This window comes from Microbacterium meiriae, from assembly GCF_040702565.1.
GTDB lineage: Bacteria > Actinomycetota > Actinomycetes > Actinomycetales > Microbacteriaceae > Microbacterium > Microbacterium meiriae.
The window spans coordinates 734,925-790,277 of sequence record NZ_JBFBLJ010000002.1 but is presented as its reverse complement, the minus strand read 5'-3'; the positions used below and the strand labels follow the sequence as shown (position 1 = coordinate 790,277).

Annotated in this window: 57 protein-coding genes, 2 pseudogenes and 1 other annotated feature (2 of these 60 running past the window's edge); of the genes and pseudogenes, 26 read left to right on the top strand and 33 right to left on the bottom strand. The window is 67.8% G+C overall.

The genetic code is table 11. The features are described from left to right. From AB0310_RS11225 to AB0310_RS11200, 6 genes and pseudogenes are all read left to right on the top strand, one after another. Positions 1-1,349, top strand: partial view of a DEAD/DEAH box helicase gene (locus AB0310_RS11225; protein WP_336643197.1) — the 3' portion only. It extends 1,231 nt beyond the left edge of the window; 1,349 of the gene's 2,580 nt are visible here — the last part of the coding sequence; its start codon lies off the left edge, out of view; the stop codon is at positions 1,347-1,349. 8 nt (positions 1,350-1,357) lie between these two features. Continuing rightward, a complete protein-coding gene (locus AB0310_RS11220; RefSeq protein WP_336643198.1) occupies positions 1,358-4,222 on the top strand; it encodes an SNF2-related protein in 2,865 nt (954 codons plus the stop codon). 60 nt (positions 4,223-4,282) lie between these two features. After that, on the top strand, positions 4,283-5,689 hold the full coding sequence (locus AB0310_RS11215) for a hypothetical protein (RefSeq protein WP_336643199.1): 1,407 nt from the start codon (positions 4,283-4,285) through the stop codon (positions 5,687-5,689). A 246-nt stretch (positions 5,690-5,935) separates the two neighbouring features. Further along, a complete protein-coding gene (locus AB0310_RS11210; RefSeq protein ID WP_336643200.1) occupies positions 5,936-7,129 on the top strand; it encodes an ImmA/IrrE family metallo-endopeptidase in 1,194 nt (397 codons plus the stop codon). A gap of 13 nt (positions 7,130-7,142) precedes the next feature. Beyond that, a complete protein-coding gene (locus AB0310_RS11205) occupies positions 7,143-7,721 on the top strand; it encodes a PIN domain-containing protein (RefSeq protein ID WP_336643201.1) in 579 nt (192 codons plus the stop codon). A 313-nt stretch (positions 7,722-8,034) separates the two neighbouring features. Next, positions 8,035-8,984 (top strand): annotated as a pseudogene (locus tag AB0310_RS11200) (IS3 family transposase); the annotation flags it as partial. Beyond that, positions 8,334-8,468 (top strand) — a sequence feature (AL1L pseudoknot). Its footprint overlaps the pseudogene before it by 135 nt. Positions 8,985-8,991: 7 nt before the next feature. Here AB0310_RS11200 and AB0310_RS11195 read toward each other — a convergent pair. Next, positions 8,992-10,368, bottom strand: coding sequence for an IS30 family transposase (locus AB0310_RS11195; RefSeq protein ID WP_442927844.1), 1,377 nt, complete (start codon positions 10,366-10,368; stop codon positions 8,992-8,994). A gap of 61 nt (positions 10,369-10,429) precedes the next feature. Between AB0310_RS11195 and AB0310_RS11190 the strand changes: the two are divergent. Further along, positions 10,430-10,750: pseudogene (locus AB0310_RS11190) on the top strand (integrase core domain-containing protein); the annotation flags it as partial. A 413-nt stretch (positions 10,751-11,163) separates the two neighbouring features. Here the strand turns inward: AB0310_RS11190 and AB0310_RS11185 are convergent. The 13 genes from AB0310_RS11185 to AB0310_RS11125 all read right to left on the bottom strand — a co-directional run bounded on the left by AB0310_RS11185 (position 11,164) and on the right by AB0310_RS11125 (position 22,511). After that, entirely contained in the window at positions 11,164-11,847 is a 684-nt protein-coding gene (locus tag AB0310_RS11185) for a copper resistance CopC family protein (RefSeq protein ID WP_168429240.1), read from the bottom strand. After that, a complete protein-coding gene (locus tag AB0310_RS11180) occupies positions 11,844-13,742 on the bottom strand; it encodes a bifunctional copper resistance protein CopD/cytochrome c oxidase assembly protein (RefSeq protein ID WP_058631459.1) in 1,899 nt (632 codons plus the stop codon). The genes AB0310_RS11185 and AB0310_RS11180 overlap by 4 nt, the downstream gene beginning before the upstream one ends. Continuing rightward, on the bottom strand, positions 13,739-14,254 hold the full coding sequence (locus AB0310_RS11175; protein ID WP_058631458.1) for a DUF3515 family protein: 516 nt from the start codon (positions 14,252-14,254) through the stop codon (positions 13,739-13,741). The genes AB0310_RS11180 and AB0310_RS11175 overlap by 4 nt, the downstream gene beginning before the upstream one ends. Continuing rightward, complete coding sequence (gene lnt, locus AB0310_RS11170) at positions 14,239-15,702, bottom strand: apolipoprotein N-acyltransferase (protein WP_232762584.1); 1,464 nt, start codon at positions 15,700-15,702, stop codon at positions 14,239-14,241. Before lnt ends, AB0310_RS11175 begins: the two co-directional genes overlap by 16 nt. 124 nt (positions 15,703-15,826) lie before the next feature. Beyond that, on the bottom strand, positions 15,827-16,777 hold the full coding sequence (locus AB0310_RS11165; protein WP_058631457.1) for a cytochrome c oxidase assembly protein: 951 nt from the start codon (positions 16,775-16,777) through the stop codon (positions 15,827-15,829). A 25-nt stretch (positions 16,778-16,802) separates the two neighbouring features. Further along, positions 16,803-17,138, bottom strand: a complete 336-nt coding sequence (locus AB0310_RS11160) for a DUF6804 family protein (RefSeq protein ID WP_045278974.1) — start codon at positions 17,136-17,138, stop codon at positions 16,803-16,805. After that, positions 17,135-17,638, bottom strand: coding sequence for a signal peptidase II (gene lspA, locus AB0310_RS11155; RefSeq protein ID WP_240747075.1), 504 nt, complete (start codon positions 17,636-17,638; stop codon positions 17,135-17,137). Before lspA ends, AB0310_RS11160 begins: the two co-directional genes overlap by 4 nt. 22 nt (positions 17,639-17,660) lie before the next feature. Continuing rightward, positions 17,661-18,329, bottom strand: coding sequence for a copper resistance CopC family protein (locus tag AB0310_RS11150; protein ID WP_058631455.1), 669 nt, complete (start codon positions 18,327-18,329; stop codon positions 17,661-17,663). Further along, positions 18,322-19,236, bottom strand: coding sequence for a cation diffusion facilitator family transporter (locus AB0310_RS11145; protein ID WP_058631454.1), 915 nt, complete (start codon positions 19,234-19,236; stop codon positions 18,322-18,324). The genes AB0310_RS11150 and AB0310_RS11145 overlap by 8 nt, the downstream gene beginning before the upstream one ends. 8 nt (positions 19,237-19,244) lie before the next feature. Then, a complete protein-coding gene (locus AB0310_RS11140; protein ID WP_268777283.1) occupies positions 19,245-20,231 on the bottom strand; it encodes an NAD(P)-binding domain-containing protein in 987 nt (328 codons plus the stop codon). Next, positions 20,231-20,896 carry a DsbA family protein gene (locus AB0310_RS11135; protein WP_058631453.1) on the bottom strand — a complete coding sequence of 222 codons (666 nt, stop codon included), beginning with the start codon at positions 20,894-20,896 and terminating at the stop codon, positions 20,231-20,233. The genes AB0310_RS11140 and AB0310_RS11135 overlap by 1 nt, the downstream gene beginning before the upstream one ends. Positions 20,897-20,966: 70 nt before the next feature. Further along, positions 20,967-21,497 carry a hypothetical protein gene (locus AB0310_RS11130; RefSeq protein WP_136054586.1) on the bottom strand — a complete coding sequence of 177 codons (531 nt, stop codon included), beginning with the start codon at positions 21,495-21,497 and terminating at the stop codon, positions 20,967-20,969. 9 nt (positions 21,498-21,506) lie between these two features. Further along, a complete protein-coding gene (locus tag AB0310_RS11125; protein WP_058631452.1) occupies positions 21,507-22,511 on the bottom strand; it encodes an acyltransferase family protein in 1,005 nt (334 codons plus the stop codon). 129 nt (positions 22,512-22,640) lie between these two features. Here AB0310_RS11125 and cmtR point away from each other — a divergent pair, with 129 nt between their 5' ends. The 5 genes from cmtR to AB0310_RS11100 all read left to right on the top strand — a co-directional run bounded on the left by cmtR (position 22,641) and on the right by AB0310_RS11100 (position 26,525). Then, positions 22,641-23,000, top strand: coding sequence for a Cd(II)/Pb(II)-sensing metalloregulatory transcriptional regulator CmtR (gene cmtR / locus AB0310_RS11120; RefSeq protein ID WP_058631451.1), 360 nt, complete (start codon positions 22,641-22,643; stop codon positions 22,998-23,000). Next, on the top strand, positions 22,997-24,913 hold the full coding sequence (locus AB0310_RS11115) for a heavy metal translocating P-type ATPase (protein ID WP_058631450.1): 1,917 nt from the start codon (positions 22,997-22,999) through the stop codon (positions 24,911-24,913). Before cmtR ends, AB0310_RS11115 begins: the two co-directional genes overlap by 4 nt. Continuing rightward, on the top strand, positions 24,913-25,521 hold the full coding sequence (locus tag AB0310_RS11110; RefSeq protein WP_058631449.1) for a cadmium resistance transporter: 609 nt from the start codon (positions 24,913-24,915) through the stop codon (positions 25,519-25,521). The genes AB0310_RS11115 and AB0310_RS11110 overlap by 1 nt, the downstream gene beginning before the upstream one ends. Further along, the gene (locus AB0310_RS11105; protein ID WP_227751395.1) at positions 25,518-26,051 is read left to right on the top strand and encodes a signal peptidase II; all 534 of its coding nucleotides are present in this window, start codon (positions 25,518-25,520) and stop codon (positions 26,049-26,051) included. Before AB0310_RS11110 ends, AB0310_RS11105 begins: the two co-directional genes overlap by 4 nt. Before the next feature lie 78 nt (positions 26,052-26,129). Beyond that, entirely contained in the window at positions 26,130-26,525 is a 396-nt protein-coding gene (locus AB0310_RS11100; protein ID WP_268777274.1) for a DUF305 domain-containing protein, read from the top strand. 354 nt (positions 26,526-26,879) lie between these two features. Here AB0310_RS11100 and AB0310_RS11095 read toward each other — a convergent pair whose 3' ends face one another. Next, complete coding sequence (locus AB0310_RS11095) at positions 26,880-27,740, bottom strand: NmrA family NAD(P)-binding protein (protein ID WP_366237255.1); 861 nt, start codon at positions 27,738-27,740, stop codon at positions 26,880-26,882. A gap of 82 nt (positions 27,741-27,822) precedes the next feature. Here AB0310_RS11095 and AB0310_RS11090 point away from each other — a divergent pair, with 82 nt between their 5' ends. Together AB0310_RS11090 and AB0310_RS11085 are read left to right on the top strand one after the other, a co-directional pair. Continuing rightward, a complete protein-coding gene (locus AB0310_RS11090) occupies positions 27,823-28,527 on the top strand; it encodes a helix-turn-helix transcriptional regulator (RefSeq protein WP_366237254.1) in 705 nt (234 codons plus the stop codon). Between the two features lie 58 nt (positions 28,528-28,585). Continuing rightward, a complete protein-coding gene (locus AB0310_RS11085; RefSeq protein WP_259951796.1) occupies positions 28,586-28,963 on the top strand; it encodes a VOC family protein in 378 nt (125 codons plus the stop codon). 323 nt (positions 28,964-29,286) lie between these two features. Here the strand turns inward: AB0310_RS11085 and AB0310_RS11080 are convergent, their stop codons facing one another. The 4 genes from AB0310_RS11080 to AB0310_RS11065 all read right to left on the bottom strand — a co-directional run bounded on the left by AB0310_RS11080 (position 29,287) and on the right by AB0310_RS11065 (position 31,273). After that, positions 29,287-29,451 carry a hypothetical protein gene (locus AB0310_RS11080; protein ID WP_366237253.1) on the bottom strand — a complete coding sequence of 55 codons (165 nt, stop codon included), beginning with the start codon at positions 29,449-29,451 and terminating at the stop codon, positions 29,287-29,289. A gap of 147 nt (positions 29,452-29,598) precedes the next feature. Continuing rightward, complete coding sequence (locus tag AB0310_RS11075) at positions 29,599-30,321, bottom strand: 3-keto-5-aminohexanoate cleavage protein (RefSeq protein ID WP_366237252.1); 723 nt, start codon at positions 30,319-30,321, stop codon at positions 29,599-29,601. 7 nt (positions 30,322-30,328) lie between these two features. Next, positions 30,329-30,556 carry a hypothetical protein gene (locus AB0310_RS11070; RefSeq protein WP_187662965.1) on the bottom strand — a complete coding sequence of 76 codons (228 nt, stop codon included), beginning with the start codon at positions 30,554-30,556 and terminating at the stop codon, positions 30,329-30,331. 276 nt (positions 30,557-30,832) lie between these two features. Further along, positions 30,833-31,273, bottom strand: a complete 441-nt coding sequence (locus AB0310_RS11065) for a VOC family protein (protein ID WP_292795972.1) — start codon at positions 31,271-31,273, stop codon at positions 30,833-30,835. Between the two features lie 99 nt (positions 31,274-31,372). Here AB0310_RS11065 and AB0310_RS11060 point away from each other — a divergent pair, with 99 nt between their 5' ends. The 5 genes from AB0310_RS11060 (at position 31,373) to AB0310_RS11040 (ending at position 35,682) form a co-directional block, all read left to right on the top strand. Next, positions 31,373-32,323: a helix-turn-helix transcriptional regulator gene (locus AB0310_RS11060; protein ID WP_366237251.1), complete on the top strand. Its 951-nt coding sequence runs from the start codon at positions 31,373-31,375 to the stop codon at positions 32,321-32,323. A 138-nt stretch (positions 32,324-32,461) separates the two neighbouring features. Further along, positions 32,462-32,725 carry a type II toxin-antitoxin system Phd/YefM family antitoxin gene (locus AB0310_RS11055; RefSeq protein WP_366237250.1) on the top strand — a complete coding sequence of 88 codons (264 nt, stop codon included), beginning with the start codon at positions 32,462-32,464 and terminating at the stop codon, positions 32,723-32,725. Further along, positions 32,722-33,102: a PIN domain-containing protein gene (locus AB0310_RS11050; RefSeq protein WP_187662962.1), complete on the top strand. Its 381-nt coding sequence runs from the start codon at positions 32,722-32,724 to the stop codon at positions 33,100-33,102. The genes AB0310_RS11055 and AB0310_RS11050 overlap by 4 nt, the downstream gene beginning before the upstream one ends. Positions 33,103-33,211: 109 nt before the next feature. Further along, complete coding sequence (gene purL, locus AB0310_RS11045; RefSeq protein ID WP_187662961.1) at positions 33,212-35,539, top strand: phosphoribosylformylglycinamidine synthase subunit PurL; 2,328 nt, start codon at positions 33,212-33,214, stop codon at positions 35,537-35,539. Then, a complete protein-coding gene (locus AB0310_RS11040) occupies positions 35,539-35,682 on the top strand; it encodes a hypothetical protein (RefSeq protein WP_187662960.1) in 144 nt (47 codons plus the stop codon). The genes purL and AB0310_RS11040 overlap by 1 nt, the downstream gene beginning before the upstream one ends. Before the next feature lie 78 nt (positions 35,683-35,760). On the opposite strand, the gene AB0310_RS11035 is transcribed toward AB0310_RS11040, so the two are convergent. Then, the gene (locus AB0310_RS11035) at positions 35,761-36,333 is read right to left on the bottom strand and encodes a TetR/AcrR family transcriptional regulator (protein WP_025104106.1); all 573 of its coding nucleotides are present in this window, start codon (positions 36,331-36,333) and stop codon (positions 35,761-35,763) included. Between the two features lie 68 nt (positions 36,334-36,401). On the opposite strand from AB0310_RS11035, the gene AB0310_RS11030 reads away from it, so the two are divergent. From AB0310_RS11030 to AB0310_RS11020, 3 genes are all read left to right on the top strand, one after another. Continuing rightward, positions 36,402-38,936 carry an MMPL family transporter gene (locus tag AB0310_RS11030; RefSeq protein WP_366237249.1) on the top strand — a complete coding sequence of 845 codons (2,535 nt, stop codon included), beginning with the start codon at positions 36,402-36,404 and terminating at the stop codon, positions 38,934-38,936. Between the two features lie 246 nt (positions 38,937-39,182). Continuing rightward, the gene (locus AB0310_RS11025) at positions 39,183-39,527 is read left to right on the top strand and encodes a TraR/DksA family transcriptional regulator (protein WP_268777477.1); all 345 of its coding nucleotides are present in this window, start codon (positions 39,183-39,185) and stop codon (positions 39,525-39,527) included. A gap of 21 nt (positions 39,528-39,548) precedes the next feature. Beyond that, complete coding sequence (locus AB0310_RS11020) at positions 39,549-39,986, top strand: VOC family protein (protein ID WP_366237248.1); 438 nt, start codon at positions 39,549-39,551, stop codon at positions 39,984-39,986. Between the two features lie 123 nt (positions 39,987-40,109). Here the strand turns inward: AB0310_RS11020 and AB0310_RS11015 are convergent, their stop codons facing one another. From AB0310_RS11015 to AB0310_RS10990, 6 genes are all read right to left on the bottom strand, one after another. Then, a complete protein-coding gene (locus AB0310_RS11015) occupies positions 40,110-40,730 on the bottom strand; it encodes a TetR/AcrR family transcriptional regulator (protein WP_187662956.1) in 621 nt (206 codons plus the stop codon). Further along, positions 40,727-41,494: a tyrosine-protein phosphatase gene (locus AB0310_RS11010; RefSeq protein WP_187662955.1), complete on the bottom strand. Its 768-nt coding sequence runs from the start codon at positions 41,492-41,494 to the stop codon at positions 40,727-40,729. Before AB0310_RS11010 ends, AB0310_RS11015 begins: the two co-directional genes overlap by 4 nt. Further along, entirely contained in the window at positions 41,491-42,330 is an 840-nt protein-coding gene (gene phnE, locus AB0310_RS11005) for a phosphonate ABC transporter, permease protein PhnE (RefSeq protein WP_187662954.1), read from the bottom strand. The genes AB0310_RS11010 and phnE overlap by 4 nt, the downstream gene beginning before the upstream one ends. Beyond that, positions 42,314-43,144 carry a phosphonate ABC transporter ATP-binding protein gene (locus AB0310_RS11000; protein WP_366237247.1) on the bottom strand — a complete coding sequence of 277 codons (831 nt, stop codon included), beginning with the start codon at positions 43,142-43,144 and terminating at the stop codon, positions 42,314-42,316. Before AB0310_RS11000 ends, phnE begins: the two co-directional genes overlap by 17 nt. Before the next feature lie 5 nt (positions 43,145-43,149). Then, positions 43,150-44,094, bottom strand: a complete 945-nt coding sequence (locus AB0310_RS10995; protein WP_366237246.1) for a phosphate/phosphite/phosphonate ABC transporter substrate-binding protein — start codon at positions 44,092-44,094, stop codon at positions 43,150-43,152. Between the two features lie 91 nt (positions 44,095-44,185). Beyond that, the gene (locus tag AB0310_RS10990) at positions 44,186-45,034 is read right to left on the bottom strand and encodes a Gfo/Idh/MocA family oxidoreductase (RefSeq protein ID WP_366237245.1); all 849 of its coding nucleotides are present in this window, start codon (positions 45,032-45,034) and stop codon (positions 44,186-44,188) included. 65 nt (positions 45,035-45,099) lie between these two features. On the opposite strand from AB0310_RS10990, the gene AB0310_RS10985 reads away from it, so the two are divergent. Further along, positions 45,100-45,921 (top strand): hypothetical protein, encoded by an 822-nt coding sequence (locus tag AB0310_RS10985; protein WP_366237244.1) that lies wholly within the window; start codon positions 45,100-45,102, stop codon positions 45,919-45,921. After that, the gene (locus AB0310_RS10980) at positions 45,918-46,766 is read left to right on the top strand and encodes an SMP-30/gluconolactonase/LRE family protein (protein ID WP_292795990.1); all 849 of its coding nucleotides are present in this window, start codon (positions 45,918-45,920) and stop codon (positions 46,764-46,766) included. Before AB0310_RS10985 ends, AB0310_RS10980 begins: the two co-directional genes overlap by 4 nt. Positions 46,767-46,922: 156 nt before the next feature. Here the strand turns inward: AB0310_RS10980 and AB0310_RS10975 are convergent, their stop codons facing one another. Then, positions 46,923-47,780 carry a fumarylacetoacetate hydrolase family protein gene (locus AB0310_RS10975; RefSeq protein WP_366237243.1) on the bottom strand — a complete coding sequence of 286 codons (858 nt, stop codon included), beginning with the start codon at positions 47,778-47,780 and terminating at the stop codon, positions 46,923-46,925. Between the two features lie 10 nt (positions 47,781-47,790). Next, the gene (locus AB0310_RS10970) at positions 47,791-48,765 is read right to left on the bottom strand and encodes a C-terminal binding protein (RefSeq protein ID WP_366237242.1); all 975 of its coding nucleotides are present in this window, start codon (positions 48,763-48,765) and stop codon (positions 47,791-47,793) included. Positions 48,766-48,842: 77 nt separating this feature from the next. On the opposite strand from AB0310_RS10970, the gene AB0310_RS10965 reads away from it, so the two are divergent. Further along, positions 48,843-49,592 (top strand): SDR family NAD(P)-dependent oxidoreductase, encoded by a 750-nt coding sequence (locus tag AB0310_RS10965; protein ID WP_366237241.1) that lies wholly within the window; start codon positions 48,843-48,845, stop codon positions 49,590-49,592. Further along, a complete protein-coding gene (locus tag AB0310_RS10960) occupies positions 49,585-49,935 on the top strand; it encodes a nuclear transport factor 2 family protein (protein ID WP_187662946.1) in 351 nt (116 codons plus the stop codon). Before AB0310_RS10965 ends, AB0310_RS10960 begins: the two co-directional genes overlap by 8 nt. Positions 49,936-50,005: 70 nt before the next feature. Here AB0310_RS10960 and dinB read toward each other — a convergent pair whose 3' ends face one another. The 5 genes from dinB to AB0310_RS10935 all read right to left on the bottom strand — a co-directional run. Continuing rightward, positions 50,006-51,202, bottom strand: coding sequence for a DNA polymerase IV (gene dinB / locus AB0310_RS10955; protein ID WP_366237240.1), 1,197 nt, complete (start codon positions 51,200-51,202; stop codon positions 50,006-50,008). A gap of 61 nt (positions 51,203-51,263) precedes the next feature. Further along, positions 51,264-52,067 (bottom strand): SDR family NAD(P)-dependent oxidoreductase, encoded by an 804-nt coding sequence (locus tag AB0310_RS10950; RefSeq protein ID WP_366237239.1) that lies wholly within the window; start codon positions 52,065-52,067, stop codon positions 51,264-51,266. Position 52,068: 1 nt separating this feature from the next. Next, on the bottom strand, positions 52,069-53,145 hold the full coding sequence (locus AB0310_RS10945; RefSeq protein WP_363445145.1) for an enolase C-terminal domain-like protein: 1,077 nt from the start codon (positions 53,143-53,145) through the stop codon (positions 52,069-52,071). After that, positions 53,142-53,900, bottom strand: a complete 759-nt coding sequence (locus tag AB0310_RS10940; protein ID WP_085604421.1) for an SDR family NAD(P)-dependent oxidoreductase — start codon at positions 53,898-53,900, stop codon at positions 53,142-53,144. The genes AB0310_RS10945 and AB0310_RS10940 overlap by 4 nt, the downstream gene beginning before the upstream one ends. Before the next feature lie 109 nt (positions 53,901-54,009). Next, positions 54,010-55,353, bottom strand: the 3' portion of a protein-coding gene (locus tag AB0310_RS10935; RefSeq protein WP_366237238.1) for a hypothetical protein. It continues 45 nt past the right edge of the window; only the last 1,344 of its 1,389 coding nucleotides appear in the window; the start codon falls outside the window, past its right edge; the stop codon is at positions 54,010-54,012.

Sequence of the window (55,353 nt, the reverse complement as noted above, 5' to 3'; positions counted from 1 at the left end):
TTGCGCGGCGCATCCCCGGCAACGAACTGCTGAACTCGGTCGACTGCATGCTGCCGTACTTCGACCGCGAGACAGCAAAGCGTGTCGCCGAAATGCTGATGCAAGGCGCCACATCCAAGGATGACGAGGGCGAGAGCGGAGGTGGCGAAGGCCGGCGCGTGCTCTTCGATCCGGTTCCACTGCTTCCAAACGCAGCACTCCCGTCGGAGGTGTGGGAGAAGTTCGAGTCGCTGCCTACTGTGACGATCCCCAAGCAGCGCTCGAAGCCGATCAAGCGGTTCACGGCGCTGGCGGCAGCGCTGACGAAGGACAAGATCGTCGACCAGGCTGTGAAGCGTGCGAACGATGATATCTGCCGCGTCGTAGAGTCGCGTGCGACACAGTACAAGGAGCAGGTCGACGCGGCCCGTCAGGACGTGCTGACGCTGTCAGGAGAGGAGCTTCGCACGCGCCTCGGCGGCGGCCAGTTCGTCAGCTCGTCATTCGAACTCACAGCCGACACCCGCGCAATCATCGAAGCGTACAAGCTGGCCAGCCGGCACTTGAGCCCTGCGCTGTGCTCTGCCTACGTGGACTACATCGTTCCGGATGACGCCATCGAAGACGACCTTCTCGAGGCGTACATCGAGGTGGCTGCGATCGGTCTGGTTCCTGAAGTCGTCCAGAGCGTCGAGGCTGAGGCGGATCGGCTCGCGCAGAAGTGGCTGACCGACACCCGCGTTGATCGGAAGAACCTCTCGGACGAGCAACAGGCGGAGTACGACCGCCTCGAGGGGATGTCAACCGAGCCGGAGCGTGTGAGCCTGGTCAGTCCGAAGACCAGTCAGGCCGAGACAAAGCTGCGCGAGGCTGACGGGACTGAGACGCTGCTTCCGGTGGATACCGCTCACCTGATGGTTGCCGAAGATGGCACCTTCCCTCTCGACCTCAACAAGTGGGAGACCGATGTCCTGAACGCCGAGTCCAAACGTAACGGCTTCGTTGCGTGGTGGCGTAACCCCGACCGGGCGGTGAAGGAGTCGCTGGCGATCGCCTACACGGACGCATCCCAGAAGTGGAAGGCCTTGCGCCCTGACTTCGTGTTCTTCGCTCAAGGGCAGAACGGTATCGTCGTAGACCTCGTCGACCCGCACGGGCACCACCTGGCCGACGCGATGCCGAAGCTTCGCGGGCTCGCTCGGTTCACTGAGTCCTTCGGAGCTGAGTTCCGTCGCATCGAATCGGTCGCCGAGACGAATGGGACGTACCGGGTGCTCGATCTCAAGCGTAACCAGGTACGTGAAGCGATCAAGACGGCGCATGACGCGAGGGCGCTGTACGAGTCCGATCTCGCGAGCGACTACCTGTAAGCGTCATCATGGCGACCCCGCTCAGCGCGCACCAGGCGAAGTTCTATGCACACCAGCTCGAGCGCTCCTACGCGTCCGATCACGTCGGCAAGCTTGCCGGCCTGCTCTTCGATGCACAGGTCGAGCCGAAACCGCACCAGATCGACGCCGCGCTGTTCGCGCTCCAAGCTTCGACGTCGAGGGGCGTAGTCCTCGCGGACGAGGTCGGTCTCGGCAAGACCATCGAGGCCGGGATCGTTCTGTGCCAGTACTGGGCAGAGCGGAAGCGCCGGATCTTGATCATCGCGCCGTCATCTCTGCGTCAGCAGTGGCAACAGGAGCTCGACGAGAAGTTCGCGATTCCATCCAGGCTGCTCGATGCGAAGACGAAGGATGGGCTCCTCGCACCGCGCCCGGGCCTCTCGGCGCAGGTTCTCATCTGCTCCTACGAGTTCGCCCAGCGCAACACCGAGGATCTGTATCGGCACTGGGATCTCATCGTCGCTGACGAGGCACATCGCCTGCGCTCCTACTGGAAGGGCAACGCGAAGATCGCTGAGGCCGTTGCCACCGTCATGAGTTCGGCGACCAAGTCTCTGTTGCTCACCGCAACGCCACTGCAGAACCGCCTCGAGGAGCTGTTCGGCCTCGTGTCGGTGTTCGAACCAGACTTCTTCCACTCGATCGAAGGGTTCAAGGAGCGGTACGTCGACCGCCCTGACGACTACGGCAACGACGACCTGGCAATGCGTATGTCGCACATCGCGAAACGCACCCTGCGGCGCGACGCGCAGAAGTACATCCGATTCACCGAGCGCATGCCGATGACGTTCGGCTTCATGCCGTCGCCCGATGAACAGGCGTTGTACAGCATGGTGAACGCGTACCTCCAGCGACCGGAGTTGTACGCCTTCGCGAGTTCGCAACGCCATCTGTCAGCTCTCATCCTTCGCAAGAGGCTCGGTTCATCGACGTATGCGGTCGCCTCAACGCTCGAGAGAATCGCGTACCGGCTCGAGGCAGAACTGCGCTCAGGGTACCGTCGTGACAACAGCGGCACCCTCATCGATGAGGACATGACTGATGAGGAGATCGAGGCAACCGACGCCTTGCCGATCGGCGTCCCCGACTCGATTGCAGTCGAGGAGCGACGTCAGGAAGCGCTGGCTGAGGTCCAGGAACTCCGCGACTATGCAGAACTGGCGCGGTCGATCACGGTCAATCAGAAGGCCGTCAAGCTCCTCGACGCGCTCGACCAAGGATTCGCGAAGCTCGCAGAGATTGGGGCGCCGCAGAAGGCCATCATCTTCACGGACTCGACAAAGACGCAGGAGTATCTCGCCACCGCACTTCGCGAGGCTGGCCGCGGCGATGGACTCATTCTGTTCAACGGCAGCAACAATTCGGCGGAATCGACGCAGATCTACCGAGACTGGCTGAAGAAGAACCAGGGGTCAGACCTTGTGACGGGCATCCCGTCTGCCGATCGCCGGAAGTCTCTGGTCGACGAGTTCCGCGAACGTGGCACCATCATGATCGCGACCGAGGCCGCAGCTGAGGGCATCAACCTTCAGTTCTGTTCAATGCTGGTGAACTACGACCTGCCGTGGAACCCGCAACGCGTGGAACAGCGCATCGGCCGGGTGCACCGCTACGGGCAAGAGCACAACGTTATCGTGGTCAACTTCTCCAACCAAGGCAACCTTGCCGAGGAACGCATCCTCGAGCTGCTCACCGAAAAGTTCAACCTCTTCACGTCCGTGTTCGGCGCGTCTGACGAGGTTCTCGGAACCATTGAGGACGGACTCGACTTCGAGAAGTCAATCGCCGGTATCCTCGAGCGGTGTAAGACCGCAACCGAGATCAACGCTGCATTCGACGAGCTCGAAAGTCAGTACGCAGCTGAGATCAACGACGAGATGCAGAGGGCGCGAGCGCGCGTCTTCGACAACCTCGACCCCAACGTCCAAGACAAGCTCAAGAACTACGACACTCAGACAGATGTCATTCTCAACGCCTTCGAACGGCTCTTGATCAAGGTTACCCGGCATGAACTCGACACATTCGCCGAGTTCGACGACGACGGACGCACGTTCACGCTGCTGCACGCTCCGGACTCCGGCATCCAGACGGGGCGCTACTTCTTCAAGTCCGCCCCGGTCCCGGGCGCCCACCAGTATCGCTACAACAGCGAACTCGGTCAGTTCGTGATCAGGGCGGCGCTCGGTGAGCACACGCCGGTGCGTGAGTTGAAGTTCTCCATCGACGGCTCAGAGCGCGCGACGGCAGATGCACGTGCTCTCTCAGGCAGCAGCGGCATCCTGACCGTCGACCTCCTCACCTTCGAGATTCGCGCGGGCAACGACACCATCGTCGAGTCCTATCTGCTCGCAGCAGGGCTGATGGATGATGGTACAGCGCTCGATGCAGAGCAAATCGAGCATCTCCTCGATCTCGCGTGCGTCGAGAACAACGAGGCAACGATGCCCGATACAGCGGTGCTGAAGTCCGCGCTTGATGAGCAAGCGGCGGCGTTTGCAGGTGAAGTACAGACCCGAACCGCGCGCTTCAGCATTGAGCAGGGCGACCTCGTCGAGTCTCGGCTCAAGGACCACAAGGCCAAGTACGACGCCGAAGCCCGCAAGCTCGAACGCGCGCGAGAAGAGCTCAACGCGCGCGAACGCCGGGTAGATGACCTCACGGAGCGACTCAAGTTGCGGAAGGAAGCGCAGCGGCTCTCGCGCCGAGCCGATGATCTCTATAGCGACTATCGCGAGGAGAGGGACCGTCTGCGCGACAAGGCCGACGAGTACCTCGGCATGCTCGAGGATGCCCTCGGAGGCACGGAGCGCCGCGAACATGTCTTCACGATTCGGTGGGCCGTTGTCGGCTGACAATTGTGCTGGCAAGAACGCCGAGAGTGGATTCGTGCGTTGAGAGGAGACACTACGACGATGAGCGACGACGCGTCGACCACCCGACACCCCGGGGCTTCCGCTGTCATACTTCCTAGAATCCTGACTCCAGGTCAGGACATCGTCGTTCAGCTGGAGGGGTGGGCTGAGTTTGCGGGTTATGACGTCGATGTTCACATCGGGCTGACATCGCCAGCGGGATACCTGTCGTTTCGCCCGCTACGTACCCAGCTCGACGCTTCAGGTGCCGGATCAGTACGTATACCGCGAGGGATCGACGTCGAAAGGCTCTGGGGCCTTCATGTGGATCGTCTCACGTGTGCGGGGCGGGACTTGATCCCTGCTAGTAACCCCGCCTCGCTCGTCAATTGGGACGGTCCGGCGCTGACGGAGGAAGAGACTCAGCTGATATATGACGGACTCAGAGCTGAGTGCGATGCGCTCTTCGCCTCGCCGATTGGGGACTCCAGTGATCCAGCGAACCGGCTGCATCGCGTGGTGTCGATATTGACCGGAGTCCTAACGACCCAACATTGCGTCTACCCGGGGCTCATCACCCTCCCACTTGATGAGCGTCCGGTCGATAGTGAGCATCTCGACCTCGTGAACAGGTTTCTGGGGTCGCTCAAGCTGCCAGTCGTGGTGGATCCGGAGAAGTGGTCGTCATCGAAGTCGGATCGCCATCCAAGTACGGCGGTATTGCTCCCTCAAGTGTGGGCGCCCGATTTCGAGAGCGCGCACCGGCTGGCAGTCGAGCGGATTGAAAGACTTCAGTTGGTGCTGTCGGTCAATCGACTCGCGAAGGCTATGCCGATTGCGCTGATCGTCGAGCAACGGCAGATTGACGGCGCCAGCCGATCACGCGTCTACCCGCTCGGTACGCACTACGGCGGAAACTTGATGGGCGGCGTCATCGCTGGCGAGTCGCCCGAACTGCTCACGGCGGAGTTCGAGGGATTGGAGAGCGATCCAGTCGCCCGGCTTGGGGCTAGCCTCTTCGCTGAGGCGCTTGCCGAAACCGACGAGGACTTCCGTTTCTTCAAACACTGGTCGGCGCTTGAGGTGCTGTCAGAGCGCTACGGTGACGGTGGGGATATCACGCTCACCTCTGGCGAGCCATGGCCCGAAACAGTGGGACCGTTGGATCCCGGACCCAAGGTGTACTCGATGGTGGTCAAGGTGCTGTCCGCCATCAATGTGGCAGAGCGTGATTTCAGTACTCCGGCCGCTGACCTCTATGAACTTATACAAGTACTCAAGGCGAGACGGAACGCGACGGCGCACTATGGACGGTTCGATCCGGTCAATCCCGTTCAGCAGGGGCGGCGTTGGTACGCGGAAGCATTGAAGTCGTCAGGGTCGGAACAGGAATGGCTGCACGCTGCGCGGAACCTCAACGTGACGGTGCTCCATTTTGTCCTCGGGCGCGGCTCGTCGGGGTCGTGACATCGATGGCGACGTGACGGCACAACGAGGGGTCTGCGACTGTGCTGCCGGTCGCCTCAGAGACCGCTCCTCCCTCATCATGCACCACCGTTGCCACGCTCACCGTGCCCGGTGGCTGTCTCCTCTGATCTGACCGCTTGCGACTGGGATCGACGTGAACCGCCATCCGCTCCGCCACGCCGCCGGGATAGTGGCGTCCCGCATGCCACTTTCGATTTTCATAATTTTCGCTGCTACGATTCATGCATGGCTGGGACAATGGGAGCGCGGATTCGTGCTGCGCGGGAAGCGTCGGGAATGCTCGCGGCGGACCTTGCGGAGCGCGTCGGGTTGTCGGCGTCGGCGTATTCGTTGATCGAGAACGACAAGCGCAACGTCAAAGCGAACGAAGCGACCCGCATTGCGCGAGCGCTCGGGATTTCGGTGTTGTCGCTCCTTGAAGACGGCGCATCGACGTCTCTTGCGGCGGCCGCACGCTCGGTCACGACGATGCACGCGGCTGACAGTGCCCTGTTGGCGCGGGTCAATCAGATTCAGGACTTACGCCTGGCGCTTCCGGCGGACACACGGTACCGGCACGCCGTGTGGGAGGACGTCCCTCTGGTCGATGCACGCAATGAAGTGGCCGCAGCGCGTGTGCTTGCGGACTGGGTGCGATCGCGCATCGATGACCATGAGACGGGAGCCGGCCGATTCGTGGGGCTCGCGGAGGAGTTGGGTGTGCACTTCGGGATCGACACGATCGTGGAGTCGTTTCCGGGAGACGTTATCGGGGCGGCGCTGCTGAACCGGTCGTATCCGACGATCGTGGTCAATGCGACTCAACAGCGGCAACGGTCATTGTTCACGTTGGCACACGAACTCGGCCACCTTCTCGCGGGTGAGGACGGCGGAATCACCGTCGACGGGAGGGTGTCCTCGTCCAGCCCGGAGGAGCGGCGCGCGAACATGTTCGCTGCGGAGTTCCTCCTGCACCGCGACGATGTCGCTCGGATCGTTCAGGAATCGGAGAAGCGGATTGCGCCTGCGTTGGCGCGAATGATGGACGAGCTGGATGGGTCGTACAGGTCCTGCGTGTACCGGTTGCACAACCTCGGATACATCAACGCGGCCGGGCGAGACGCGCTGATCGACTTACGGCGCATGCGGTTCGTTGAGTCGTTGGAGGACGAGGGGCTCAAGGTGGTCCTGCAGTCTCGCAGCGATGAACTTTCGGAGCGGTGCGTGCTGCCCACGCAACTGTTGGGCACGTTGAAGCGGGCGTATCGGGACGGTCTGGTGAGTGCGGCGCCCATCGCGGGGCTGGTTGGTATGTCCGTCGATGACGTGATCATGATGCTCACCCAGACGGATCCGGTGCCGGACGTGCCGATCGAGTTCGGCGAGTTCGATCCCGTCGACGTGGAGGACGACGCGTTCTCCACGGGTTTCCCTGGCTGACTCGGCGCCTGCGATGTCGCTGATCCTGTTTGACACGGTCACGCTTGAGCATTTCGCTGCGACCGGACGGTTGGACGTGCTGGAGAAGACGTACGCGGACTTTGACGAGCCTCGGTGGGTGGAACAGGTACGCGAAGAAGTGTTAGTCGGTGCCGGGATGTCGAAAAGCCAGGCGTGGTGTCAGCCGGTGCTGGATCTGGAGTGGTTGGGCGACCCGGTCGAGGGTCCGCTGAAGGAAACCTTGCAACTGAAGATCCTCCTAGGTGGCACGGACGAGGATGATGAGCACCTCGGCGAAGCGGAGTCGATCGCGGTGGCAGCGCAGATCGGGGCCGTGTTCGTCACCGACGACACTGCCGCGTTCGACTTCGCCCGGCGTCAGGGGAGGCTCGGCCCTGCGAACGTGAAAGACGCCTGCTCGGTGCTGTGGGAGGCCTGCTCCGCCGGGCACGTCACGGACGACGAGATCACGCAGTTCCACCTGGACGTGTTCGACGCGCAGCGCACCATGCGTTGCCGGTGCTCACGGTGGCCTGGGGCGGACACGCTCGACGACCGCATTCGCCGTCTCAGACGCGGACAGTCATTCTGACCCACGCCGCCCTGGCTGACACAGCTCGCCATGCGGGACCGGCACCCTGTCGATGTCTCGGGAACTGCCAGGATGCCCTGTCGCCGACATCGTCCACGGTCGGAATCGATGAGAGCGATGTGCGCGGCCACGGCGGCTCGCCGACTGAGGGATCTTGGGGTGCTTGGTGACATCGTGGGAGCCGGCGGCGCCCTCCGCGGACCATCTTCTCGACGGTGTGCTCGCGTTGCACTAAGCGAACCGGTCCACGCTGGGTCCCTGAAGCGCCCTGAGTTTGTTGGAGGCTCCTGACCTTGGAAACGAGGATGGGGTTATGCCGAAAGAGCAGACATCAGGGAAGCCGACGACGCGTCGGTATTCGCCCGAGGAGAAAACCGCAGCGGTCCGTATGGTGCGGACCCTCCGGGCGGAACTCGGGACCGAGCATGGGACGGTGCATCGGGTCGCTGCGCAGCTCGGCTATGGCGTCGAGTCCGTCAGGATGTGGGTCAAGCAGGCCGACATCGACGACGGTCACGTCGCCGGGGTGAGCACCGCGGAAGCGCGTCGAGTGCGGGAGCTTGAGCAGGAGGTCCGGGAGTTGCGGCGGGCGAACGAGATCTTGAAGCGGGCCGCGTCTTTCTTCGGGGCGGAGCTCGACCGCCAACACCGGAAGTAGTCGCGTTCATCGACGCGAACAAGGACGACATCGTCGAGGGTCGCCCGCTCGGGGTCGAGCCCATCTGCAGCCTGTTGCAGGTGGCTCCGAGCACCTACTACGCCGCGAAAAGCCGCGCCCCGTCTAGGCGCGCGGTCAGCGACGCGGCCCTCATCCCGGAGCTGGTGACGCTCTGGAACGCGAACTACTGCGTCTACGGCGTCCGCAAGCTCTGGAAGACCGCCCGCCGTGCCGGGATCGACATCGGCCGGGACCAGACCGGTCGGCTCATGCGAGCCGCCGGCATCGAGGGCGCGACGCGTGCGAAGCGGGTCAAGACGACCAGGCCAGATCCAGCCGCGGCGCGGCATCCGGACCTGGTGAAGCGGGAGTTCACCGCGACCGCCCCGAACCGGCTCTGGGTCACCGATCTGACCTTCGTGCCGACCTGGGCCGGCGTCGCTTATGTCTGCTTCATCATCGACGTGTTCAGCCGGATGATCGTCGGGTGGCGGTGCGCGTCACATATGCGCACCGAGATGGTCCTCGACGCGATCGAGATGGCCCGCTGGGGCCGCGGCACCCGCCACGAGAACCTCCGCTGCCACAGCGACGCCGGCAGCCAAGGCGGATTCAACTGGTCGTCGCAACACCGCCTGTTTGCAGCAAGTGTAGGTGCTCGTCGAGTGCCTCAGCGGGGGTGCGCCAGCCGAGCCGCTTTCGGGGTCGCGTGTTGAGGGCGTGGGCGACGGCGGCGAGGTCGTCCGGGGTCCAGCGTGAGAGGTCGGTGCCCTTCGGGAAGTACTGCCGGAGTAGCCCGTTCGTGTTTTCGTTTGTGCCGCGCTGCCAGGGACTGTGGGGGTCGGCGAAGTAGACCGTCAGGCCGGTGTCGATCGCGAACTGAGCATGCGCGGACATCTCCTTCCCGCGGTCCCAGGTCAGGGAGCGCTTGAGCTCCGCGGGTATCGTGTTCATCGCTACTGCCAGCGCCCTGTTCATCGACAGCGCCCCGTAGCCGGACAGCGCCGGCCCGTTCTTGACGATCGGCTGTTCCCGCCATCCGTCCTCGCGGGGCAGGTGAACAAGCGTGGTGAACCCCGTCGTGCGTTCGACCACGGTGCCGATCGCGGACCGGTTGATGCCGATGATGAGGTCGCCCTCGTGGTGACCAGGGATCGCGCGATCCTCCGCCTCCGGGGGCCGCTCACTGATCAGGACGTCCGCGGTGACGTGAGCCCATGGAACCCGTTTGGACCTGGCTCGCGGCATGCGCAGCGCTCGCCCGGTGCGCAGACACAGGATGAGCTCCCGTTTCAGAGCGCCACGGCTCTCGATGAACAGCGCCTGGTAAATGGCCTCGTGGCTGATGCGCATGCTGTCATCATCGGGGAAGTCGAGCTTGATCCGATTCGCGATCTGCTCCGGACTCCACCCCGACACCCACCGGCGATCCTTCCGGTGAGGCTTGTTCCTCCCGATCCACTGCGGCGACACCGGCCCCCCGACAACGCTCCCGTCCGGTCGTCGGATCTGACCGGAAAGCCGCTCCTGAACATACGCACGCAGCTGAGGGTTCGCGGCGAGCTTGGCGACTTTCGGTCTTCGGGCGAACAGCTCGGCCTTCCACTGCGCGACCGAGGCGCGGTAGTCCAGCTTCCCGCCCCGCGTCGCGGCGTTGCGGCGCAGCTCCCTGGAGATGGTCGACGGGTTGCGTCCCAGTGCTCTGGCGATCGCGCGGACCCCGGCGCCTGTTGCCTTCAGGATCGCGATCTCTTCGCGTTCAGCCAACGACAGATACCGGCCCGACGGCGCCGGCCATGAATACGGTGACATACCGCCTGATTGTCGGAACCACCGCGACCCGACGACCGGCGCCACGCCGATCGCGACACCCGCCTCCGTTGGGAGCAGGCCGGTGCTGATCTGCGCCCAGAACTCACGCTCCCGCGCACGCGGATGCCCCGGGTGCCCAGGAGAGCGCATCGGCGCTCTTCCGGTCACTTCTCTCATCCATTCCGATGGTCGTCCCACAACACCCTCCGATCAGGTGTTGCTTCCACCGGTTGAGCCCAGTCAATTCACGTCGATCCGCTACGGCGAACGCCTCGCCGAGATCGGCGCGACGCCCTCGATCGGGACCGTCGGCGACAGCTACGACAACGCCCTGGCCGAGACCGTGAATGGCTACTACAAGACAGAACTCGTCCGCGGCCCTGCCCGTCCGGGCCCGTGGAAGACGGTCGAGGACCTCGAGCTCGCGACCCTCGGATGGGTGCATTGGCACAACACCCAGCGCCTCCACGGCTACCTCGGCGACATCCCACCCGCCGAGTTCGAGCAGAAGTTCTATGCTGACCAAACCGACCGCACTCAACTGGTCGGAATCAAATAGCGCGAGTCTCCATCAGACCCAGGGCGTTTCAGTACGCCGCTGAGACGCCGGAGCCGATACCGAATGCAGCGAATGCAGCGACGCCGAGGGCGCCGAGTCCGAAAGCGCCACGTCGAGTCACACTCAGCTTCCAGAATGAGTCGCGTTCGGCGGGCGTGGGTGCACACCCGCATTCTTCAGCCGCCTCCGTAGCAGCCGCGGAGACGCGTCGTTCGTTCACTGTGCCCTCTCCTCGAGTTCGGCTTCGTGGATTCTGCTGCCATGGGCGCGCCGATTGGCCATGCTCGCGTTGCCCGCTGTCTGGTCTATCGTCCGTTCGTGGGGGCCGAAGTCGCGCCGACTCGCCCGTGATCTCTGATCTGTGGCCCATATTTGACGCATCGAACTTGAGTTCGACTGTCCTGGCACGAGGCTCACTCTTTCGGGTCCGTGTGGACGTCGGCGCTCGACCGGTTGTGTTTTTTCTTCTTCACTTGCCGTACGACAACGGTGGCGGTGATCACCGCGGCACCGATGACAGCAACGGCGATGATGAGCGGGATCGCGATTGAAGCCACCTCGTTCTCGCCTGCAGATACCACCGGGGCAGGGGTGTCCGCTGCTGGCGGTTCGGTGGTTGGCGCGGTGGAGGGCGACGCCTTTGCCGGTTGGATCCGTGATTGTTCGTTCCCGCATGCTGGTTTGTCCCATCCCAGCCCTGGCTCGCTGCTGGTGGGAGCGTACGTGAACGTGAAGCTCTCGGAGATGGGGTGACCGTCGCTGGAGACGGCGTTCCACAGCACGGTGTAGACGCCCGGTTCTCCGAGTGCGACCGGGGTGGTGAGGATGTTGCGGTCGATGGTGGAGCAGCTGGATTCGTAGAAGAGGCCGTCGGGTCCTTGCACTTGGGCGAAGCTGGCCTGGCTGAAGTCAATGAGTTCCCCGCTGAACGTGAGAGCGACGTCGTCAAGTTGGGTGACGGTTTCGTCTGCCCCGGGCACGGTGTCCAGGAGGTTGTCGTGCGCGAGAGCTGCGGGGGCCGGTGCGGCCACGATTCCCAGTGTGATGAGAGCTAGAAGTGTGCTGGCGAGCCAGCGGGTGCGGTGGGTGGAGGTCACAGGTGCGGGTCCTTTCGTACGGCGGGCACGGGGGTGCTGTCGGTAGGTCGGTTGTTGCGTTTCGTGTGGAGGACGGAGAAGCCGGTGAGGATTGCGAGCATTCCCGCGATCACCAAGGTGGCGGCTCCGGCGAGGGCCTGGTCCTGGAGGGGGGTGGGTCCCCATGTCCGCCCCATGGCGCCAAACCATTCCGCGACGATGAGGTCGGAGCGAGTGATCGTGGCGATGCCGAAGAACGCTGCCACGCCTGTGAGCGCAGTGAGTGAGGCCACACGCCACCGCCCCTCGGGGGTTGTGGACGCGTTCAGGGAAAGCGATCGTATGAAAAGGCACCCGGTGACGAGGAGCTGGCTGATCATCCATTCCGCTCCGAGCTGGTCGTAGAGCGACCAGCGGAACAGGTCGGAGTAGTGGAACAACCACAGCGACGTGGCGAAAAGAGCCGCGGCGACGACGGGGCGCAGAGTAAATCTGGCCAGCGGGCTGTGGGCGGCCCAGAGAAGCCATTCCCGCGGTCCTCGGCTTCCATCGTCCCGTGGATGGATGACCAAGGCTGCGAGGGTGATCGGCGCCGCGAAGACAAGGAGCAAGGGGATCGCGAGGCTGAGGAGAGCGAAGGAGAGGAATCGCATACTGATGAGCGAGTCGTCGTAGGCGGCGAGCGGGCCACTGGTTGTCCACAGAAGCGCACCCATCCCCGCAATCCAGCTGACCGTCCGCCTGGCTGGCCACGGATACCCGCGGCGCCGTGCGCGTTGGACGCCGACGAGGTAGAAGACGATTCCGAAACCCGCGACGAGCACCCAGAGGAGGTCGGGGCTCCACGCCGTGAACCATCTCTGCAGGGTGAGTGCGATCGGGACGGGTGCGTCGGTGAGGATCTCCGCGGCGGTGTTCTGCGGCAGTGTGATCGTATCGGCGGGGGCGGCGGTGCGGGCGAGGGCGGCGGCCGCACCGCTCGCGATACCCATGAAACCGAGTTCGACGCTCACGATCATCCAGAAGGCGCCACGGCCCTCGCTGGCATTTGCGAGGAGTCGACGGCGGTAGGCGGCACCCAGGACGCCCATGACCAGAAGAGCGCCGATCTTTGTGAGAAGGATGAGGCCGTACGGTGAGGCCAAATCCTCCCACCGGCCGAGGGCAGTGAGCGCCCGCGCGTATCCCGAGACGGCGACACCGATGAACGCGATGAGCGCCACCGTCGAGTACCGGCGAAGCACGTTGTCGAGTTCGTGCGGAGAGCTGATCGGTCGCACGACGACGAGCAGGATGAGACCTCCGAGCCATATCGCTGCTGAAATGACGTGCAGGACGAGGGACATGACCGCGGGATCGTGGTTGGCGAGCTCACCCGAATGACCTTGGGTGGCCATGGGTATCAGGCTGATGATCGCAAGCATGGTTGTGATCAGCACCGCACCATAGCTGCGCACAGCGAATGCGAGGACTGTCACGACCGAGGCGAGGATCGCGGTGATAAGCCATGATCGTCCCAGTTCGGTGTCGAGGAGGAAGCGGCCCAGCTGCGCGCCGAACTCAGCGCTCAGGTTCACTTGCGGATTGAATGAGGACAGGAAGGTGAGGTAAGCCACCACCCCGCTTGTGATGGTGAGGGTCGCGGCGCCGGCGGAGGCTATATCGAGCGCGACGGTGAAGGGCTTCCCTGCCGAGGGGAGAGCGAACACCGCCAGTACCAGGGGCCCGAGCATCGCCGCACCGGAGAGATTGACGAACAGTTTCGCGGCCGGGAGTCCCCATCGCACGAGCGCTCCAGGGTCACTGGTGAGTCTTGGTGCAGCTCCTCCACCGATCGCGAGCCCGACGACCACAGCGATGAGTGCGGCGGCAACGAGGAGCGTCGGTCCAGCGATCCGGAGAACAACGGCATTCATGGAGTGGTATCCCCTGTCTCAGTGCCAGGAGCGTCCGGGTCTTCTGTCACAGGCGCCGTGCATTCACCGGTCTTGGTGAGCTGCTGGATCGCCCCGGCAAGAGATTCGAGAACCGCGTCCGCCGACAGGGTGGTGGTGTCCACGTACACCTGGGCAGCTGGCTCTCGGCCGTAGGTTGTGAGCCGCAGATTCGGGGTCTCCTCCTCGTCGACGATCCAATCGACGCCACCCAAGCTGACACATTGCAGGGTGGTGGGGGCCGGGGGCTCCAACCCGCAGGTGAGGAGCACGCTGCTGGGGGTACCCCATGCTGCGGTGGCCTGAGCGTCCGTCCAGACGCGAGCCTGGTCGCCAATTGAGTCCGGTAGTCGTACGGTGACCTCTGCGCACAGCGGGTCGTTCGCGTTTGCTGCGGGCTCGAGGTGGATGGTGGGTGCGCAGCTGGTGAGCACAAGCAGTGCGCACAGCGCCGCGACAGAGGTCAGAATCTTGAGCTTCACAACGTCATCCATCCGTCTTCCTGGGAGTCAGCACGAGTCCGTCGCGGTCGGATCGACATGACGAGCAGCGCTAGTACCGTTCCGATACTGAGCATCCAGTCGAGCCACGGCATCAGCACGACAGCGAGAGTCGTGCCGGTGCGGAGGGGGACCTCGGTGATCTTCGCCGCGGTCGTGTCCACCGCAACCTGCGCCAGCACCTTTCCATCGCGGCCGATGACTTGACTGGTCCCGGTGGTGGAGACGTTCACCGCAGTTCTCCCTGTTTCGAGCGCGCGCATGCGGGCGATGGCCAGCTGTTGGAGGTTCTCGTCGGTGCCTCTGAAGTCCGCGTTGTTGGTTTGAAACACGAACATTTGCGCGCCAGAGGCAGCGCTTTGGTGGATGACGTCGTCGTAGATGACGTCGAAACAGATCGCCAGACCGATGGGCACATCGTCAACGTTCATGAGGGGTGTGTTGGAGCCGGGCGTGTACTCGCGTTGTATCAATCCGATGAGGTCGGGGGCGATGGCTTCGTAGAACCAACGGTCCGGGACGTATTCGCCGAAAGGGACGGGGTTGACCTTGTCGTGGAGCTGCTGCGGCCCGGCGCTGGTCCACAGCATGGAGGTGTTGAACGTGTCGGCTCCGCGGGTGGTTGCCGCATTCACCAGTGCCGGAGTGCCGGCACTCTGCACGAGTCGATCAAGGCGGTCTGCGACGGCGGCATCGCGCAGGGGATCGGCGTCGACGGCCCCTTCTGGCCAGACGAGAAGGTCCATTTCACGCCCCAGGAGAGGAGATGTCGCTTCTTCCTGTGCGCGCAGGATGTCGCCTGGTGTCCTGGTGTCGAAGTAGCCGCTGGGTCCGTTGCCCTGTACCCATCCGACGCGCATCATTCCCGCTTGCTCGGTGGGGAACAGAGGGATGGCTATCGCGGCAACGACGATGACCACGGCCGTTGCTGCTGGCTCCCATCGGCGGAGGATGAGGGCTTCCACGACGCTCGCGCAGACGAGAACGGTCAGGAAGGACAGCCCCGTGGTTCCCACCCATGAAGCGGCTTCCGCGAGCGGGCTCTCGGCGAGGCTGAAACCGACGCGCGCCCATGGGAACCCGGTGTACGGCGTACTCCCCATCAGTGTTTCTCGCAGCATCCATACCCCGGCGACGAGCATGGGAGTGATCGCACGATACGCGTATCCCGCGCGGGTGGTGGTGACCCGATAGGCGAGTGCGATCAGCGCACCGCCGGCACCGAATAGCAGGGATTCCAAGCCAGCCAGCGCGACCCATGGGATGGGTCCCAGAAACCGGGTCACCCATACCAGGTGGGTGAAGTAGAAGGTCGCGCCGTAGACGAGGGAGATCAGGAACGCCCCGGGTAGAGAGCGTCCGCGGAGCGTCCACAGCCCGATGGTTACGCTCACGAACGTTGCGGGCCACCACCCGTTTGCGGGGTAGGCGAGATCCAGCATGCCTCCTGCGATGGCGGACGCGACGATCGCTACGGGAAACGGCACCCCAGCTGGTAGGCGCGCATCGTGCGCTCGGGGGTTCCCGCGCCGTGGTCGAACGGAGAGGGCGTGTCTCACCAATGGGTCAGCGGTCACGGTCATGAGAGCTCAGTTTTTTGAGGTAGGCGTTGTACATGTCGAGGTCGGTGTTCCCGTGCACGTCGGCGTACCGGTCGGCCGCGGCAGCCCGGGCGGTGTCGCTGCGGAACCAGCGATGCATCACGTAGATCAACATCAGCACGGTCGGGGCTTCACCGTAGGACCATGCCAGAGCGCCGGCTAGCTGCTGATCGGCGAGGGGATCGATGCCCAGTGCTTTGGTGGGGGCGACGAATGAGCCGACCAGGATCGTGCTGGCCATCATGAGGAACACCCCGAAGAACGCGTGGAGCGCGGCTTCAGCAAACACGTCCAGTGCACGGGCACCATGACCCAACCTGACCGGCAGCGGATCGGAGGACAGGATGGGGATGGTGAAGAGCATGCCGGCGAGGAGGAATCCGACCTCGAGTGCGACGTGGCCCCCGGGGAGAGCGAGGATGGCATCGGCAGCACCCGCAAGGTAGATGCCGTAGAACGCGAACAGGTACAGCGGGACAGTGGCCCACGGGCTGAGTATCCATTTCGCGGCCGGGCTTCGAAGAGCACTGTGGGCCGCTGTGAGGACTACCCGTCCCGCCCCATGGTGCGGTGTTGATCGCAGAAGAAGGGTTCCGGGTGAGCCGAGGACCAGTAGCGGCGGCACCATCATCATCAGAGTGAGCTGCTGGAACATGAAAACGGACACCAGCGCCTGGCCGTAGGTTTCAACACCCAGACCGGTGACCGCCGCGAGGAGAACGCACCCGAGCAGGAAGCTGACCGTGCGCCACACGGGCCAACGACGCCCGTGCGTCCACAACCGGATCGCGCCGACGAGATACAGCGCAGCGAGGATCCCCGCAACGATCGGTAGCACTGGAAGCGGAATGTCGGCCGGTGCGAGGAACGCCTGCAGAGATGGGGGGCTGTCGGGGATCTCGCCGCTCATACGCATGGTCGTGACAAGAAGATCGCGCAGTTCACTTCCGGATCACCTTGATCGTCGCCCCCGCTGCCAGGAACACCACGGCCGCGATGGGTTGTGCTGTGGTCCACACGACACCGGAGAAGGGGAAGGGCATCACCGGATTCCAGAGCACGGCAATGGCGAGGAAGACCGGGATCCACCACCAGTGGCGTGCCTGGAGCGCAAACCACGCGACGATCAGCCCGAAAATTGAGGCAATGAAGAGGACGAGCGGCGCCCAATTCGCCTGGAAGAGCGCCGGGGCCAGAAACAGGATCGCGGCGGCGACGAGGCTGGGGGCCAGGGCGTTCCGCTGGTAAGTGGAGGGGACGCGTTCTTTGGGACTCATGGGTGAACCGTTTCTTCGGCGGGTACAGGGTCGTCGGGGCGGGACGTGGGGTCTGGCCGGCGACGGCTCGTGCGCAGACCCGCGACGATGAGGAACACGGCACCGATGCCGAGAGCGATATCGGCGAGGTTGCCGATGAACAGGTTCCCGTAGGCGAGGAAATCGGTGACGTGCCCGATCCCGAACGCGGGCGGCGAGAATAAGCGATCGATGAGGTTCCCGATCGCACCGCCCACGATGAAACCGAAACCAACCGCCGACCACACGTTCCGGGCTCGGGTGGCGGCAACGATGAGGACCGCGGTGACAGCGACCCCGATGACGGTGATGACCCATGTGGAGCCTTCCCCGAGCGAGAAGATCGCCCCGGGGTTGAAGGCCAGTTGAAGACCGAGCCAGTCACCGATCAGCGGTATACGCGCATCCTGCCGCAACGTGTTCAGAGCAAGAGTCTTGGTGCCTTGATCGATCAGGATGACGATGGCGGCGACGATGAGCATCACGGCCGACCGGCGGACTCGATCACGCATCGGCGTCTTTCTCCTTAGCTGCAGCATCCTTGGCGGCCTGTGCGCGGTCGCGCTGGTGACGCTGGCGCCCGGCCATAACCACTCCCACAACGCCGATCCCCAGAATCAGTGCCAGACCCGAGAGGAAGAACAGGGGGAGCAGTTCGAAAGCACCGCCACCGGATGCCGTGCCACCGTATGTTTGCGCGGGTCGGGCCGGTTCCGGCTCCTCCGTTGGGGAGGTTTCAGGGGTGGGGCTTGTGGTCGGAGTGCTGGGTTCCGTGTCCGTCGCGGGCGTGACGGTGTACACATACTCCCCGTTGATCGGGTGTCCGTCGGCGGAGACGGTCTTCCAGCGGACGGTGAAGATGCCGGTTGCGGCGTCGGGGGAGAGGTGTTGAGTGATCGAGTCACCGCTCACCGTTGGCGGGTCGACGGCGACGTTTGCTCCGCTTTCATCGATAACCTCGACGACCGTTGCATCGTCACCACCGGTGAGGGCCCCGGTGAACATCAAAGAGATCTCGTCGGGGGAGCCGTTGATGGTCGAGTCGGCGGTGGGGTACGACGAAACGAAGTCGTCGTGAGCGGCCGCCGGAGATGCAGTCCCAAGGACGACGGATGCCGACAACAACAGGGTGGTGAGGACGGCAGCGGTGCGTGCCGAGAGGCGTTTATGCATGGGTGTCGTGCTCTCCGGGGTGGGATTCGGGTTCGATCTGAAAGGTGGAGTGTTCGATGCTCACGGCGAAATGTTCGCTGACGCATTGCTGAAGTGATGTCAGCAGTGCGGCGGAAGCTTCCATCGTGACGGTGTCATCGACCACGACATGGGCGGTGAGCGTGGGGAGGTCGGTCGAGACCTGGGTCGCGTGGAGGTCGTGCACAGCGACCACGTGCGGCAGGGCAAGGATGTGGCGGCGGACATCCTCGAGATCGAGGCCGGCAGGTGTGGACTCCATCAATACCCGGCCGGATGCTCGCAACAGGATGAGGGTGCGGGGGATGATGAGGAGCGCGATCAAGACGCCCGCGACGGCGTCCGCCTGATACCAACCGAAAACGGCGATGAGGATGGCGCTGGCGATGACGCCGACGGAACCGAGGGCATCGTTGACGACCTCGAGGAACGCGGCGCGCATGTTGAGGTTGCGTCCGCGGCCGCTGAACAATACGAGCATGGAGGCGATGTTGGCGACGAGACCGACGATGCCGAAGAACAGCAGACTTCCCGATGCGATCTCAGGGGGCTCGAACAGCCGCCGTACGCCTTCCACGAGCGCGAAGATACCCACCCCGAGCAGCAGAGCTGCTTGAGCGAGCGCACCGAGCACCTCCGTGCGTTGAAGACCGAAGGTGTACCTGGGAGTCGGGGGACGATTCATCAGATGCGCGGCGGTGACGGCCATCGCCAACCCGACGACATCGGTGAGCATGTGCGCCGCATCAACGAGCAGTGCGAGGCTGCCTGTGATAATCGCCCCGATCACTTCGACGATGAAGACCGAAGAGGTGATCGCGAACGCGATGACCAGGCGATTGCGAGGAGTGGCGTCACCAATACCGTGACTGTGCCCTGCTTCTGTCATGGTGCTCCTTACGGCCGTCCAACGATGAGTCGGGCGACGGTCGCCGCATCACGACCCGCCCCAACGAGGGTGTCCGCATCCGCCCGGGAGTAACGGGGCATGCCAACAGTGAACAGTCCCGGGATGCGTGCACTGACGTGCAAAGGCTGACCGGGCGGCTCCGAATCGGGCAGCCATGCGTCTGCCGGCCTGTACCCGGTCGCAAGGATCACGGAATGCGGCTTCACGGACGCCCCATCGGCGAACATCACGGTGTCTCCGTGAACCTCCGTCACGGCGACGGCATGAGTGACGTCTGTCGAAGCTACGCGGGGGCGTGCCTCGGAGAGCGCACCCTTACGTCGCAGCCTCGACCAGATAGGCCGCTCCGACACCCCTGAGGGTTCCGCTCGAGTGGAGAGGGTGACGTCGTGGGAGGACGCGAGCTCCTCAGCAATCTCCACTCCGCTGAATCCGCCGCCAACGATCAACACGTGGCCGGGAGGTATCTGGGCGGGGTAGAGGTACTGGCTGGAATGCAGCACAACACCGGGTACGGCCAATCCCGGGCGCCAGCCCAGTATGCGCGGCACCGCGGCAGCTCCCGTTGCACAGACCACATTTCGGGTTTGCACTTCCCCGGCGGAGGTCGACAGATGCAGCGTGGATCCGTCGCCCAACCGGTTGATTCCAAGAGCACGAGTGCCCCACACGGTCTTCACACCGAGGGCTTTCTCCACCGAAGACAGGTAATCGGACATCTCATCCACACTCGGATGACGGTCTCCATCGCCCGGGAAAGGGAACCCGCGGACGACACTGTGGCGTGCCGCGCTGCGCAGTTTCATCGACTGCCACCGTGTGGCCCAGCTTCGTCGACCGGGGGGTGCAGAATCGATGATCACGAAGTCTTTCTGTGGCTCAAGCCCAGAGGACCTGAGCGCGGCGGCTGTCGCCAATCCGGAGTGCCCGGCACCGACGATGATGACTCGACGGTGCGATAGCGAACGCGCCATCATTCAGCACCGTTCACGGCGGCTTCAATGCTGTCCTCCAGATCGGTCCACGTTTCCAGCACGACAGGCTCCCCATCGATGAAGAACGAGGGGGTACTGCTGACACCGAGCTGCTCACCCTCGTCGAGATCGAATTGAACCCGTTCCGCTGTCGCCGGATCAGCGACCGCATCATCGAACGCGGCCATGTCCAATCCGAGTTCCTCCGCAAACCCCCGGAACAGGTCCGCACGAGACTCTTGAGCCTCACCCCATTGAGACTGCGTCTCGAACAGGCGGTGATACATGTCTTCGAGCCGTCCCTGCTGCGCTGCGGCTTCGGCAGCGATTGCGGCGTTCTTTGAGTTGAGGTGACCAGGCAGCGGGAAGTAGCGGATCACGTAGGTGATCTCGCCATCGAACTTGCCGCGGAGATCCTCGACGAGGGGATAGAAAGCACCGCAGGCCTCGCACTCGAAATCGAGGAACTCGACCACCGTCACCGCCCCTTCTCCTCCGTCATCGAGGACGTGCGAGTTCTCACGGACGACTTGTGGACCGTCAGCGGTCCCCGTCTCGGGTGCGGCAGCTTGATTCTGATTAATCAGGACGAAGACCAGTGCGACGACCAGCAACACCACGGCGAGAGACACGGTGACAAGTACCGCTTTCACGGAAGATTTCATAACACTCCAGACACACACAACGAACGGGGACGACCAGTGGAGCGCCATCGAAGAGATGGCGCCGCCGGAGTCAGGTCCGCGACAGAGAAAGCTGTGTGAGAGAAGGAGGCAATGCGAACAGGCGCCCCGTCATAGCTGCCAGTGATGGTGCGCGCGGCAAACGTTCGCGAATGTGAGAAGAGGGGACGTGACGGCGGAAGTTCCGCGTGACGATGAGCACCAAGAAGCAGCAGATGATACCCAAGAGGCACCCGGCAACGCCGATCACGATGTCGTTCGCGCTATCCCCGGCCAGGAATTGTTCCGCGGTCGCGCCGACAACGCTTTCACCCGAACCCGCCGAAAAATGACCAGCAGAAGGCGTCCCTAGTGACGACGAGGATGTGGTGCTCAGATACGGAGTCGCATCTGTCGCATCACGATGGCCGCCCGGCCACGCTCCAACAACGAGAAGAAGCGCCAGCCCGAGGGCTGTAATGATCTTCGTTATCAGGAACTCGTCGGCTCGGCTAACGCATTTGTGAGCGCGACCGTGGACGACCATGACCTCAGGATGGTACCAGCCCGACCAATCAAGTCTTCTTGCGAGCCCCAGAGCCACGCACCCGCTCTACCGGCGAAGCGAGGAAGACTTGGGACGTCCGCTGAGCCAGCCCATCACCCATTCAACTGGGCCAGTTCCAACGAACCGCCACCACAACCAACCCACCACGATCATGCCCGGAACGATCACCAGCCAGCCCAAGTAGAAGTTCTCGGCAGGGCGGCCATACGCGTTACTCCAAAATGCGATGAGACTGCCGTGCAGCAAGTACAGAGACAACGCCACCTGACCGCAGGCGCACAAGGGAACAAAGACAGCACCCCAAAAACGTTCTGCGTGCTCCCGCCGCACCGTAGCCCCCAGCACAACGCAGACGTAGACGGCGAACACCAAGCCAATATCCCTCAGAGAGTCCAGGTAGTCCCCCGATAACACCGTGCCGAAGCGCTGCCCGAAACCCCAGGCAAGATACGCCAACAGCGCCACAGCCGCCATGATCCACAACAAGCGATCGCGTTTCAAGCCGTGACGGATCAACAGGGCACCGATGAGGAACACCGGCAACAGGTTGACCACCCGATACTGAGGGCCCAGGAACATCCAGGTCGTGACCTCACGCACGGGCGGCGGCGCGGTGTAGACCCAAATCCAGGTGCGTGCGACGCTCAGCAATGGCTGACTGGCCAGGACAAGGACCGCTGTCGCGGCAATCACGACCGAGCTGCGCAGGAGTAGAAGGGGCGCGCCGATGATGATCAGCAGCCCGAGATAGCTCAGGATGACCGCCAGCCAGGAGCCCCACGTGGCCATCCAAACACCCAGGACGATGAGGAACAGGCCACGCAGAGTCTGTTGCAGCAACGTCACCCCCACAGCGCCGCCGCGTCTCCACACAAGCTCCGCCGACATGCCCATGACAAGAGCGAAGAGCGGCGACGCGACACTACTGAAGTTCGCCGTGACGAATTGCACCGCCCACGGTGCGTTCGGCACGAAAGGAGCCGCGTGCGCGATGAGCATCGCGACAATCGCGAACCCGCGGAGCGCGTCCGGAACCAGAAGACGGCTCATGTCAGAGACGCGTCGAGCTCGCCTGTGCATTCTGGGCGGCAGCGTTCTTTCGGGCTCGAAGACCATGCCCTGAGGGCATTGGCTTGACCGCATAGGAAATAGGTCAGCGGAGACTGTATAGTTCAGCTTATGCTGACCATTGCTTCTCGTCTCGACGTCATGAACCGGCTCGGCCGCGCCATGGCTGATCCTACGCGTTCTCGGATTCTCATGACTCTGCTCGGTGGCCCGAGCTACCCCGCAGTCCTGTCCCGTGAGCTAGAGCTGACGCGCTCCAACGTGTCGAACCATCTCACCTGCCTGCGTGACTGCGGGATCGTTGTCGCCGAGCCTGAGGGCCGCCAAACCCGCTACGAGATCGCCGACCCGCATCTTGCGGCTGCGCTCGTCGCGCTCGTGGACGTGACACTGGCGGTCGATGAGCACGCGCCCTGCGTGGACTCAGCGTGCATGGTGGCTGGCTGCTGTGGGACGGGGGCTGACGCGTGAGCGAGGCGTGTGGCTGCGAGCACGAGCCTGCCGCGACGGCAGGCGAAGAGATCGAAGAGGCCGAGCGGCCCTGGTGGAGAGACCGCGGGGTCATGGTGCCGGTGTTCTCCGGCGTTGCGTTCCTGGCCGGTCTGATCTTCGAGTGGTCCGGGCTCGAGATCCCGGCACTGGTGCTGTTCTGGGTCGGACTGCTGCTGGGCGCATCGACGTTCACGCCCGGCGCGATCCGGAAACTGTTCAAGGGCAAGCTCGGCATCGGGCTGCTGATGACGATCAGCGCGATCGGTGCCGTCATCCTCGGGTACGTGGAGGAGGCTGCAGCTCTGGCGTTCTTGTACTCGATCGCGGAGGCGCTTGAGGACAAGGCGATGGACCGCGCCCGCGGCGGACTGAGGGCACTACTGAAGCTCGTGCCGGAAACAGCGACCGTGCTTCAGAGCGGTGTCTCCGCGCAGGTGCCGGCGAAAGAGTTGACGGTCGGCCAGGTCATGGTGGTCCGCCCGGGTGAGCGGATCGCGACTGATGGGGTCGTGCGTTCTGGTCGCTCCAGCCTGGATACCTCGGCGATCACCGGGGAGTCGATCCCGGTCGAAGTTGAGCCCGGGAATGCGGTGTCGGCCGGTGCGATCAACAGCGCCGGTGTCCTGGAAGTCGAGGCGACCGCTGCGGGCACCGATAACTCGCTCACGACGATCGTGGAGCTGGTAGAGAAAGCGCAGACCGAGAAGGGCGAGCGTGCCCGTCTGGCGGACAGGATCGCCCGCCCGCTCGTACCCGGAGTACTGATCCTCGCTGCGCTCGTCGCGATCATCGGGTCGCTGCTGGGCGACCCGGAGGTGTGGATCACTCGCGCACTCGTCGTGCTGGTCGCCGCTTCTCCGTGTGCGCTGGCAATCTCGGTTCCGCTGACGGTCGTCGCGGCGATCGGTGCGGCGAGCAAGTTCGGCGTGATCATCAAGTCCGGCGCCGTTTTCGAGCGCTTCGGCACGGTCCGCCACGTTGCCGTCGACAAGACCGGCACCCTCACCCGCAACGAACCGGCGGTCACCGCCGTGCTCACCACAGATGGCGTTACGGAGGCTCAGGCGCTGGCGTGGGCGGCCGCGTTGGAGCAGCACAGCACCCATCCTCTCGCCTCAGCGATCACTGCCGCAGCCCCGGGGACACCGGGAGCTGCAGATGTGACCGAGCAGGCCGGGCACGGCATCGACGGCACCGTCGACGGATCGAGAATCACCGTCGGCAGTCCCCGCTGGCTGAACGCCGGCGACCTCGCGGAGCGGGTCGGCGAGTTGGAAGAGCAGGGCATGACCGTCGTGATCGTCCACCGCGACGGGTCACCGGTCGCCGCGATCGGCGTTCGGGACGAGCTGCGCCCGGAAGTCCCCGAGGTCGTCCGGACACTCACCGGCCAGGGCGTCGGGGTGACGATGCTCACCGGCGACAACGCCCGGACCGCTCGTGCACTGGCGGCACAGGCAGGGATCAGCGACGTGCGCGCGGAGCTGCGCCCGGAGGACAAGGCGACCGCGATCGGGGAACTGTCGACGGCGGGACCGGTCGCGATGATCGGCGACGGCATTAACGATGCCCCGGCCCTCGCTGGCGCGGACATCGGTATCGCGATGGGCGCGACCGGCTCCGACGCAGCGATCGAATCCGCCGACGTGGCCTTCACCGGCCATGATCTGCGCCTCATCCCGCGGGCGTTCGACCACGCCCGGCGCGGTCGACGGATCATCAACCAGAACATCGTCCTGTCGCTGCTGATTATCACCGCACTGCTCCCGCTCGCGCTCTTTGGCGTGCTGGGGCTCGCCGCGGTCGTCCTGGTCCACGAGGTTGCGGAGGTCATCGTGATCCTCAATGGTCTGCGTGCCGCCCGCACCCGCACGCCACGGTTGGGAAGCTGATGCTCGCCACCATCGGTTCAGCGATCGGCCTGTTCGCGGCGACCAACATCGACGACATCGTCGTGCTTACCGTGCTGTTCCTCGCTTCCAGTCGAGGGAAGCCCCGGCCGTGGCAGATCGTCGCGGGCCAGTATCTCGGGTTCATCACCCTCGTCGTGATCAGCGTGATCGCCGCTCTCGGTCTCACCATCGTTCCGGACGAATGGGTCGGTTTCCTGGGTCTGATCCCGCTCGGCATCGGCATCTGGACGCTCATTCGCGGCCTGCGCCGTAACGGCGATGACGATGATGACGACTCCAAGATCACCGCGGTCGGACTATGGGGTGTCGCGGGTATCACGATCGCCAACGGGGCCGACAACATCTCCCTCTACACGCCGATCTTCCGCACCAGCGCCCCCAGCGACGTCGCGATCATGATCGTCGTGTTCCTGGTCCTCGTCGCGGTCTGGTGCGCGGCCGGCCGGCTGATCGGCACCAACAAGGCTGTCACCGAGGGGCTGGAGCGCGTCGAGCACTGGCTCGTACCGGCCGTGTTCATCGGCCTGGGCCTGTTCATCCTGATCGAATCTGGGGTCATCGTCCGTCTGATCGAGGTGCTCGCATGACCTCCTCCCAGGCAGAGGCTCATCCGCCCGCTGCGAGCAAGCTGTCGTCGACCCGGCGGCGGCAGCTCACTGGTGGAGCGCTCTTGATCGCCGTGGTCGTCGTGCTGATCGATCAGGGAACCAAGGTGTGGGCCGAAGCGACCCTCACCGAGCGTGAGCGCATCCCGCTGATCGGTGACCTGCTGGGTTTGCAGCTCGCCTATAACCCCGGAGCGGCATTCTCCTTCGGGGAAGGCTTCACCTGGGTGTTCGCACTGCTCGCTGTCGCAGCCACCATCACAGCGATCGTGTTCGCGTTCCGAGTGCAACGCGTGGGATGGGCGATCGTCATCGGCGCGCTCGGCGGCGCTGCCGCCTCACACGCAGGCGACCGCCTCTTCCGCGACCCCGGATTCGCCCGGGGGCACGTCGTAGACTTCCTCGCCTACGGCAACTGGTTCATCGGGAACATCGCCGACATCGTGATCTTCGCCGCAGCGATCACCGGAGCAGTTTTCATGATCCGCACAGGCGATGAGACCACCGAGTGAGATCCGTTGTGCGGTGGTGGGATATCCGTCAACTGGCTCTCTACATCGGCCGTCTCGCTATCGCTCAGCTTCGTTGTGATGTACTTCCTCACGTTTGCGATGATCAACGTCCTGGACGATCTCTTCCTCAACATCAGCAACCTCTACATGGCACTGATGATGGTCTTCCCCATGGGCATCATCATGGTCATCGTCATGTGGAAGATGTTCCCGAACAAGGCCGCGAACATCAGCTTGCTCGTAGGTTTCGCCGCGCTTTTCCTTGTCGCCTTCTTCATGGGACGCTCGGAAGCGTTCGTCGGTAACGACCAGTTCCTCCGTTCCATGATCCCGCATCACTCTCGAGCGATTCTGGTGTGTGAGCAATCAGACATCAGCGACCCGGAGATCCAAGATCTCTGTGAGCAGATCATCTCGTCACAGCAGGAAGAGATCGACCAGATGAATGAGATTCTCGACCGTCTCGACGATTAGTGGGGCGTCGGCACCACCCTTGCGACAAGTGGACCGGCTACCGCGCTCATGACGAGCGGACCGGATCACCGCCGTCGACAGGGTCCGGGTCGACCAGGCAACCTTACGCCTCAGCCTTACGCGAGAGCTGCCGAAAACGATCGTTTCCGGCAGCCCCCTCCCAGGCCGCCGGCCGACCACACGACACGCCGGCCGTGCGCCGACCGAAACCCCCTGCCGGAACCTGCCGCGCCGAAACCGTCCGCTCGACGTTTTAGGCAGGACGGGTTGAGACGCGATTACCGACAAGTTTCGTGAGACAACGGGCGCTTTCGGCGCCGCATCAGCCACCCGTCTTTCCGGGGCTGCTCTGTCTCACCAGCCGACAACTTTCGTGAGATCGGACAGGGTCGTCGGCGTCGTCGAGAGGACGGACCGCGGCTGCTCCGCCACGAAGCCGTCGCGGAGCCCGGTCGACATCCCGAGCACGGCCACGGCCATCGCCTCCGGCATCCCGGCGGCGCGGAGCCCCTGGCGCATCTCCTCGTCGTCGATGCGCTGCACGGTCACCTCTCGCCCGAGCTCGCGCGTCAGGATCGCGGCCACCTCGGCCCAGCTCAGATCCGCGGGTCCGTGCACGGCCTGCACCCGCCGCCCCCTCCACTCCCCGTTCAGCAGCGTGAGGGCGGCGACCTCCGCGATGTCGCGCGGCGCCACCCACGGCATCCGGAAGTCCAGCGGCAGCACGGTGGCGAGCGTCCCTCCCCGCAGTGACTCGACGTCGAGCAACAGGTTGGTGAAGAAGTAGCCGCAGCGCAGATGCGTCACGTCGATGTCGAGGGCGTCGAGCGCGACCTCCGTGCCGGCCAGGCCGTCGATCTCGCCGACGCCGTGCCGCTTCTCCGCCCCGACGCTGCTCTGGAACACCACCCGCCGGACGCCGTTCGCCCGGACGGCCTGCACCAGGGCCTCGGTCGCACGCGCGTAGTCGGCGAGCGGGTCGTCGGAGAACGCCGACGGATCCACCCAGTACAGGGCATCGACGGCTCGTGTCGCGGCGACGATCGCCTCGGGATCCTGCGAGTCGGCCTGCGCGATGTCGACGTACGGGCGGAGGTCGGCGGCGATGCGATCGGGGTCCCTGGTGAGCAGTAGGGGACGGACACCGGCGCGGATCAGCATCCGGGTGAGGTGGTGCCCGACGTGGCCGTTCGGGGTGGTGACAGCGATGCGCATGAGGGTCCTCTCGGTCGGTGTCGCTCCACGCTACGGACGGATACGGCCTGATTCCGGCCGCATCTCGCGCGATGATGGAGCCGTGGACGCCCCCTCGCACCGCACCCTCCATCTGCTGTCCCTCCTGCAGACCGGCGGCGAGTGGAGCGTGCCCGACCTCGCCGCCCGCCTCGCGGTGAGCCCGCGGACGGTCCGCCGTGATGCGCAGCGCCTGCGCGACCTCGGCTACGACGTGCGCTCCCGCCCCGGTCCCGGCGCGGCCTACCGCCTGCGACCGGGGACGCGCATTCCGCCGCTGCTCCTGGACGCCGACGACGTCACCACGATCATCACCGGGTTGCTCGTCCTCGAAGCGTGGAGCCCGGAGGACCCGGCCGCCGCCGTCGCCCGCGGGAAGATCGAACAGGTCCTCCCGCCGGGCCTCCGGCGACGGGCCGCGGCGACGGCGCTGTCCACGCAGATCCTGCGGGCCGAGCCGGCGCCCGCGGAGTGGGCTGCGGTCGGGACGCTGGCCGACGCGGTCGCTCAGGATGCTCGCGTCGCCTTCACCTATACCGACCAGCACGATCGCGCCTCGGAGCGGGTGATCGCGCCGCATCACCATATCCTCCGCGGAGGGCGGTGGTACGTGGTCGGCTTCGACATCGACCGCGACGACTGGCGGCTGTTCCGGCTCGACCGGATGCGGGAGGTGCGGGCGCTGCCGGGGGTGTTCGCGCCCCGTGAGTTCCCGTTCGCATCGGTCGAGGAGTGGCTCACGAGCGACTTCGGCCGTTCCGGAAGCTGATCGCACGCGGCGGCGCAAGCCCCTCCGCGGATGCCTTCGCTCGCCGTACCCTCGCCGCATGTTGAAGATCGTGTCGATCGTGATCCGCGTGGACGACCTCCCGGCCCAGACCGCGTTCTGGAAGGCCGCCCTCGACTACGTCGAACGAGACCCCGCGGAGGACGACTGGGTCGTGCTCAGACCCCGCGACGCCGACGCACCCTGCATCGCCCTCGACGCACACCACTCGGAGCGTGTGCTTCCGCCGCGCATCCACCTCGACATCTATGCGGAGGATCAGTCCGCGGAGGTGGAGCGCCTCGCCGGACTCGGAGCACGGGAGGTGCACTGGGACGGCCGCCCCGACGACGCGGACTACATCATCATGGAAGACCCCGAGGGGAACCGCTTCTGCGTCGTGGACCGTCCCGACTGGCGTGGGTGGAGCACCGCGTGAGTCCGGGGTGTTCGTGCGGCCCGTTCGTGCGGTCTCCCGCGGGTGCAGAGTGCGAAAACGTTCCGGGGCGGGTGGGGTCGGGGCCGTTTCTGATCCCGTATCGGCACTCAATGGGATGCACCCGGTGGGGAGTGCGAAACCGTTCCGGTCGAGGCGAGATCAGGATCAGGGATGCTTCTGCGCCCGCACCGGGCTCCCGGACGGGAACCCGTGCAGAGAAGGGCAGAAACGTGCCCGAGCCGGCGACGGGAGGAACGGTTCTGCGCCTGCACCGGGGCTTCAGCGACGACGCATGAGGCCGTCGAGGTCGCTGGAGGCGAAGGTCAGGGAGTATCCGGCGCGGTGGTGCGCTCGGCGGCAAGCGCGCGGCGATGCGCAGTCAGCGCCGCCCGGACCGCCGAGTAGATGATCAGCCACAGGAGCAGCAGCGCGAGAAGCGGGACGACCAGGTAGACGAGGAGGAAGAGGACGGAGGTACCGGCGAACATCGCTCCAGCGTAGGGGCGGTCGTGCTCCAGCGACGGTAGGTAGAGAGGATCGTCACCTCGTTGCGGTCAGAAGTGCAAGAACGCCCCGGATCCGGTGGCCGAAGGGACGTTCCTGCACTCTCACGCGAAAGGAGGGACGCGGCGTGGCTAGGGGCGCGGGAGGCGGGCGCGGGCGGCGCGGACGAGGGCGGCATTGCTCGGAGCCTCGGAGCCGTCCGGGAGGAGGAGTGTGTCCTCCAGGCCGATCCGCGTGTCGAGGCCGAGCTCCGCGGCCAGGTCGAGGGCGGGCCAGGTCGACAGCTCCTCCCCGTGCAGCAGGATCGGCAGGTCGGGCTCCTCGCGAGCCACGTGCGCGATCAGACCTTCAGCGTGCGAACGGACGACGTCGGCCGCCTCCGCCGGAAGCTCCACGAGCACGCGCAGGCAGTCGCCGCGGACCGGGGAGACCCGCCACGCCTCGAGTCCCGCCGCGTCCCAGATACCCGCCTCCACGCCGATGCCCCGTCGACCCAGCGCCACGGCCACATCGTCGGCCCCGTCTTCGTGCCAGTTCACGGAGGCATAGTCGGGGAGCTCCGTCCAGCCTCCGATGGCCTCGAGCCTTCGCGACACGTCGGGCTCGGCCCAGGCCCCGGTCGTCACGCCCACGGGCACTCCCGGCGCCGCGGCGCGGACGGCCCCGAGCCACCGCTGCACATCCTCGGGCGCGAGGGAGTCGCGGCCGGCGGCGTCCTTCGGGTGCACGTGGATCTCCGCAGCCCCGGCATCGACGGCCGCCGCGGCGTCTTGAGCGACCACAGTCTCGTCGGCGCTCAGCCACGGGTGCTCCGCGACGTCTCTGGCGCCGTTCACACAGGCATGCAGGATCATCCGCGCCTCACCACATGAGGTCGCGCGGGTGCGCTTCGTTCGGGGCCACGTCCTCCGACGGCCCCTCCTCCGTGCGGACGAAGTGCTGCACCTGGCGCGCGGTCGCCGCCCCGCGGCCGACCTTCACCGCCTCCTCCATCGACTCGAAGCTGCTGCCCAGCGTGTGCGACTCGCCCTGGATCCGGTTGAACCAGATGCCGTTGCGCGAGAACGTCTCGATGTCTCCTGCGGCCATGCCCTGCCTTTCGTCTCCCTCCTTTCTACGTGAGGCGACCGACAGCGAAGAGGCCCTTGACATGTCGTGTCGCGCGCCCGCGCCGACCCACCCCCTTCCGCGCAACCCGGCCCCCTGCGGACGGTCGCAAGGGGCCGGGTCGACCGCAAAGGACCGGTTCGGGCACAGGAGGCACGCCGCTCGTCGAGCCACCCCGTTCTGTGCATCCCGGCCCCTTGCGGACGACCGGAAGGGGCCGGGTCGACCGCACAGGGCCGGGTCGAGTGTCCGACGGGATCAGGCGACGTCGAGGACCCAGGTCACGCCGAAGCGGTCCGTGAGCATGCCGAAGCCGGCCGACCACGCGGAGGCGGCGAGGGGCTCGACCACCGTCGCGCCGTCGGCGAGGGCATCCCACACGGGCTGAAGCTCCGCGAGGGACTCCGCCCGCAGCGACTGGAAGAAGGAGCGGTCGGTGATCGTCATCCCGTTCTCGCGGCGGGTGGCTCCCGAGGGCGCAGCGGTGTCGTCCGCACCCGGGATGTCGTACGCCATCAGCCGCACGGGTCCGTCGAGCTGCCCGAACACGACCTTGTCGAACCCGGGAACCCCCTCCGGCATCCCGAACTGCCCGTAGGTCGCCGCGGTCACCTCGCCGCCGAAGACCGACCCGTAGAAGTCGAGCGCCTCCCGAGCCGTGCCGCGGAAGTTGAGGTGGGTGGTGGTCGTGAGAGTCATGGTGTCCTCCGTGTCCCGGCCCGCCGATCGGGCCGTGTGACCCCACCTTCACAGCAGTAGAGGTCTGTTTCTGTCCGCTTCTCCACACAGAATGGAGCCATGACCGGAAGCTCCTCGCGCATGCTCGCATTGCTGTCCCTGCTGCAGGCGACACGGGACTGGCCGGGCGGGGAACTCGCCGACCGTCTCGGCGTCACACCCAGGACGGTGCGCCGCGACGTCGATCGACTGCGCGCGCTCGGCTACCGCATCGGATCCAGCAAGGGCCCGTACGGCGGCTACCGCCTCGAAGCGGGATCGGATATGCCGCCGCTGCTGTTCGACGACGATCAGGCCGTGGCGATCGCCGTGGCCCTGCAGAGTGCGAGCGCGACCGGGGTCGAAGTCACCGAGGCCGCACATCGTGCACTCGCGACCGTGCGCCAGGTGATGCCCTCACGCCTGCGCCACCGGATCGACGGCATCCGCTTCACCGGCGCACCGGCCGAGATCCGCGTGGACCCGGCCGTGCTGGAGGCGGCGAGCGCGGCCGTGCGCGACCGACAGGTGCTCCGATTCGACTACGGCTCCGCACGGGACCGCCCGCCCCGGCGCACGGAGCCCCATGCCGTCGTGGCGCGGGAAGGCCGCTGGTACCTGCTGGCCTGGGACCTCGACGCGGCCGACTGGCGCACGTACCGCCTCGATCGACTGCGGCCCCGCACGCCGACCGGACCCTCCTTCACGCCGCGGCCTCTCCCCGCCGCGGACGCGCAGACACTCCTCGCCGCGCGCGCCAAGGGCTCGACGGCCGAGGACCGCTGGCCGTGCACGGGCGAGGTGGACCTCGACCTGCCCGCGCGGGAGGTGATGCCGTGGGTCGGCGACGGCGAGGTGGTGCCCCTGTCGGACGGCTCGTGCCGCCTTATGGTCGGCTCCTGGTCGTGGACGGGTGTGCTCGCCGCGGTGGCCCGGTTCGACGCACCGTTCACGGTGGTCGGGCCCGAGGCGCTGCGCGAGGCGGCGGGGATGCTGGCGCAGCGGTTCGCGGCAGCGCACTCCTCCTCCTGACGCTGCCCTGTGGGGGAGTTATCCAGAACGTTCGGGGAGCTCCGTCCGCCCGGCCTCGCAATGTCGCCGAGCGATGGTTCACTGGCCCCACGAATCCAAGAACTAGTAGTTCTACTACTTTGGATCTACCCTGAGGAGATGGGCACCGTGTCGAAGACCGAACTGAATCAGCAGACCGCGCGGGTGCTGGCGCGCGTCACCGCCGGCGAGCACCTGACGGTGACAGACCGCGGGCGCCCGATCGCCGAGTTGTCGCCGCCCGCCGAGACGGCCTGGACTCGCATGATCGCCAACGGGCGGGTGACGCTGCCCCGCGCGAGCGGTCCGCTCCGCCACGCCCCCGTGCCGGACTCGCTGTCCGCGACGGAGATCCTCGGCGAACTTCGGGCCGACCGGTCGTGATCTACCTCGACACCTCAGCGGCCGCGAAGGCACTCATCGAGGAAGAGGGGTCGGAAGCGGTCGTCCGCGCCTTCGCGAACGGCAGCGAGTTCGTCTCTTCGCGCCTCCTCGCCGTGGAACTGCACGCGATCGCAGACCGCCGTTCCCTCGACCGCGCAGCCGTCGTCGATCTCCTCGACCGCGTCGCGCTCGTCTCCGTCGACGACGAAACGCTGACCGCGGCCATCCAGGCAGGCTCAGGGCTCCGCACTCTGGATGCTCTCCACCTCGCCGCCGCGCTCGAACTCGGCGACGTGGTCACTGCGCTCCTCACCTTCGACCGTGAGCTGGCGGCCGCAGCACGCGCACAGGGCCTGAGCCTCGCCGAGCTGCCATGACGCCGCCGCCTTCCCACCCCGACGCCGTGCGACTGCGCGCACGAGAGAACGGCCCCGACCGCGCCGGTAGACTGAACACGCCCCGCCGGCCCCTTCCTTTGGAGTGCGCGTGACCACCGCCCCTGCACCTTCCCCCCAGCACGTCCCCGACTCCGTCGAGAACGCGATCGCGACGCCCGAGAAGGAGCAGCCGTACGGCGCCCTCGGGCTCAAGGACGACGAGTACGCGCGCATCAAGGAGATCCTCGGCCGCCGCCCCACCTCGGGCGAGCTGGCGATGTACTCGGTGATGTGGTCGGAGCACTGCTCCTACAAGTCGAGCAAGAACTACCTGCGCCGCTTCGGCCAGAAGGTCTCCGACGAGATGAAGGAACGCCTGATGGTCGGCATGGGCCAGAACGCGGGCGTCGTCGACGTCGGCGAGGGCTGGGCCGTCACCTTCAAGGCCGAGTCGCACAACCACCCGTCGTTCATCGAGCCCTTCCAGGGCGCGGCGACCGGTGTCGGCGGCATCGTCCGCGACATCATCTCGATGGGCGCCCGCCCCGTCGCGGTCATGGACGCCCTGCGCTTCGGCGCGATCGACCACCCGGACACCGCCCGCGTCGTGCACGGCGTGACCAGCGGCATCAGCTTCTACGGCAACTGCCTGGGCCTTCCGAACATCGGCGGCGAGACCGTCTTCGACAGCGTCTACCAGGCCAACCCGCTCGTGAACGCGCTCGCGGTGGGCGTGCTGCGCCACGAAGACCTCAAGCTCGCGAACGCCACCGGCGTCGGCAACAAGGTCGTCCTGTTCGGTGCCCGCACCGGCGGCGACGGCATCGGCGGCGCGAGCATCCTGGCCTCCGACACGTTCGCCGACGGCGGCCCCACGAAGCGCCCCGCGGTGCAGGTGGGAGACCCGTTCGCCGAGAAGGTGCTCATCGAGTGCTGCCTGGAGCTGTACCGCGGCGAGCTCGTCGAGGCGATCCAGGACCTCGGCGCCGCCGGCATCTCGTGCGCGACGAGCGAGCTCGCTGCCAACGGCAACAGCGGCATGAAGGTCTCCCTCGACAACGTGCTGCTGCGCGACCCCACGCTCACGGCCGAGGAGATCCTCATGTCGGAGTCGCAGGAGCGCATGATGGCGATCGTCGCCCCCGAGAAGCTCGACGCCTTCCTGGCCGTCGTGAACAAGTGGGAGGTCGAGACCTCCGTGCTCGGCGAGGTCACCGGCGACGGACGCCTCATCATCGACTGGCAGGGCGAGCGCATCGTCGACGTCGACCCCTCGACCGTCGCGGTCGACGGCCCCGTCTACGACCGTCCCGTCGCCTACCCGACGTGGATCGACGCCCTGCAGGCGGACGCCGCCGAGAACCTGCCGCGGGCAAACGACCCGGAGACGCTCCGCGAACAGTTCCTCGCCCTCGTCGCCTCCCCGAACCTCGCGGACACGAGCTGGATCACGAACCAGTACGACTACTACGTGCTCGGCAACACGGCCCTGAGCTTCCCCGACGACGCCGGCATGATCCGCGTGGACGAGGAATCCGGCCTGGGCTTCGCGGTCTCGACGGACGCCAATGGCCGCTACTGCCAGCTCGACCCCTATGCGGGCGCGCAGCTCGCGCTCGCCGAGGCCTACCGGAACGTCGCCGTCACCGGCGCCGTGCCGACCGCGATCACCGACTGCCTGAACTTCGGCTCCCCCGAGAACCCCGAGGTCATGTGGCAGTTCGGGCAGACCGTCGACGGCCTCGCGGACGGCTGCTACGAGCTGGGCACCCCGGTCACGGGCGGTAACGTCTCGTTCTACAACCAGACCGGCGACGTGCCGATCCACCCGACGCCGCTCGTCGGCGTGCTGGGCATCATCGACGACGTCTCCCGCCGCATCCCGTCCGGCTGGCAGGACGAGGGGCAGAACATCTACCTGCTCGGCACGACTTCGACCGAGCTCTCCGGCTCCGCGTGGGCCGACGTCGTGCACCAGCACCTCGGCGGCCGCCCGCCGAAGGTCGACCTCGCGGGCGAGAAGCGCCTGGCCGGACTACTCGCCGCGGCCCGTGACGAGTGGCTCATCTCCTCGGCGCACGACCTCTCGGAGGGTGGTCTCGCCCAGGCCCTGGCCGAGGGTGTCATGCGCTTCGGCGTCGGTGCCCGCGTCTGGCTGAATGAAATCATCGAACGCGATGGCGTGGACGCCGCGACCGCCCTGTTCTCCGAGTCGACCGGCCGCGTGCTCGTGACCGTCCCCCGCGAGGACGACGTGAAGTTCCGAGGTCTCTGCGAGGGCCGCGGCTACCCGGTCGCCCGCATCGGCGTCACGGACAGCGAGCCACAGCTCGAGGTGCAGGACGTCTTCACCGTCTCGGCCGCCGAGCTCCGCGAGCGCTCGCAGGCCACGCTGCCGTCGTACTTCGGTCCGACCGTCACGGAGCCGGTGGCCTGATGAGCGGCGACGGCCTCAGCGAGGACTACGGCGACCTCGGCGAGAAGCGCAACCGGCGCATCCGCATCATCGCGTGGACCGTCATCGTGGCACTGATCCTCGGTGGCGGCGGCGCGACCGTGCTCACCATCCTCCTCGGCTGACCTGGCGTTACGTCGCAGATTCGCACCCGGGTCGCAGGGATTCCAGGAACCCATGCGACCTCGTGCGGATCCGCGACCTCAGCGGGCGAAGAGGTAGCGGGTCAGGGCGACGACGGAACCCGGATCGTGGGCCTCGCGGCCGAGGGACTCCACGATGATGGCCCCGAGGATCGCGCGGCCGAGCTGCTCGACCGGGGCGTCCTCCGGCAGCTGACCGTCCCGGATGCCCCCGCGGAGGCGCTCCGACAGGTACTTCTCCACCCCGAGGCTCTCCCCGAGGTGCGCGCCGACCGAGGCGTCCTCGGTCGCCGCGGCCACGAGCGACCGCAGCAGCACCCCGCCCTGGGGTTTCTCGAGGATGGAGAGCACGCTCCGCAGCCAGGTCTCCACGTCGGCGGAGAGGTCTCCGGTGTCGGGAACGACGAAGTCCACGGGGATGAGTCGCCCCTCGGCCAGGCACTCCCCGATGAGCGCACCCCGCGACGGCCACCAGCGGTAGATGGTCTGCTTGCCGACCTTGGCCTCCTTGGCGATGCCCTCGATCGTGAGGCGGTCGTACCCCTGATTGTGGAAGAGCCGGGCCGTCGCGTCGAGGATCGCCTCGCGAGCCGCGGTGCTGCGCACGGGGCCGCTGCGATGCTCGTTCACCATGCGTTCAGGATAGCCACAGATCCCTAGACGAGACGTGCCGTATGCTCTTTTCGTCTGAAGGAGATCACGTGGCTTCACTGCTGTTCCGTCTGGGTTCTTTCGCTGCGCGCAAAGCATGGACGGTGATCGTCTCCTGGGTGCTCATCCTCGGGCTCGGCGTCGGCGCCTTCCTCACGTTCGGCGGCACGCTGAGCAACAGCTTCGACATCCCGGGCACCGCGTCCGGCGAGGTCACCGATCAGCTCGCCGACAAGCTGCCGGACACCGCCGGCGGTACCGGGACGGTCGTCTACCGGACGGACGACGGCGAGCCGTTCACCGACGAGCAGAAGCAGGAGATCTCCGACCTCGCCGCGAGCGCGGAGGACCTCGACGGCGTCGCCTCCGTCGTCGACCCGTTCGACGCCCAGCGGCAGCAGGACGAGCAGGCGAAGGAGCTGACAGACGGCCAGGCCCAGCTCGACGCCGGCCGCACCCAGCTCGACGCCGGCCAGGCCCAGCTCGACGACGGCCGCGCCCAGCTCGAGACCGGGATCGCCCAGCTCGAAGGAGCGCGGGCTCAGGCCGACGCCGCCGGTGCACCGCCCGAGCAGACCGCCGCGCTCGACGCGCAGCTCGCGGAGCTGAACGCCCAGCTCGCGCAGCTCGAGGCCCAGCAGGCCACCATCGACACGAACCGCGACGAGCTCGCCGACAGTGCGGAGCAGCTGGAGCTCGGAGCGACCCTCCTCGACCTCTCGGAGGGCATCGGCGTCGTCTCGGAGGACGGCTCCACGGCGATCGTCAACGTCTCCTTCGTCGACCCGCGCCTGGAACTCGCCGAAGAGACCAAGCAGAGCACCATCGCCCACTTCCAGGACGAGGAGATCGACGGCGTCACGGTCGACTTCGGCACCGACATCGCCCAGGGTGTGCCGGAGATCTTCGGCGTCGGCGAAGCCATCGGTCTCGCGTTCGCCGCGGTCGTGCTCATCGTCATGCTCGGCTCGCTGATCGGTGCGGCCCTTCCGATCGTCACGGCCGTGGTCGGCGTCGGCGTGGGCGTCACGGCGTCCCTCGCGTTCTCCGGCGTCGTCGACATGGCCTCGGTCACCCCCGTCCTCGGCGTGATGCTGGGGCTCGCGGTCGGCATCGACTACTCCCTCTTCATCGTGAACCGGCACCGCAAGCAGCTGCTGGCCGGGTCGCCCGTGCGTGAGTCCATCGGCCTGGCCACCGGCACCTCCGGGACCGCGGTGGTGTTCGCGGGGACCACGGTCATCGTCGCACTCCTCGCCCTCAACGTGACGGGCGTGCCGTTCCTCGGCCTCATGGGCACGGTAGGCGCGGTCTGCGTCGCCGTCGCCGTGCTCGTGGCCGTGACCCTCGCCCCGGCGATCCTCGGCCTCGTCGGCACCCGCCTGCTCGGCCGCAAGGCGCGGGCGACCATCGGCCAGGAGCACGCGGCCGGAAAGCCCGTGCGCCGGATGTCGACGCTGCGCGCGGTCGTCACCGCCCTCGTCAGCGTCGTCGCGCTGCTCGTGATCGCGATCCCCGCGATGTCGATGCGCCTCGGCCTCCCGGACGGGTCGAGCGAGCCCGCCGACTCCACCAGCTACCGCGCGTTCCAGACCGTCGATGAGCAGTTCGGCGAGGGCGCGAACGGGCCGCTCCTGGTGACCGCGACCCTCGACGACGCCGTGAGCGACGACGACCTGCTGGCCACCCAGGTGACCGTGGCCGAGAAGATCGCGGAGCAGGACGACGTGGTCGCGGTCGCTCCCATCGCGACGTCGGACGACAACACGCTCCTCGCCTTCCAGGTGCTGCCCGCCGAGGGCCCGAACAGCGCCTCCACCGAGAAGCTCGTGCAGGATCTGCGGGGCCTCCCCGAGATCGACGGCGGCATCACCCTCGGCGTCGCCGGGCAGGCTGCCACGAACATCGACATCTCCGAGGCCCTGGCGAGCGTGCTCCCGCTGTACCTCGTGGTCGTCGTGGGCCTGTCGCTGCTCATCATGATCGTCGTGTTCCGCTCGCTGCTCGTGCCGCTCATCGCCACGGGAGGCTTCGTGCTGTCGCTGTTCGCGACGTACGGGCTCATCGTCGCGGTGTTCCAGTGGGGATGGGGCGCCGACCTCATCGGGTTGCACAGCACCGGTCCGATCCTGAGCTTCCTGCCGGTGATCCTCGTCGGCATCCTGTTCGGGCTCGCGATGGACTACCAGCTCTTCCTCGCGTCGGGGATGCGGGAGGCCTATGTGCACGGCGCCTCCGCGCGCGATGCCGTGGCGCAGGGCTTCCGGGCCGGGCGCTCGGTGGTCATCGCGGCCGCGCTCATCATGGTGTCGGTGTTCGGCGGGTTCGTGTTCTCGGAGTCGACCATCATCCGGTCCATCGGGTTCGGCCTCGCGTTCGGCGTGCTGCTCGACGCGTTTGTCGTGCGGATGCTGCTGATGCCCGCGCTCATGCACCTGCTCGGACGCTCGGCCTGGTGGCTGCCGAAGTGGCTCGACCGCATCATCCCGAACGTCGACATGGAGGGCGCGGCGCTGGAGCGGGACCACCCCAGCGTGCACACCGACTCCGTGCCCACCGTGGAGGCTCCGCGCACCCGCGGCTGAGTCGCGGTCACGCGCGGGTTCAGGCGTTCGCGCGGGTTCAGGCACCTGCTGCTGGTGTCGCCTGATGCCGCGCGGATGCCTGACCCTGCGCGCGCCGTCGCGGGCGCAGGCGTTCAGGAGAGGACAGGCAGGCGCGGGAGTTCAGGCGCCTGCTGCCCGTGTCGCCTGATTCCGCGCGGGCGCCTGAATCCGCGCGGACGCCTGGACCCGCGACGACGTGAGTGTCGCCGGGCCTAGAGTGGGCGGATGGATCTGCGAGCGCTGTTGGAAGAGCGTCGCGCCGAGGCCGCGGCTCGCGTCACGGCGACGGCGGCCACCCTCGCCGAGCTCATGCACGACCGTGAGGGCTCGAACGACGACGACGAGCACGACCCGGAAGGGGTGACGCTCTCGTCGGAGTGGTCCCGGCTGTCGGGGCTCGCCGAGGCGGCGCAGGCGGAGCTTCGCCAGGTGGACGAGGCGCTGATGCGGATGGACGCCGGGACCTACGGCATCTGCGTGCACTGCGGCAAGCCCATCCCGCCGGAGCGCCTGGAGGTACGGCCGTTCGCGGAATACTGCGTGGCCTGCGCCGAGAAGCTCGGTCGTTGACGCCGGAGTAGCATCGCGGGCATGGCCATCGCCCTCGAGAACATCGGGATCGCCGTGCGCGACCTCGACGCCACCATCGCCTTCTTCACCGACCTGGGGCTGTCCGTGGTCGGACGGGACGAGGTCAGCGGCGAGTGGGCGTCCACCGCGGTCGGACTCGACGGGAACCACGCGCGGATCGCCGTGCTGCAGACCCCGGACGGGCGCGGGCAGATCGAGCTCTTCGAGTACATCCATCCGGACGCGATCGAGACGGAGCCGACGAGGCCGCACGAGATCGGCATGCACCGGATCGCCTTCTCCGTCGACGACATCGACGCCTCCCTCGCCATCGCCGCGCGGCACGGGTTCCATCCCCTGCGCGGCGTCGCGAAGTACCGGGACATCTACCGACTGACCTACCTCCGCGGCCCCAGCGGCATCATCCTCATGCTCGCGCAGGACCTCACGCAGGCCTGAACCCGCGTCGGCCGGGCACAGCTTCGGAGACCGCAGGCGACACGCCGTCGAACGGAACCTGTCGACGGCGTGTCGGCCCGGATCTCCGAAGCTGTGCCTCTCGGGACCGCGCGTGGGTCGCCGTCAGACCACCATGCCGCGCCAGATCACCTCGATGGCGGCGCGCAGGCGAGCCACGACGGCCGGGTCGCTGATGCGGTCGCCGCGGACGACCAGCTGGTAGTACGCGACACCGGCCACCGCGTCGAAGCAGGCCTCGACGTCGAGATCCGCCCGGAGCTCGCCGCGCACAACACCGGCGCGCAGCGCGTTCTGCAGCGGAACCCGACGGCGGGAGACGTGCGACTCCCAGTAGGCCTTCTGCAGACCCCGATCGGACATGACGAGACGGATGCGCTGACGGAACCGCTCCTCGGAATAGCCGGGCGCGGACGGGGCCACGCCCTCCGCGCCGAGCCCGAGGCCGGTGAGGAGGATCTCGCGCAGGTCGGCATCGATCGGGTACTCCGGCGGAACCTCCCGGCCCACGTCGAGCGCCGCAGCGATCAGCGTCGTGAGTGACGGCCAGCGCCGGTACAGCGCCGCCCGGCTCACGCCGCTCCGGGCGACGACCCGCGCGACCGTCACATCCTCGCCCGCATCGATGATGTCCAGCGTGGCAGCGACGATCTGTGCATCGATGTCCTCGTCGCGCGGACGGCCGGGGCGGCGGCGCCCCACGCCCGAAGGCGTCACGACGGTCATGCCCCGAGCGCCCGCTCGCGCAACCGGACGATGGTCGCGTCGGACAGCCCGGCCGCGCGGAGCGGGGCCAGCGGGTCGCCGTGCTGAGCCCGGAGCGTGTCGAGGAGGCTGCGCATGGACACGTCCATCGATCCCTCCAGCAGCGCCGACGACGCGTCCCGCGCGTCGAGGTCGAAGCCGAGCGCTTTCCACATCGCCCCCATGACCGGAGCGGTGCGGGCCATGATCGCGACCATGTTGTCGCCGGTGCGCGCGTAGTCGGCCACGATGTCGTCGTCCCCAGCCCCGAGGGCGAGCAGCAGCATCGCTGCGAGGACTCCCGTGCGGTCGCGCCCCGCCGCACAGTGGAACGCCGTCGCTCCCGGGGTGTGCGCGATGACGTTGAGCGCGGTCACGAGCTGCGGCGCGGCGCCCTCCACCATGCGCAGGTACATCAGCCCCATGGCCTCGTGCGTCAGCGCCGGGTGCTCCCGATCCATCGATGCGCCGACATCGGCGATCAGCGGGAGGTGGTGGTACGCGACCGGGTGCTCGCCGAGCGGACCGCGGCCGGTGACCGCGACCTCGAGCGGCGAGCGCAGGTCGATGATGGCCGTCAGCCCGCCTGCGAGGAGCTCGTCCGCGACCTCCGCGGTCACATAGGCGAGGTCGTCGGTACGGATGGCCAGACCCGGACGGAGCACCCCGCCGTCGATGGCGATGCCGCCGAGGTCGCGCAGGTTGACCGGCGCGCTGAGGATGAGACCGGTGTCGATCGTGGTCATGTGATTCTCCTTCGGATGAGGGCACTGCCCTGGTCGATCAGCGTGACGAGCACGATGATGCAGAGGATGATGGCGCTGAGGTGGCCGTAGTCGTACATGCGCATGGCGGTCGTCAGCTCCAGGCCGATGCCGCCGGCGCCGACGAGACCGAGGATCGTCGCGCCGCGGACGTTCCCCTCGAACAGCAGCAGCGTGTACGAGGTGAGCAGGGGTGCGGCCTGGGGGAGCACCGCGTATTGGATCACCTGACGCTTCGAGGCGCCGACCGCCTCCATCGCGACGACGGGACCGCGGTCGACCTGTTCCATGGCCTCCGCGAAGATCTTGCCGATCGACCCGATGGAGCCGAGCGTCATGGCGAGGATGCCGGCGAAGGGCCCCAGTCCGACCGCCGAGACGAACATCAGGGCGAAGACGAGGTCGGGCACGGAGCGGATGATGTTCATGATCCAGCGCGTCGGGTAGTACAGCCACCGTGGTGCGAGGGTGGACGTCGCCCCGAACGCGACGATCAGGGACAGCACCGCACCGAGGACCGTGCCGACGACGGCCATCTGGAACGTCTCCAGCAGCAGCGCGAGGATGGTGCCGATCTTCGAGAAGTCTGGCGGGAACAGCCGGGACAGGAACTCCCCCATGTTGACGGCCCCGTCGCCGAGCTTCACGAAGTCGAAACCCGCCCCGGCGAAGGACCAGATCAGCAGAAGGGCCGCGACCGGGATGCCGAGAAGGAAGCGGGCGCGGGGGACGCGGAAGGCGCTCTCGAGCCGGGCGCGCTCCGCCGGTTCGAGCTGGGGGCGTACGGTCCGGTCCTGGCGCTCAACGGTCGTGGTCATCGGCGTGCTCCTCGTCGTCGTACAGGGCCTCCAGTGCGGCCACGTCCAGCTGCGACGTGACGCCGGAGACGAGCATCTCTCCGTGCCGCAGACCGACGATGCGGTCGCTGTGCGCGAGGGCGAGCGGCAGCACGTGCAGGCTCACGAGCACCGGGATCCCGTCCTGCACCGCGATCTCGCGGAGCAGTCCGAGCACGGAGTCGGCGAGCTTCGGGTCGAGCGAGGCGACCGGCTCGTCGGCGAGGATCAGCTTCGGGCGCTGCATGAGCGCGCGGGCGATCGCCACGCGCTGCTGCTGGCCGCCGGACAGCGACCGCGCCGGCGCCGCCGCCTTGTGCGCGATCCCGACACGGTCGAGCAGGTCGAGGGCCCGGCGGCGATCCGCGCTCGTGAATCCGCCGACGAGATTGAGCGGTCCCGCGGTGTGCAGCGCCCCGGTCAGCACGTTGGTGAGGACGCTGAGGCGCGAGATGAGGTTGAACTGCTGGAAGACCTGCCCCACCTCGGACCGCAGCGTGCGCAGCTCGCCGCGCACCAGATTCGTGACGTCGTGTCCGGCGACCCGCGCGGAGCCCGCGGCGATGGGCGCGAATCCGGTGAGGCTCCTCATCAGCGTCGACTTCCCTGAGCCCGACGCTCCCAGCAGCGCGACCATCTCGCCGGGGAAGAGGTCGAGATCGACGCGGTCGAGCACCGTCGTGGTGTCGTAGGCGACGCGCAGACCGCGGACGCTGACGAGCGGCAGCGCCTGGCGCACCTCGGCCGTCGGCGTGCGCCCGTCGTCCTGGTGCCGGGCAGCCACGGCGACGCTCATGCCCGTCACTGGAGGTCCTTCAGCTCGACGCCCGCGACGGCCGCGATCTCGGCGAAGGACTCGAACGCGCTGTCGTCCGGGTCGACCGTCTGCGGGGCGGCTGCGAACGACCCGAAGGCGCCCAGCTTCTCAGCGTTCTCGGGGGTGAACACGGCGGCGATACCGTCCTGGATGGCCTTGCGTGTCGCGGCGTCGAGCGAGGGACGACCGAGGACGGCGCCGGCGACGTCCATGGCCGGGCTCTCGCCGACCGCGCGCCACTCGCCGTCCGCGAAGGGGAACATCGGCGCGCCGAGCTCGGTGAGCATGACGGCGGTGCACGCGGCATCCACCTGCCCCTGCTCCAGGGCCGCGAAGCTGCCCTCATGGCCGCCCGCGAAGATGGCCTCGTAGTCGTCGCCCTGCTCCAACCCGGCCTCGTGCAGCATGTAGACCGGCATGAAGTATCCGGAGCTGGAGGCCTGATCCGCGAAGGCGACGGTCTTCCCCGCGAGGTCCTCGAGCGTCTGCACGGGCGAGTCCGCGAGCACGACGCAGGTGGACACGGGCTTGCCGTCGCCCTCGAACGCGACGAGGGCATCGACCTCGCCGGTGTTCACGGCGAGCGCGGACGGGAATCCACTCATGATCCCGATGTCGACGTGGTCGGCGCGGATGGCCTCCACCACGCTGAGGTAGTCGGGCACGTCGGTGATCTCGACCTCGCGGCCCGTGGCCTCCTCCAGCAGCGCGCCGAACACCTCGATGGGGTTCTCGGCCGTAGGGTCGTCGCCGACGGGGATGGTCGCGATCGTGATCGGGGCGTCCGGGTCGGCGGGGGCCGCATCGGCGGTGGGGGTCTGGCATCCGGTGAGGGCGAGGGCGGCCACGCCCAGGAGGCCGACGACGGGCAGGGTGAAGCGGCGCATGATGACCTTTCGGGAGGTGAGGCCCCGGGATTCCGAGACCATCGGTATTCCAACTCCCGAAGGTGACGGGGAATTACGAGACCGCCGTACCCGTATCCGAACGCTTCGTGAACGGATGGTGTCGCCGCCCGGGTCAGCGGGAGGCGAGGACCTCGGCGATCTGGTCGAGCACGGCGATCGGAGCGCGCATCTCGGACGCGGGAACCGGGGGCTCACCGGTCTCGAGCATCCGGGCGAAGGCACGGACGCCGGGCTGCACGTACCCGGGGCCGATCGGGATCTCCCGGCTGGCGATGCCCCGTCGGCCGACGACGGTCGCCCGGAACGGCACCTGACGGTCGCCGTCCGGCCGCACGAACTCCAGCGTGACGGGCACCCCGCCGACCCGGTAGCGGGCGACGACACCCGCGGGCAGGAACTGCACCTCGACGTCCTCCGCGATGCCGGGCCGCAGAACCTGGGCGAGATCGGCGATGTGGATGCCGTAGAAGAAGATGCCGCTGTACGGGCTGTCCGGATCGGCAGGCCCTGTGACGGTGACCGCCTGGACCTCCCCGATGCGGCCGGCCTCCGCCACGAGCTCCGCGGTGTCGGCGAGCCAGCGGAGCGTGGACGATGAGGTGACGGGCGCCCGCCCACCCTGCGCGGCGGCGAGGATCGCGTCGGCATCGGCGACCGCTGCTGCGAGGGGCTTGTCGACCCAGACCGGCACCCCGGCTTCCAGGAAGGGGACGGCGATGGCGCGATGATCGGCACCGTCGCGGGCGGTCACGATGAGCGCATCCACCGTGCCGAGGAGCGCGCCCGCCTCGTCGACGACGCGTTCGATGCCGCCGAGCGCGGCCAGTTCCCGCGTGCGCTCCGGCTCCCCGGCCACGAGGGCCGTGATCCGCACGGGCACGTCCGGGGCCTCGACGTTGAGGAAGCGGACGATCTCCGTGGCGTGGCTGTTCTCGATCCCGACGATGCCGACGCTCTTCATGCGGCCGCCCTCCCTCTCGTGCGGGCCCCCGGCGACCCGCCGTCGCGCAGTAGGCTGAACCCATCATGGACGAGTTCATCCGGGGCTTCTGGAACTTCGCGGGTGACTACTGGTGGCTCATCTTCCCGATCATGGGCATGGCCGGCGGCGCCGCCAAGGCCTGGGAGCGCAGCTCCAAGCGTCGGCACGAGCGCCGGCTGGAGACGCTGCGTATGAAGGCGCAGCTGAAGACGGCCGAGATCGAGGCGCGCGCGGCCGGACGGCAGGCGAAGCGCCAGGGTCCGACCGTGGTCGACACGACCGCGTCGGTGGCGCCCGACGACCTGCTCGCCCGCCTCTTCGCCGAGCACGACGAGATCACCGCGCGCTGGCTCGACTACGAGCTCGACGTCGCCAAGCTGATCGCCTTCCCCGCGATGAGCGACGGCCGCCAGCCGCTGACGGCCGCCTTCCTCCGCGCGAAGAAGACCGCGGACGCGCTGCGTCCGGCCTCCGCCGACGCGACGCTCTCGGAGCAGCAGATCGCGGAGTACCTGCAGGCCGTCGGCGACTACGCCGTCGCGTTCGAGATCGCGGAGAAGGACGCCCGCCGGCTGCGCGACTCGACGTTCACCGAGGCCGAGCGCAAGCGCCTCGACCGTGCGCAGCAGCTCCTCAAGGTCGCCGTGGACGAGTCGGCGACGCAGTCCGAGCGGAACATCGCGTACAAGCGGGTGCGCGAGGAGCTCGACGGCCTCATCCTGCTCTCCGACGAGGCCGTGACCGTGCTCGAGAAGCAGGTGGCGAAGGAGCTTCCGTCCGCCCGTGCCGCAGCGGCAGATCATGCGGATGCCGTTCCGGAGCCGCTGCCCGTGACCGACCCGCGGCGGACGGCGGAGGGCGCATGACTCCCGAGAACGTGACCGGCCCGGTCGCCGTCCACGCGGAAGCCCCGGTCTGGTGGCCCGGGTGGGGCGGGCTGCGCTGGGTCGACGGAGACGCGGGCGACCTGCTCACCCTCCGCGGCGACGATATCGTCCGCCAGCACGTCGACGACGAGTACCTCGCGTTCTTCCGTCCGCGGACGTCCGGCGGCTTCGTGGCGGTGGGCGCGCGTACCCTGTACCTCGCCGACGGCCCCGACGCGGAGGCCCGTCCCGCCGCGACCCTCCTCGACGACGGCGCGGTGCGCATGAACGACGGCTGCTGCGACCCGCGAGGACGACTCCTGGCCGGATCGATGTCCACGGACTCCACCGAAGGTGCAGGGACCGTGCTGCGCATCGACGCCGCGCTCGACGTGACCACGGTGCTCCCCCGCGTGACCTCGTCCAACGGGGTCAGCTACTCCCCGGACGGCCGCCGCGTCTACTACGTGGACACCGACACCGGCCGGATCGACGTGTTCGACGTGGCCGAGGGCGACCTCCGCGGACGCCGGGTGTTCGCGCACATCCCCGAAGACGACGGCGTGCCCGACGGCCTCACGGTCGCCGCGGACGGCAGTGTCTGGGTCGCGCTGTGGGGCGGGAGCCGTGTGCGGGGGTTCGAGCCGTCCGGGGCCGTGCGCGAGGACATCGTGCTGCCGGTGCCCCAGGTCAGTGCCTGCACGTTCGGCGGCGACGACCTCGGCACGCTCTTCATCACGACCTCCGCGCAGGGCCTGCCGCCCGATCACGGCACCGCCGCGGGGTCTGTCTTCGCGGTGCGTCCCGGGGTGCACGGCCTCCCGGTCCTCCCCTTCGCCGGCTGACCCTCGCGCGGGTTCAGGCGCTCGCGCGACATCAGGCACCTTTCCCCTCCACTCGCCTGAGCCGGCGCGGATGCCTGTGGCCGCGGGGCCTGGGAGAGGCCTCTACCCGGGACACGGTTGCACTCAGCGAAAGGAACCGTGCCCCGGGCACAGGCCTCACCCGAGCCGGACCCGCTCCGTGCGCTGGTGCTGACGGCCGAGCCGCTCGATCTCGATGGTCATCTCGTCGCCGTCCTGCAGATAGGGGAAGCGCCCGGACAGCGCGACGCCCTGCGGGGTGCCGGTGTTGATGACGTCTCCTGGTTCGAGCACGAGGTAGTGGCTGAGCTCGTGCACGAGCTGCAGCACGGGGAAGATCATGTCGGCGGTGGAGGAGTCCTGCCGCGGCTCGCCGTTCACGAAGGACCGCAGGCGCAGCGCCTGGGGGTCGACCTCGTCGGCGGGCACCAGCACGGGGCCGAGGGGGTTGAACGTCTCGGAGCACTTCCCCTTCGACCACTGTCCGCCGGAGACCTCGAGCTGATACGCCCGCTCGGACACGTCGTTCGAGATGGTGTAGCCGGCGATCACGTCGCGCGCGGCCTCGACGGAGGGCAGATACCGCGCCGTGCGGCCGATGACGACCGCGAGCTCGACCTCCCAGTCGACCTTCTCGGCGCCCGGCGGCAGGAGCACGACGTCGTCCGGGCCCACGACCGTGTTCGGGTGCTTGAAGAACACCACGGGGCGCGCGGGCGGCTCGGCGCCGGACTCCGCCGCGTGCGCCGCGTAGTTCTGTCCGATGCAGATCACGGCGGTCGGCCGCGCCACAGGGGCGCCGACGCGCAGTCCCGTCGTCTCCGCTTGCGGCAGCGAGCCGTCCGCGAGCGCCGCCCGCACGCGGGCGATGCCGTCCGCGGCGAGGAAGGCGCCGTCGATGTCGCGGGTCAGGGATCCGAGATCGCGCACCACACCCTCGTCATCGCGGACGTAGGGGCGCTCGTGGCCGATCTCGCCGAGTCGCAGCAGTTCCATGGGAGTCCTCTCAGCGCGCGGCGGCGAAGCTCGGGTTGACGATGGGCACGGCCTCGCCGGCGAGCGAGCGGATCACGTTCTCGGCGGCGTGCACGGGAAGGTCCGCCAGAGCCTCCGGGGAGTACCAGGCGGCGTGCGGCGTGAGCAGCACGGTGTCGAGCGCCCGCAGCGGGGAGGTCGCGGGGAGGGGCTCCTCCGCGAAGACGTCGAGGGCGGCACCGGCGAGCCGCCCGTCGCGGAGCGCCGCGGCCAGGGCGTCCTCGTCGATGAGCGGGCCGCGGCAGGTGTTCACGATCACGGCGTCGCGCTTCATCGTCGCCAGGGCCGCGGCGTCGATCAGGTGGCGGGTCTCGTCCGTCAGCGGCACGTGCAGCGTGAGGATGTCGGCGCGGGCGATCGCCGAGGGGATGTCGACGGGCTCGCAGCCCGCGTCGCGCACGGCGTCGTCGGGAGCGTACGGGTCGGCGACGAGCACGCGGAAGCCGAGCGCCCGGCACCCGCGGGCGACGATCGATCCGATGCGCCCGAACCCGAGCACCGACACGGTGGTGGAGGACGGCCTCACGGCGAGCGGCCGGGCGTCGACGGCCTTCCAGACGCCGTCGCGCACGGCCCGGTCGTAGGCGGAGAGGCCGCGGGCCTGGGTCATGATCATCGCGACGGTGTGCGCGGCGACCTCTTCGATGCAGTAGCTCGGCGTGTTCGCGACGGCGATGCCGCGGGCCGTGGCGGCCTCGACGTCGATCATGTCGTAGCCGATGCCGACCCGGCTGATGAAACGGAGGTTCGGCAGGCGGTCCATCAGGGGGCCGTCGATGCGCGCCCACTGCACGACCAGCGCCTCGGCGTCGGCTCCGGCGGCGGCGATGTCGTCCGGACTCCCGGAGGCGGCCCGTTCGGCACGGAGGCCGGCGGCCCGGAGGGTGTCTTCGATGACGATTCCCGGGAGGTCGCAGTCGGTGACGAGGATGAGCGGCGCGGTCATGGATGCGATGCTATAGCATCTAGCAAGCTCGCGTACAGCCGCTGTCGCGAGACCGCTTCTTGCTATAGCGTTTAGGCATGACTGTTCGCCGCGCACTCGTCACGGGCGCCAGTTCCGGCATCGGAACCGCCGCCGCCCTCGAACTCGCCCGCGAGGGCGTCGCCCTCTGGATCACCTACGCCGGACGCGAGGCCGAAGCCGTCCGCGTGGCTGAGGAGTGCCGTGCCGCCGGTTCCCCGGACGTCCACGTGTCGCGCCTCGACCTCCGCGAACCGGACTCCATCGCCGCCCTCATCGCCGAGGTCACGGACGCCTGGGGCGACCTGCACGTCCTCGTCAACAACGGCGGGGTGTGCCCGTACACCCCGTATCCCGAGATCGACATCGAGGAGTGGGACTTCGTCCTGGAGACGAACGCCCGCGGGACCTTCCTGCTCACCCGCGCGGCGCTCCCCCTGCTCCGGGCTGCCGACGGCGACCGCTCGGTCATCAACATCGCCTCGATCGCCGGGCAGGTCGGCGCACTGCAGACGGGCATCCACTACGCGGCCAGCAAGGGGGCGATCCTCGCGATCACCCGCAGCTTCGCCCGGCATTTCGCCGCCGAGGGCATCCGCGTCAACGCCGTCACCCCCGGACCGGTCGCCAGCGCGATCACCGATCAGCTCCAGGGTGAAGGCCGCGCGAAGCTCGAGTCGGGCATCCCCCTCGGCGCCTTCGGTCAGCCGGAGGACGTCGCCTGGATCATCGCCTCGCTCGCCTCGGAGCGCGCCCGCTTCATCACCGGAGCCACCTACGACGTCAACGGAGGAGTTCGCATTGACTGACCGCACCACCCTCGACCGTTCCGCTCTCGACACCGTGCAGGCGCAGCTGGACGCCTTCAACGCGCACGACCTCGACGCCTTCGTCGCGACATATGCCGACGATGCCGTGGTCACCGGGGTCGCGCCGGAACCCCTCGTCGGCTCGGCCGCGATCCGTGCCTTCTACGAGCCGCGGCTGCAGAACCCGGAGCTCTCCTGCGTGATCGACACGAGCGTCCTGTTCGGCTCCCGCTGGGTCGTCGCGCAGGAGCAGGTCATCAACGCCGGCGTCGCCACGGAGACCATCGCGACCTTCGACGTGGTCGACGGCGTGATCTCGCGGGCGTCGATGCTCAAGGCCTGACCCGCTTCGAATCGCCCGATCGGCTGTATTTCCGGTCGAAATGGGACCATTCAGGCGATTCGAAAGAGGGTCAGTGGTGCTCCGGGAGCACCGGGGACGACCAACCGGGGTCGCGGCCGAGGTGGGCGGCGCGGGAGACCGAGGCGGAGCCGTAGCGGTCACGGAGTGTGTCGAGCACGGTATCGAGGCGGGACTCGTCGCCCCAGTCGATCGGCAGCTCGGGCGGGACGCTGTCCGCGGCATCGAGCTGGGTGAACGAGAGGCCGAGCAGGGTGAGCCCGCGACCGCTGATCTCGGGCTGCGCCGCGGCGAGGAGCGTGCGGGCGACGGCGAGCAGCAGGGCGGTGCGGTCGGTCGGCGCCCGAAGCGACCGCGAGCGGGTGGCCTTCGTGAAGTCGCCGAAGCGCAGCCGCAGCACGACCGTCCGGCACACGCGGCCGCCGTCGCGGAGACGCCGCGCGAGCCGGTCGACGATCTGGGTGAGGATGACGTCGAGCTCGTCGGCCGACCGGGGACGGGTCCCGAGCGCGCGCTGCGACCCGATCGACCCGCGGCGCCGCGTCGTGTCCACGGGGCGCGGATCCCGCAGGCGGGCGAGAGCATGGACGTGCGCTCCGGTCGCCTTCCCGAGCATCCGCTCCGCCGTCGCCGCCTCGATCTCCGCGAGCTGGCCGACCGTGCGGATGCCGTACCGGTGCAGCTTCTCCGCCGTCACGGCGCCGACGCCCCACAGCCGCTCGACGGGAAGCGGCAGCAGGAACTCCTCCTCCCGGTCGGGCTCGACGATGAGGAGTCCGTCGGGCTTGCTGACCGCACTCGCGACCTTGGCGAGGAACTTCGTGCGGGCGACGCCGACCGAGATGGCCAGGCCCGCCTCGGCGCGCACCCGCTCCCGCAGCCGGACGGCGATGGCCTCGGGAGTGCCGGCGATGCGACGCAGACCGCCGACCTCGAGGAACGCCTCGTCGATCGAGAGACCCTCCACGAGCGGGGTGGTGTCGCGGAAGATGCGGAAGACCTCCTTGCTGGCGGCGGAGTAGGCCTCCATCCGCGGCGGCACGACGACGGCGTCGGGGCACAGCTCTCGTGCCCGCCGTCCGCCCATCGCCGTGCGGACGCCGCGTGCCTTCGCCTCATAGCTCGCGGCCAGCACGACCCCGCCGCCGACGATCACCGGACGCCCGCGGAGCTCCGGCGCATCACGCTGCTCGACCGAGGCGTAGAACGCATCGAGGTCGGCATGCAGAACCGTCGCTTCCCCGCGCATCCCGTTCTCCCGTCGACGAGCGGATCGTCGCACGGACCGGGGACATCGGCGTGGCAGGGGCTCAGGAAGCCGGCGGCGCCGCGAACCGCTCCCGCAGCGCGGGGTCGAGCGCGATGTCCCCGAACGACGCCGTCCAGGCTCCGTCGACGGCGATGGACTGGCCGGAGAGGTAGGGGGCCTCGTCGGAGAGGAGGAACGCCGTCACCGCGGCGACCTCCTCCGCGCGGGCGATGCGTCTCATCGGCGGGCCCTCCGCGAGCAGCCGCTCCTCCGCCTCGGGGTCGGCGGCCCTGGCGATCTGTGCCTCCAGATGGGGAGTGCGCACCCCGCCCGGCGCGACGGTGTTCGCCCGTATGCCCACTCCGCCATATGTCACGGCGACGCTGCGGCTCAGGGCGTCGATGCCGCCCTTCGTGAACTCGTAGGCCGCGTGGTCCACGAAGCTCGATCGACCGTGGATCGACCCGATGTTCACGATCGCGCCCGCCACGCCCTGATCGAGGAACGCGGACACGGCCGTCGAGCAGCCCCAGAGGTAGCCGAAGCCGTTGATGTCGACGATCTCGCGCACGACCGTCTCGTCGAGCTCGTGCAGCGGCGTGCGCTTCGTGATGCCGGCGTTGTTGACCCAGCCGGCCAGCGGAGCCCTGGCGCGCGCCGCGGCGGCCGCCTGCTGATGAGCCGTGCGGTCGGAGGCGTCGCCGAGCACCACCTCGGCGACGATGCCGTCCTCGACGGTGCCGGAGCCGGGCGAGCGTTCGAGCCCGACCACGATCCAGCCGTCGGCGGTGAGCCGCTCGGCGACCGCGCGCCCGATGCCCTTGCCGCTGCCGGTCACCACGACGCTACGCGGGGAAGGTGTCATGTCAGTCCCTCTCGAATCGGAAGACGGCAGGATCGAGGCCGAAGCCGAGCCCGGGAGCTGCAGGCGGCGTCACGGTCCCGGCGAACTCCGGACCGCCCGTCACGAACGAGGGCGCGGGGTCGTAGGGGTTCACCCCGCGGGCGAAGGTCTCCACCTGGATGCCGAGGTGCGCCGTGACCTCGGGGTATACGTGTCCGGACACCGGGACGCCGCGCTCTGCCGCCCAGGAGATGAGTTCCCTGGCGGGCGTGATGCCGCCGATCGCGACGACGTCGAGGCGGAGGGCGTCGACCTCGCCGACCTCCACGAGAGCCCGGAGCACGGCGGGGTCCGTCACCTCGTCGCCCACCGCCACCGGCAATCCGGTCTCCCGGCGGATCCGGGCCACGCCGGCCGCGTCCTCGGGGAGCAGCGGGTCCTCCAGCCAGGCCAGGCGCGGGTCGCCCCACTGCGCGACCTCCGCCACTGCAGCCTCCGCATCGGGCCACCCGAAGCCGACGTCCACGACGAGACCGGTCGCGGACGGCAGCTCGGCGCCGAGGATCGCGAGCAGTTCGCGCATGTATGCCGGATCGGGAATGCGGGAGATCTTCACCTGCGCCCAGCCGTCCGCCTGCGCGAGCACCTCATCGGCGACCTCCCGCGGCGTCCGCTGCGGAGAGGGATACGCGGCGACGAGCATCCCCTCCCGCGGGGCGTCACCGGTGCCGAGCAGGGTCCACAGCGGCACGCCGGCACGACGGGCCGCGATGTCCCACAGGGCGATGTCGACGAGACCGATCGCCCGCCGCACGAGCCCCACCCGTCCGACGATCGCACTGCCGCGGAGCATACGGTCCCACGCGGCCGCCGGGTCGTCGGCGTCGAGCCCCACTGCGTGCGGAGCCACCAGGCGCTCGACGATCTCCGCCATCGGGGCCTCGCGCGATAGGCAGTAGGCGACCCCGGTGGTGCCGTCGTCCGCCGTCACCTGCACCGCGGAATACTCCCGTCGCGTGACCGTCATCGCGCCGAGCTGCAGCGGTGCCGGAAGGGGGAGGACCGCCGTGGCCGTGTCGATCCGGGCGACGGTGGTCATTCGGGCTTCTTCGCGAGGGGCACGCCGTAGTCCACCATGAAGCCGCCGTCGACGTACAGCGTCTGACCGTTCATGTAGCGCGACTGGTCCGACACGAGGAAGCTCACCGCCGCGGCGATCTCACTCGCGTCGGCCAGGCGCTTCGCGGGGATGCGGGACAGGATCGTGTCGAGACTCAGCGTCCCCTGCTCGACGCCCTGCCGGAACACCCCGGTGTCGACGTAGCCGGGCGCCACGGCGTTGACGCGCACGCCCCGCGACGCCCACTCCGCTCCGGCCGTGGAGGTGAGGCCGATGACGGCGGCCTTGGTCGTGGCATACGGCGCCCGCCCCGCGGAGCCTCGCGAGGAGATGGACGAGATGTTGACGATGCGGCCCTCGCCCCGGTCGAGCATCCGCTTCCCTGCAGCTTGGAGCGCGGAGAACACCCCGTGCAGGTTCACGTCGACGACCGCGGACCACTCATCCCACGTGAGGTCTTCGATCCCGCGGTGCCGCTGGATGCCGGCGTTGTTCACGAGCACCTCGATGGGGCCGAGCTCCGCCTCGATCTCGCCGAAGACCCGGTCGACGGCGGCGTGGTCGGTGACGTCGAGCTCCCGCCACAGGATCCCGGCGGGGTTCTCACCCGCGGTGAGCCCGGGGACGCGGTCGGTCGCGACGACGAGGTAGCCGTCCGCGGAGAGCCGCTGTCCGATCTCCCAGCCGATGCCGGCCGAGCCTCCGGTGACGATGGCGACGGGGCGCGCGGTCATGTCTCTCCTCTGCCTCGGGGATTTGCTATAGCAACTCTATCCCGTTCGAATCGCGCAACTGGTTCGATTTCGGCCGGAAATGGAGCAAAGTGGGCGATTCGAAAGGGGGCTACCCCCGCAGCCCGGCCACGACCGACACGGCGTGGGCCTCCAGGAGCTCCAGGGCACCGGGGGCCAGGGGCGTCTGCCAGGACTGATAGGCACCGCGGTCGTAGGCCTCGCGGGTCGGGAGGTACACGAAGCCCGGACCGTTCGTGAGGTTCATCACCACGATCGGCGTCTCCGGGAACCGCTCCCGCAGTGTCGTCTGCAGCCGGGAATACGCCTCGCCCGGATGCCCCAGGATCACGGCGTCACCGAGCCGCCAGGCCCACACCGGATGCGACACGGTCGGGCCGTCGATGTACCCGTCGCGGAGGTTCCGCGCCCGTCCGAGACGTTCCTCCCGGGACCGGGGATCGATGTCCTTCCACTCCTCGGCGAGCTCGTCCAGGGTGGGCAGGTCGCGCAGCGGCAGCTCAACCGCCGAGACGACTCCCGCCGCCTCCTCGCCGCCGTCCGCCGGGGTGCCGGTCCAGATAGCGAGCGGAGCACCCGACTCCACGACACCGTCCAGCGTCAGCTCCTCGCCCGGCACCGGAAGCCCGTCCAGCGCCGCGAGCACCGCGTGCCCGAGCGAACGTCCATGCCGGTCGGCCACCGCGGCGTCGCCGGTGTACTGCTCCCGCGGGGCCAGCTCGCCCGAGGCTCCCTGCACGAACAGGCACGGTGCACCGGTGGCCGCCTCCACGACCTCGCGCATCGCGCCGACGTAGTCCGGCGACACCTCGCGGTTCTGCCAGGCCAGGGTCGTCGGATGGCAGGCGTAGTTCACCAGCGTCGCCCGCACCTCCCCGTCGATGCTGATCCGGCCGATCGTCACGGTGTCGTCGGCGGTGCCCTGAGGGTTGTAGCCGACGAGAGCGCGGCCGTCGAGGTCGAGCTCCCGCTCCGCCGCGAGGGTGCAGGTGCCCGTGGTCCACTCGATCAGTCCCGGTCGCGCGGTCTCCAGCGCTTCCCGCCCTGCCGCGATTCCCGCGGCGGACAGCGCCTCCAGGTACCCGCGGATGAGCTCGCCGCCCGGCAGATGCGCGTCCGCGGCGCACAGCACGGCCCCCGCGTGGGTGTGCGAGAGGGAGAGCATGAGCTGATCGGGCTCGAGGCCCAGACCGTCGAGGATCGCCCCGCGCACGCCCTGCTCATCGGCGACCCGGCGCCACCACGTGCCGTCCACCGCGAGCAGCACCCGCGGCCGCTCGTCCGAGGCGACCACGGCGAGCGCGGTCAGCTCGAACGGCCGGTGCGCCCCCTCGGAGCGCTCCCAGTCGGCCGGTCCCCAGTTCTTGGCGCGGATGCCGACGGGCGGCGTGATGTCGCGCCGGGCGACCCCGATGCGCGCCTGCGTGCGGGGGAT

Coding starts and splice junctions, on each gene's coding strand:
- AB0310_RS11160 (WP_045278974.1), bottom strand. CDS start 17,138: ATGAGTCCCAAAGAACGCGTCCCCTCCACTTACCAGCGGAACGCCCTG.
- AB0310_RS10995 (WP_366237246.1), bottom strand. CDS start 44,094: ATGGTCTCGGAATCCCGGGGCCTCACCTCCCGAAAGGTCATCATGCGC.
- cmtR (WP_058631451.1), top strand. CDS start 22,641: ATGCTGACCATTGCTTCTCGTCTCGACGTCATGAACCGGCTCGGCCGC.
- AB0310_RS10990 (WP_366237245.1), bottom strand. CDS start 45,034: ATGAAGAGCGTCGGCATCGTCGGGATCGAGAACAGCCACGCCACGGAG.
- AB0310_RS11195 (WP_442927844.1), bottom strand. CDS start 10,368: ATGAGAGAAGTGACCGGAAGAGCGCCGATGCGCTCTCCTGGGCACCCG.
- AB0310_RS10965 (WP_366237241.1), top strand. CDS start 48,843: ATGACTGTTCGCCGCGCACTCGTCACGGGCGCCAGTTCCGGCATCGGA.
- AB0310_RS11065 (WP_292795972.1), bottom strand. CDS start 31,273: ATGACTCTCACGACCACCACCCACCTCAACTTCCGCGGCACGGCTCGG.
- AB0310_RS11055 (WP_366237250.1), top strand. CDS start 32,462: ATGGGCACCGTGTCGAAGACCGAACTGAATCAGCAGACCGCGCGGGTG.
- AB0310_RS10970 (WP_366237242.1), bottom strand. CDS start 48,765: ATGACCGCGCCGCTCATCCTCGTCACCGACTGCGACCTCCCGGGAATC.
- AB0310_RS11125 (WP_058631452.1), bottom strand. CDS start 22,511: ATGAGCCGTCTTCTGGTTCCGGACGCGCTCCGCGGGTTCGCGATTGTC.
- lspA (WP_240747075.1), bottom strand. CDS start 17,638: ATGCTCATCGTCGCCGCCATCGTCATCCTGATCGATCAAGGCACCAAG.
- AB0310_RS11020 (WP_366237248.1), top strand. CDS start 39,549: ATGGCCATCGCCCTCGAGAACATCGGGATCGCCGTGCGCGACCTCGAC.
- AB0310_RS11165 (WP_058631457.1), bottom strand. CDS start 16,777: ATGCGTATGAGCGGCGAGATCCCCGACAGCCCCCCATCTCTGCAGGCG.
- AB0310_RS11060 (WP_366237251.1), top strand. CDS start 31,373: ATGACCGGAAGCTCCTCGCGCATGCTCGCATTGCTGTCCCTGCTGCAG.
- AB0310_RS10945 (WP_363445145.1), bottom strand. CDS start 53,145: ATGACCACCGTCGCCCGGATCGACACGGCCACGGCGGTCCTCCCCCTT.
- AB0310_RS11180 (WP_058631459.1), bottom strand. CDS start 13,742: ATGAATGCCGTTGTTCTCCGGATCGCTGGACCGACGCTCCTCGTTGCC.
- AB0310_RS11025 (WP_268777477.1), top strand. CDS start 39,183: ATGGATCTGCGAGCGCTGTTGGAAGAGCGTCGCGCCGAGGCCGCGGCT.
- AB0310_RS11085 (WP_259951796.1), top strand. CDS start 28,586: ATGTTGAAGATCGTGTCGATCGTGATCCGCGTGGACGACCTCCCGGCC.
- AB0310_RS10985 (WP_366237244.1), top strand. CDS start 45,100: ATGGACGAGTTCATCCGGGGCTTCTGGAACTTCGCGGGTGACTACTGG.
- AB0310_RS11135 (WP_058631453.1), bottom strand. CDS start 20,896: ATGAAATCTTCCGTGAAAGCGGTACTTGTCACCGTGTCTCTCGCCGTG.
- AB0310_RS11220 (WP_336643198.1), top strand. CDS start 1,358: ATGGCGACCCCGCTCAGCGCGCACCAGGCGAAGTTCTATGCACACCAG.
- phnE (WP_187662954.1), bottom strand. CDS start 42,330: ATGACCACGACCGTTGAGCGCCAGGACCGGACCGTACGCCCCCAGCTC.
- AB0310_RS10980 (WP_292795990.1), top strand. CDS start 45,918: ATGACTCCCGAGAACGTGACCGGCCCGGTCGCCGTCCACGCGGAAGCC.
- AB0310_RS11080 (WP_366237253.1), bottom strand. CDS start 29,451: ATGTTCGCCGGTACCTCCGTCCTCTTCCTCCTCGTCTACCTGGTCGTC.
- AB0310_RS11000 (WP_366237247.1), bottom strand. CDS start 43,144: ATGAGCGTCGCCGTGGCTGCCCGGCACCAGGACGACGGGCGCACGCCG.
- AB0310_RS11215 (WP_336643199.1), top strand. CDS start 4,283: ATGAGCGACGACGCGTCGACCACCCGACACCCCGGGGCTTCCGCTGTC.
- AB0310_RS11015 (WP_187662956.1), bottom strand. CDS start 40,730: ATGACCGTCGTGACGCCTTCGGGCGTGGGGCGCCGCCGCCCCGGCCGT.
- AB0310_RS11035 (WP_025104106.1), bottom strand. CDS start 36,333: ATGGTGAACGAGCATCGCAGCGGCCCCGTGCGCAGCACCGCGGCTCGC.
- AB0310_RS11095 (WP_366237255.1), bottom strand. CDS start 27,740: ATGCGCATCGCTGTCACCACCCCGAACGGCCACGTCGGGCACCACCTC.
- AB0310_RS11010 (WP_187662955.1), bottom strand. CDS start 41,494: ATGACCACGATCGACACCGGTCTCATCCTCAGCGCGCCGGTCAACCTG.
- lnt (WP_232762584.1), bottom strand. CDS start 15,702: ATGCTGGATCTCGCCTACCCCGCAAACGGGTGGTGGCCCGCAACGTTC.
- AB0310_RS11100 (WP_268777274.1), top strand. CDS start 26,130: ATGTACTTCCTCACGTTTGCGATGATCAACGTCCTGGACGATCTCTTC.
- AB0310_RS11075 (WP_366237252.1), bottom strand. CDS start 30,321: ATGATCCTGCATGCCTGTGTGAACGGCGCCAGAGACGTCGCGGAGCAC.
- AB0310_RS11175 (WP_058631458.1), bottom strand. CDS start 14,254: ATGGATGACGTTGTGAAGCTCAAGATTCTGACCTCTGTCGCGGCGCTG.
- AB0310_RS11210 (WP_336643200.1), top strand. CDS start 5,936: ATGGCTGGGACAATGGGAGCGCGGATTCGTGCTGCGCGGGAAGCGTCG.
- AB0310_RS11150 (WP_058631455.1), bottom strand. CDS start 18,329: ATGCATAAACGCCTCTCGGCACGCACCGCTGCCGTCCTCACCACCCTG.
- AB0310_RS10940 (WP_085604421.1), bottom strand. CDS start 53,900: ATGACCGCGCGCCCCGTCGCCATCGTCACCGGAGGCTCGGCCGGCATC.
- AB0310_RS11110 (WP_058631449.1), top strand. CDS start 24,913: ATGCTCGCCACCATCGGTTCAGCGATCGGCCTGTTCGCGGCGACCAAC.
- AB0310_RS10975 (WP_366237243.1), bottom strand. CDS start 47,780: ATGGAACTGCTGCGACTCGGCGAGATCGGCCACGAGCGCCCCTACGTC.
- AB0310_RS11040 (WP_187662960.1), top strand. CDS start 35,539: ATGAGCGGCGACGGCCTCAGCGAGGACTACGGCGACCTCGGCGAGAAG.
- AB0310_RS11205 (WP_336643201.1), top strand. CDS start 7,143: ATGTCGCTGATCCTGTTTGACACGGTCACGCTTGAGCATTTCGCTGCG.
- AB0310_RS11070 (WP_187662965.1), bottom strand. CDS start 30,556: ATGGCCGCAGGAGACATCGAGACGTTCTCGCGCAACGGCATCTGGTTC.
- AB0310_RS11140 (WP_268777283.1), bottom strand. CDS start 20,231: ATGGCGCGTTCGCTATCGCACCGTCGAGTCATCATCGTCGGTGCCGGG.
- AB0310_RS11105 (WP_227751395.1), top strand. CDS start 25,518: ATGACCTCCTCCCAGGCAGAGGCTCATCCGCCCGCTGCGAGCAAGCTG.
- AB0310_RS11145 (WP_058631454.1), bottom strand. CDS start 19,236: ATGACAGAAGCAGGGCACAGTCACGGTATTGGTGACGCCACTCCTCGC.
- dinB (WP_366237240.1), bottom strand. CDS start 51,202: ATGCGCGGGGAAGCGACGGTTCTGCATGCCGACCTCGATGCGTTCTAC.
- AB0310_RS10950 (WP_366237239.1), bottom strand. CDS start 52,067: ATGACACCTTCCCCGCGTAGCGTCGTGGTGACCGGCAGCGGCAAGGGC.